The sequence below is a fragment of the Roseovarius sp. ZX-A-9 genome (assembly GCF_028369135.1).
In the GTDB taxonomy this organism is placed as follows: Bacteria; Pseudomonadota; Alphaproteobacteria; order Rhodobacterales; family Rhodobacteraceae; genus Roseovarius.
Map to the genome: position 1 here is coordinate 53,521 of NZ_JAPWHW010000019.1, position 41,350 is coordinate 94,870.

General features: G+C 63.3%; 40 protein-coding genes, 1 tRNA gene and 2 pseudogenes (1 of these 43 cut by a window edge). 24 read left to right on the forward strand and 19 right to left on the reverse strand.

The window, feature by feature from the left end:
• Positions 1 to 1,345: the 5' portion of a DNA mismatch repair endonuclease MutL gene (mutL, locus tag O3306_RS17345; protein WP_272009606.1), read on the reverse strand. The gene continues 491 nt to the left of window position 1, outside the view; only the first 1,345 of its 1,836 coding nucleotides appear in the window; its start codon is at positions 1,343 to 1,345; the stop codon falls past the left edge of the window.
• Positions 1,346 to 1,583: 238 nt separating this feature from the next.
• On the opposite strand from mutL, the gene O3306_RS17350 reads away from it, so the two are divergent.
• Positions 1,584 to 1,973 (forward strand): rhodanese-like domain-containing protein, encoded by a 390-nt coding sequence (locus O3306_RS17350; RefSeq protein ID WP_272009607.1) that lies wholly within the window; start codon positions 1,584 to 1,586, stop codon positions 1,971 to 1,973.
• A 104-nt stretch (positions 1,974 to 2,077) separates the two neighbouring features.
• Here the strand turns inward: O3306_RS17350 and O3306_RS17355 are convergent, their stop codons facing one another.
• Positions 2,078 to 3,442: an ammonium transporter gene (locus tag O3306_RS17355; protein ID WP_442970017.1), complete on the reverse strand. Its 1,365-nt coding sequence runs from the start codon at positions 3,440 to 3,442 to the stop codon at positions 2,078 to 2,080.
• 154 nt (positions 3,443 to 3,596) lie between these two features.
• A complete protein-coding gene (locus O3306_RS17360; RefSeq protein WP_272009610.1) occupies positions 3,597 to 3,935 on the reverse strand; it encodes a P-II family nitrogen regulator in 339 nt (112 codons plus the stop codon).
• Positions 3,936 to 4,214: 279 nt separating this feature from the next.
• Between O3306_RS17360 and O3306_RS17365 the strand changes: the two genes are divergently transcribed.
• Positions 4,215 to 6,398: a transglycosylase domain-containing protein gene (locus O3306_RS17365; protein ID WP_272009612.1), complete on the forward strand. Its 2,184-nt coding sequence runs from the start codon at positions 4,215 to 4,217 to the stop codon at positions 6,396 to 6,398.
• A 73-nt stretch (positions 6,399 to 6,471) separates the two neighbouring features.
• Here O3306_RS17365 and O3306_RS17370 read toward each other — a convergent pair whose 3' ends face one another.
• Both O3306_RS17370 and O3306_RS17375 read right to left on the reverse strand, forming a co-directional pair.
• On the reverse strand, positions 6,472 to 7,080 hold the full coding sequence (locus O3306_RS17370) for an MlaC/ttg2D family ABC transporter substrate-binding protein (protein WP_272009614.1): 609 nt from the start codon (positions 7,078 to 7,080) through the stop codon (positions 6,472 to 6,474).
• Entirely contained in the window at positions 7,070 to 7,852 is a 783-nt protein-coding gene (locus tag O3306_RS17375) for an MlaA family lipoprotein (RefSeq protein ID WP_272009707.1), read from the reverse strand. Before O3306_RS17375 ends, O3306_RS17370 begins: the two co-directional genes overlap by 11 nt.
• 203 nt (positions 7,853 to 8,055) lie before the next feature.
• Between O3306_RS17375 and O3306_RS17380 the strand changes: the two are divergent.
• From O3306_RS17380 to O3306_RS17405, 6 genes and pseudogenes are all read left to right on the forward strand, one after another.
• Positions 8,056 to 8,916 (forward strand): annotated as a pseudogene (locus tag O3306_RS17380) (ABC transporter transmembrane domain-containing protein); the annotation flags it as partial.
• 199 nt (positions 8,917 to 9,115) lie between these two features.
• The gene (locus O3306_RS17385; protein ID WP_272009616.1) at positions 9,116 to 10,396 is read left to right on the forward strand and encodes an HlyD family type I secretion periplasmic adaptor subunit; all 1,281 of its coding nucleotides are present in this window, start codon (positions 9,116 to 9,118) and stop codon (positions 10,394 to 10,396) included.
• Positions 10,397 to 10,474: 78 nt separating this feature from the next.
• Positions 10,475 to 10,936: a RidA family protein gene (locus tag O3306_RS17390; protein ID WP_272009618.1), complete on the forward strand. Its 462-nt coding sequence runs from the start codon at positions 10,475 to 10,477 to the stop codon at positions 10,934 to 10,936.
• Positions 10,933 to 11,703: a glycerophosphodiester phosphodiesterase family protein gene (locus tag O3306_RS17395; RefSeq protein WP_272009620.1), complete on the forward strand. Its 771-nt coding sequence runs from the start codon at positions 10,933 to 10,935 to the stop codon at positions 11,701 to 11,703. Before O3306_RS17390 ends, O3306_RS17395 begins: the two co-directional genes overlap by 4 nt.
• Before the next feature lie 49 nt (positions 11,704 to 11,752).
• Complete coding sequence (locus O3306_RS17400; protein WP_272009622.1) at positions 11,753 to 12,940, forward strand: GNAT family N-acetyltransferase; 1,188 nt, start codon at positions 11,753 to 11,755, stop codon at positions 12,938 to 12,940.
• Positions 12,937 to 13,233 carry a 4a-hydroxytetrahydrobiopterin dehydratase gene (locus O3306_RS17405; protein ID WP_272009624.1) on the forward strand — a complete coding sequence of 99 codons (297 nt, stop codon included), beginning with the start codon at positions 12,937 to 12,939 and terminating at the stop codon, positions 13,231 to 13,233. The genes O3306_RS17400 and O3306_RS17405 overlap by 4 nt, the downstream gene beginning before the upstream one ends.
• Before the next feature lie 85 nt (positions 13,234 to 13,318).
• Here O3306_RS17405 and O3306_RS17410 read toward each other — a convergent pair whose 3' ends face one another.
• Positions 13,319 to 13,807 (reverse strand): peroxiredoxin, encoded by a 489-nt coding sequence (locus O3306_RS17410; RefSeq protein ID WP_272009626.1) that lies wholly within the window; start codon positions 13,805 to 13,807, stop codon positions 13,319 to 13,321.
• A gap of 93 nt (positions 13,808 to 13,900) precedes the next feature.
• On the opposite strand from O3306_RS17410, the gene O3306_RS17415 reads away from it, so the two are divergent.
• Both O3306_RS17415 and rsmD read left to right on the forward strand, forming a co-directional pair.
• Positions 13,901 to 15,112 carry an NAD(P)/FAD-dependent oxidoreductase gene (locus O3306_RS17415; RefSeq protein WP_272009628.1) on the forward strand — a complete coding sequence of 404 codons (1,212 nt, stop codon included), beginning with the start codon at positions 13,901 to 13,903 and terminating at the stop codon, positions 15,110 to 15,112.
• Positions 15,109 to 15,678 carry a 16S rRNA (guanine(966)-N(2))-methyltransferase RsmD gene (rsmD, locus tag O3306_RS17420; protein ID WP_272009630.1) on the forward strand — a complete coding sequence of 190 codons (570 nt, stop codon included), beginning with the start codon at positions 15,109 to 15,111 and terminating at the stop codon, positions 15,676 to 15,678. Before O3306_RS17415 ends, rsmD begins: the two co-directional genes overlap by 4 nt.
• A gap of 10 nt (positions 15,679 to 15,688) precedes the next feature.
• Here rsmD and O3306_RS17425 read toward each other — a convergent pair whose 3' ends face one another.
• Positions 15,689 to 16,951 (reverse strand): glycerate kinase type-2 family protein, encoded by a 1,263-nt coding sequence (locus O3306_RS17425; protein WP_272009631.1) that lies wholly within the window; start codon positions 16,949 to 16,951, stop codon positions 15,689 to 15,691.
• A 132-nt stretch (positions 16,952 to 17,083) separates the two neighbouring features.
• Between O3306_RS17425 and crcB the strand changes: the two genes are divergently transcribed.
• From crcB to O3306_RS17465, 8 genes are all read left to right on the forward strand, one after another.
• Positions 17,084 to 17,461 carry a fluoride efflux transporter CrcB gene (gene crcB / locus O3306_RS17430; RefSeq protein WP_272009633.1) on the forward strand — a complete coding sequence of 126 codons (378 nt, stop codon included), beginning with the start codon at positions 17,084 to 17,086 and terminating at the stop codon, positions 17,459 to 17,461.
• Positions 17,458 to 18,504 (forward strand): RluA family pseudouridine synthase, encoded by a 1,047-nt coding sequence (locus O3306_RS17435; RefSeq protein ID WP_272009635.1) that lies wholly within the window; start codon positions 17,458 to 17,460, stop codon positions 18,502 to 18,504. Before crcB ends, O3306_RS17435 begins: the two co-directional genes overlap by 4 nt.
• The gene (locus O3306_RS17440; protein ID WP_272009636.1) at positions 18,501 to 19,184 is read left to right on the forward strand and encodes an HAD-IA family hydrolase; all 684 of its coding nucleotides are present in this window, start codon (positions 18,501 to 18,503) and stop codon (positions 19,182 to 19,184) included. Before O3306_RS17435 ends, O3306_RS17440 begins: the two co-directional genes overlap by 4 nt.
• Positions 19,181 to 19,915 (forward strand): ATP12 family chaperone protein, encoded by a 735-nt coding sequence (locus O3306_RS17445; protein ID WP_272009638.1) that lies wholly within the window; start codon positions 19,181 to 19,183, stop codon positions 19,913 to 19,915. Before O3306_RS17440 ends, O3306_RS17445 begins: the two co-directional genes overlap by 4 nt.
• Before the next feature lie 185 nt (positions 19,916 to 20,100).
• On the forward strand, positions 20,101 to 21,120 hold the full coding sequence (locus tag O3306_RS17450) for an amino acid ABC transporter substrate-binding protein (protein WP_272009640.1): 1,020 nt from the start codon (positions 20,101 to 20,103) through the stop codon (positions 21,118 to 21,120).
• Positions 21,121 to 21,242: 122 nt separating this feature from the next.
• The gene (locus O3306_RS17455) at positions 21,243 to 22,463 is read left to right on the forward strand and encodes an amino acid ABC transporter permease (protein ID WP_272009642.1); all 1,221 of its coding nucleotides are present in this window, start codon (positions 21,243 to 21,245) and stop codon (positions 22,461 to 22,463) included.
• Between the two features lie 3 nt (positions 22,464 to 22,466).
• Complete coding sequence (locus O3306_RS17460) at positions 22,467 to 23,765, forward strand: amino acid ABC transporter permease (protein WP_272009644.1); 1,299 nt, start codon at positions 22,467 to 22,469, stop codon at positions 23,763 to 23,765.
• 14 nt (positions 23,766 to 23,779) lie between these two features.
• A complete protein-coding gene (locus tag O3306_RS17465; RefSeq protein ID WP_272009650.1) occupies positions 23,780 to 24,550 on the forward strand; it encodes an amino acid ABC transporter ATP-binding protein in 771 nt (256 codons plus the stop codon).
• A gap of 36 nt (positions 24,551 to 24,586) precedes the next feature.
• Here O3306_RS17465 and O3306_RS17470 read toward each other — a convergent pair whose 3' ends face one another.
• From O3306_RS17470 to O3306_RS17510, 9 genes are all read right to left on the reverse strand, one after another.
• The gene (locus tag O3306_RS17470) at positions 24,587 to 25,081 is read right to left on the reverse strand and encodes a SixA phosphatase family protein (RefSeq protein WP_272009656.1); all 495 of its coding nucleotides are present in this window, start codon (positions 25,079 to 25,081) and stop codon (positions 24,587 to 24,589) included.
• Entirely contained in the window at positions 25,078 to 25,731 is a 654-nt protein-coding gene (locus O3306_RS17475; protein WP_272009660.1) for a ferredoxin, read from the reverse strand. Before O3306_RS17475 ends, O3306_RS17470 begins: the two co-directional genes overlap by 4 nt.
• A gap of 147 nt (positions 25,732 to 25,878) precedes the next feature.
• Positions 25,879 to 26,742 carry an acetylglutamate kinase gene (gene argB, locus O3306_RS17480; RefSeq protein ID WP_272009666.1) on the reverse strand — a complete coding sequence of 288 codons (864 nt, stop codon included), beginning with the start codon at positions 26,740 to 26,742 and terminating at the stop codon, positions 25,879 to 25,881.
• A 57-nt stretch (positions 26,743 to 26,799) separates the two neighbouring features.
• Entirely contained in the window at positions 26,800 to 27,456 is a 657-nt protein-coding gene (gene yihA / locus O3306_RS17485) for a ribosome biogenesis GTP-binding protein YihA/YsxC (protein WP_272009668.1), read from the reverse strand.
• The gene (locus O3306_RS17490; protein ID WP_272009670.1) at positions 27,453 to 28,196 is read right to left on the reverse strand and encodes an MOSC domain-containing protein; all 744 of its coding nucleotides are present in this window, start codon (positions 28,194 to 28,196) and stop codon (positions 27,453 to 27,455) included. Before O3306_RS17490 ends, yihA begins: the two co-directional genes overlap by 4 nt.
• Complete coding sequence (gene yidC, locus O3306_RS17495; protein WP_272009671.1) at positions 28,197 to 30,065, reverse strand: membrane protein insertase YidC; 1,869 nt, start codon at positions 30,063 to 30,065, stop codon at positions 28,197 to 28,199. It abuts the gene before it with no gap.
• 127 nt (positions 30,066 to 30,192) lie between these two features.
• Positions 30,193 to 31,734: a bifunctional diguanylate cyclase/phosphodiesterase gene (locus O3306_RS17500; RefSeq protein ID WP_272009673.1), complete on the reverse strand. Its 1,542-nt coding sequence runs from the start codon at positions 31,732 to 31,734 to the stop codon at positions 30,193 to 30,195.
• Between the two features lie 56 nt (positions 31,735 to 31,790).
• A complete protein-coding gene (gene ttcA, locus O3306_RS17505) occupies positions 31,791 to 32,684 on the reverse strand; it encodes a tRNA 2-thiocytidine(32) synthetase TtcA (RefSeq protein ID WP_272009675.1) in 894 nt (297 codons plus the stop codon).
• Between the two features lie 44 nt (positions 32,685 to 32,728).
• Entirely contained in the window at positions 32,729 to 34,000 is a 1,272-nt protein-coding gene (locus tag O3306_RS17510) for an MFS transporter (protein WP_272009677.1), read from the reverse strand.
• 133 nt (positions 34,001 to 34,133) lie between these two features.
• Here O3306_RS17510 and O3306_RS17515 point away from each other — a divergent pair, with 133 nt between their 5' ends.
• Positions 34,134 to 35,813: a pentapeptide repeat-containing protein gene (locus O3306_RS17515; protein WP_272009679.1), complete on the forward strand. Its 1,680-nt coding sequence runs from the start codon at positions 34,134 to 34,136 to the stop codon at positions 35,811 to 35,813.
• 57 nt (positions 35,814 to 35,870) lie between these two features.
• On the opposite strand, the gene yidD is transcribed toward O3306_RS17515, so the two are convergent.
• Genes yidD through rpmH form a run of 3 tightly spaced genes read right to left on the reverse strand, consistent with a single transcriptional unit; the run spans position 35,871 to position 36,665 of the window.
• Positions 35,871 to 36,092: a membrane protein insertion efficiency factor YidD gene (gene yidD, locus O3306_RS17520; protein WP_272009681.1), complete on the reverse strand. Its 222-nt coding sequence runs from the start codon at positions 36,090 to 36,092 to the stop codon at positions 35,871 to 35,873.
• The gene (rnpA, locus tag O3306_RS17525) at positions 36,089 to 36,508 is read right to left on the reverse strand and encodes a ribonuclease P protein component (RefSeq protein WP_272009683.1); all 420 of its coding nucleotides are present in this window, start codon (positions 36,506 to 36,508) and stop codon (positions 36,089 to 36,091) included. The genes yidD and rnpA overlap by 4 nt, the downstream gene beginning before the upstream one ends.
• 22 nt (positions 36,509 to 36,530) lie before the next feature.
• Positions 36,531 to 36,665, reverse strand: coding sequence for a 50S ribosomal protein L34 (rpmH, locus tag O3306_RS17530; protein WP_012177012.1), 135 nt, complete (start codon positions 36,663 to 36,665; stop codon positions 36,531 to 36,533).
• 297 nt (positions 36,666 to 36,962) lie between these two features.
• Here rpmH and O3306_RS17535 point away from each other — a divergent pair, with 297 nt between their 5' ends.
• From O3306_RS17535 to O3306_RS17555, 5 genes and pseudogenes are all read left to right on the forward strand, one after another.
• Positions 36,963 to 37,694 (forward strand): TVP38/TMEM64 family protein, encoded by a 732-nt coding sequence (locus tag O3306_RS17535; protein ID WP_272009699.1) that lies wholly within the window; start codon positions 36,963 to 36,965, stop codon positions 37,692 to 37,694.
• A 3-nt stretch (positions 37,695 to 37,697) separates the two neighbouring features.
• Positions 37,698 to 39,116, forward strand: a complete 1,419-nt coding sequence (locus O3306_RS17540) for a dihydrolipoyl dehydrogenase family protein (RefSeq protein ID WP_272009701.1) — start codon at positions 37,698 to 37,700, stop codon at positions 39,114 to 39,116.
• A gap of 24 nt (positions 39,117 to 39,140) precedes the next feature.
• On the forward strand, positions 39,141 to 40,520 hold the full coding sequence (locus tag O3306_RS17545; RefSeq protein ID WP_272009703.1) for a sensor histidine kinase: 1,380 nt from the start codon (positions 39,141 to 39,143) through the stop codon (positions 40,518 to 40,520).
• A gap of 68 nt (positions 40,521 to 40,588) precedes the next feature.
• Positions 40,589 to 40,665, forward strand: a tRNA-Arg gene (locus O3306_RS17550).
• Positions 40,666 to 40,823: 158 nt separating this feature from the next.
• Positions 40,824 to 41,099 (forward strand): annotated as a pseudogene (locus tag O3306_RS17555) (transposase); the annotation flags it as partial.
• Positions 41,100 to 41,350 lie beyond the last annotated feature (251 nt).

Consider the following 41,350-nt stretch of genomic DNA (forward strand, 5'->3'; position numbering starts at 1 on the left):
CGTGCTGATCGACGATGACCATGCCGTCTTCGGTCTGGGCGATGATGTAGTTTTCATGCAGTTGCGCGCGCGCGGCCCCCAGCGGGTGGTTTTCGGCAGGTGCGGCGGGGGTCTCGTCCAGCACTTGCGGGCTGTCCTCGACCCGGGCGCTGTAGGCCGATTGCATCTCGGCGAAACCGGGGGAGGGGCGTGGCAGGGGGGGCTGGCTTGCGCGGTCCATCTGGTAGATGCGCGCGCCGGTCGGCTCGGGCCGGAACGCGCCCAGAGTGGCGCCCGCGACCGTGCTTGAGGCGCGGTGGCCCTGCTCGGCCAGCGCATGGCGCAGGCCCGACACGATCAGCCCACGCGCCGTGCCCGGATCGCGAAAGCGTACCTCGGATTTGGCGGGGTGCACGTTGACGTCCACCAAAGTGCCCTCGCATTCGATGAAGAGGGCTGCGGCGGGATGGCGGTCGCGGCTCATCAGGTCGCGGTAGGCGGCGCGCAATGCACCGGTCAGCATCTTGTCGCGCACCGGGCGGCCGTTGACGAAGAGGTATTGCGCCAGTGCCGAGCCGCGCGAATAGGTGGGCAGGGCGGCATAGCCGGTCATGGTCAGCCCGTCGCGCTCGGCGTCGATTGCGATGGCGTTGTCGGTGAATTCGCGCCCTAGGATGCGGGTCAGGCGCTGACTCATGGCGCCCATCAGGTCGCCAGTTTCGGGATCGGCGCGAAAAACGGTGCGCCCCGCGCCGCGGCCGGACACGTCGCGCAGGGTGAAACCGATCTGCGGTTCGGCCATCGCCAGCCGCTTGACCGTGTCGGTGATCGCCTGCGCCTCGGCCCGGTCGGTGCGCATGAATTTCAGCCGTGCCGGGGTGGCGTAAAAGAGATCGCGCAGCGTGACCACGGTGCCGCCATTCAGGGCGGTGGGTTTCACCGCGCTGGCGGTGCCGCCCGCGACGGTCATCTCGGCGGCGTCCTCGCCCGCGGCGCGAGAGGCGATGGTGAGCCGACCCACCGCACCGAGCGATGGCAGCGCCTCGCCGCGAAACCCGAAAGTGTGGATGTTGAGCAGGTCGCTGCCGTCGATCTTGGAGGTGGCGTGGCGCGCGAGGGCCAGCGGCAGGTCTTCGGGGGGGATGCCGCAGCCATCATCGGTCACGCGGATTAGCGTCTTGCCCCCGTCGGCATAGGCAATTTCGATCCGGCGCGCGCCCGCGTCGATGGCGTTTTCCACCAGTTCCTTGACCGCAGAGGCCGGCCGTTCGACTACCTCGCCCGCCGCGATACGGTTGATCGCGGCCTCGTCCAGTGGGCGGATCTGTGGGCGGGTGTCGCTGATGTGGGGTGTCGTTTGCGCCATGCCACAAGACTTAGCATGAGGGTGTGCGATTCTGCCAGCGGCAACGGGTTGCTGGATGTGTGTCCTTTCCCGCGTAGGCCGATCAGCGGGTTCACGCCGTATGGCGGTGGCAGGCCGCTCTGCAAGGCATATATGAACCAGCAGGATAAGCCCGCCGCCGGGCTGGACACGCGGGCAAATGCGCCGAGTGTTTCGAGGCTCCGGCGCGCAAGATCAAACACTGGCAAAGGATGACAGGATGCAAAGCGAAGACATTGATGGCCGCACGCTGGAGACGATGACCGTAGAGGAGGTGGCCGAGGCGTGGGAGCAGAACCGGATCGTGCTGATCGACGTGCGCACGCCGCCGGAATACATGATGGAGCAGATCGGCGGTGCGATGCTGATGCCGATGGCGTCATTCGATCCTGACAAGCTGCCGTCACAGATGGGCAAGCGGATCGTGCTGATGTGTGGCTCTGGCGTGCGGTCGGGCAAGATGGCCAAGCTGGCGCTGGAGGGCGGGCTGGACCGGATCGCGCATATGGAGGGAGGGTTCGCCGCGTGGAAGAAGGCCGGGCAGCCCTATATCGGCGTCGAGATGGCGACCGGTGCGCCGAAGAAGGTGGCTGGCAGCACGGCCTGTTGAGACCATCCGAGACAAAGGGGGCGTCAGAGCCACACCGCGAAAAAACCCCGGACGCGAACGTCCGGGGTTTCATTTCTCGCAAGGTTGGGGTCTGGGAAGGAACGTCAGCCTCTGGAGAAATCGGGATAGGCTTCCATGCCCAGTTCGGTCGTGTCGAGCCCGTCGATCTCGGCCTCTGCGTCGACACGGATGCCGACACTGAACTTGAGCGCGAACCACACCAGCGCCGAGGTGACGCAGACAAAGAGGCCGACGATCACGATGGATGTGATCTGGGTCAGCAGGTTGGCCGCGTCATTGGTGAAGACCACGGCGATCGTGCCCCAGATCCCGGCGAAGAGGTGCACCGGGATGGCGCCCACGACATCGTCGATCTTGAACCGGTCAAGCATCGGCACTGCCAGCACCACGATCAGACCACCGACACCACCGATCAGCGTCGCCGAGATCAGCGACGGCATAAGCGGCTCTGCGGTGATCGAGACGAGGCCCGCGAGTGCGCCGTTCAGGATCATCGTGAGGTCGGGTTTCTTGTACATCACCTGCGTTAGGATCAGCGCGACCACGGCCCCGGCAGCGGCTGCCGTGTTGGTGTTGGCGAAGATGCGGCTGATGTCCGCGACGTTGCCGGCGGTGTCCATGTAGAGCTGCGAGCCACCGTTGAACCCGAACCAGCCGAGCCAGAGGATGAACGTGCCGAGTGTCGCAAGCGCCAGGTTGGAACCGGGCATCGGGGTCACGCGACCGTCCTTGCTGTATTTGCCAAGGCGCGGCCCGAGGATGATCGCGCCCATCAGAGCTGCCCAGCCGCCGACCGAGTGTACCACGGTGGAACCGGCAAAATCCTGAAAGCCCATCGCATCAAGGAAACCGCCGCCCCATTTCCAGCTTGCCTGCACCGGGTAGATGACGGCCGTCAGCACGATGACGAATGCTAGGAATGGCCACAGCTTGATCCGTTCGGCCACAGCGCCCGAGACGATGGATGCGGTGGCGGCACAGAACATCAGCTGAAAGAAGAAATCCGATCCGACGGAAGCATAGGTCAGGTCAGGCTCTACCCCTTCAAGGCCGACAGGCTCCAGCCCGGTGATGGAAAAGGCACCGATGATGCCGTTGATCGTCCAGCCATCGCCGGGATACATCAGGTTGTAGCCGAGGATGTAGTAGAAGATCGACGCAAGTGTGAAGAGCGCCATGTTCTTGGTCAGCTGCATGGTGACGTTCTTGGAGCGCACCAGACCGGCCTCGAGCATTGCAAAGCCGGCGGCCATGAAAAACACGAGAAAGCCCGCCACGAGGAACATGAAGGTGGTGAAGATGAAGCCGCCCTGGTTGAAGGGCGCATAGACCGTGCCCACTGCGGATTGCGCGGCCTCGGCGGGGTCCTCGCCATTGTCGATGGCGTCCTGTGCGGCGGCGGCGGCCTGATCCAGCACGCGTTGCTTGATGGCGTCTTCGGGGGTCATGTAAGCCGCTTCGGCTGCGGCGAGGGCTTCGGCAGACGGGCCTTCCTGTGCGGCAAGTTCAGGTGTTGTGGCGGCACTGACGACAAGCGTTATCGTCAGTGCGAACAGTAGGGATTTCAGCAGTCTCATGTCAGGGTTCCTTTACCTGCGCGCCTCAGAGCGCGTTTTCATTGGTTTCGCCGGTGCGCACGCGCATGGCCTGTTCGATGTCGATGACGAAAATCTTGCCATCACCGATCTTGCCGGTGCGGGCAGTGGTGGAGATGGTGTCGACCACCTGATCGACCATCGCCGCAGCGACAGCGATTTCCAGTTTGACCTTGGGCACGAAGCTGACGGCATATTCGGCGCCGCGATAAATCTCGGTGTGGCCGGATTGTGCGCCGAAGCCCTTTATTTCGGTCACCATCATGCCGCGCACGCCGATGGCAGTCAGCGCCTGGCGGACCTCGTCGAGCTTGAACGGCTTGATTGTCGCAAGGATGAGTTTCACGATGTTCCCTTTCGGTATCTGCACGCGTGACCCGGTGGGGCGGCGCGCATTGTGCAGGTGCAGAAAAATCGCTCGGAACGGATTTATGAAGGCTTGGGCGTGAAATTGGCCGGTCTTGCCATGGCTATGCGATTAAAAAAGTGGCAGAAACGGCTGGGTGCCTAAAAATTACGCAGCTGGAAAATGGGTATCGGGTGTCTGCCAAGGCTCTACATTCGCGGCGCAGTTCGGTATCATGGCGCAAAACAGAGGCTCCGGGCAGGGCTGAACAGGGCTGACATGGCAAATACAGGACGCAGAAAGCCACCGCTGGTGGCCGACAGGCGCAAACCGAAAACCAAACCCAAGGCCAAACCAAAGGCCAAGCCGCGCCGTGCTGCGACGCGATCCAGAACCGCGCGTCGCGGTGGGCCGATTCGTCGCGCGGTCGGTGGACTGCTGCGGTGGGTGTGGCGGATCGTCTGGGGGATCGGTTGGCGCGTCGGTCTGGTGGCGGGGCTGATCGTCGGATTGGCGACGGGTTATGTCTATACGACGCTGCCGGATGTGGCGCAGTTGTTGGATGGGCGCGCGCGTGGCTCTGTCACGCTGCTGGATCGGAACGGCGATGTCTTTGCGTGGCGCGGCGATCAGTTCGGCGGGGCGGTGACAGCCCAGAGTGTCTCGCGGCATCTGCGCAATGCGGTGGTGGCGACCGAGGACAAACGTTTCTACCTGCATCCGGGCATCGACCCGATCGGCATTGCCAGCGCGGTGCGCATCAACCTCAGCGAAGGCCGTGGCCCGCTGAGCGGGCATGGCGGATCGACCATAACGCAACAGACGGCCAAACTGCTCTGCCTCGGCGTCGAATATCGTGCCGAAGACTGGAAGAGCGAAGCCGAGTATGTGCGCGATTGTCGCCAGACCTCTCTGTGGCGCAAGGCCAAGGAAGCGATCTATGCGCTCGCTATGGAGGCGAAATACTCCAAGGATGAGATCCTGTCGATCTACCTCAACCGCGCCTATCTGGGGGGCGGCGCCTACGGTGCCGAAGCGGCAGCGCAGCGATATTTCGGTAAACCGGCTGCCAGCCTGAGCGCGGCGGAGGGGGCAATGCTGGCCGGGCTGCTGACCGCGCCTTCGACATTGGCGCCGACCAGCAATATCGAGCGCTCGCAGAACCGCGCGTCGGTCGTGGTGGGGCTGATGCGCGATCAGGGGTATCTGTCCGACGAAGAAGCCCGCGCGGCGCTGAACGCGCCGGCCGAGTTGTCGGAGGCGGCTGAAGCGCAGGCGGGGGGCTATTTCGCTGATTGGGTGATGGCGTCGGGGCCGGAGTTCTTTACCCGCGACACCACCGAGGATGTGATCATCCGCACCACTCTCGACCAGCGCATCCAGACCGCCGCCGAAGAAGCGATGCGGTACATCTTTGACGAAAAGGTGCGCGACGGGTCCAAGGCGCAGGCGGCGATTGTCGTCATGTCCGCCGATGGCGCGGTGCGCGCCATGGTAGGCGGGCGCGAGACCAAGGTGACGGGGGCCTTCAACCGCGCAACGCAGGCGCGGCGGCAGACCGGCTCGGCGTTCAAGCCGTTCGTCTATGCCACGGCGCTGGAACTGGGCTATTCCAGTCAGGCCACGGTGGTGGACGAGCCCTATTGCCTCGATATACCGGGGTCAGGCCGCTGGTGCCCCAGCAACTACGACAACAAGTTTCACGGTCGCGTGACGCTGACCGATGCGCTGAAGCATTCCTTCAACATCCCGGCCGTCAAGGTATCCGAAAGCGTGGGCCGCGATCTGGTGCGCCGGGTTGCGAGCGACTTTGGCATCGAAAGCGATCTGGCTGCCGGTCCGGCGCTGGCGCTGGGCGCGTCGGAAAGCACGCTGCTGGAGATGACAGGAGCTTATGCGGGTATTCTCAACGGTGGCTCTTCGGTCACGCCCTACGGTCTGGTCGAGCTGCGCCTGCTGGGACAGGATGAGCCGCTGATGGGCACCGGTGGCGGGATCGGTGAAAGGGTGATTCACGAAGAGGCCGCGCAGGAGCTGATCTATATGATGCACCAGGTGGTCACATCCGGAAGCGGCCGCCGAGCCAATCTTCCCGACCGCGAGGCAGCCGGCAAGACCGGCACGACGCAGGCGGCGCGCGATGCCTGGTTCCTTGGCTTTACCGCCGATTATGTGACGGGTGTCTGGATGGGGTATGACGACAACACCCCCCTGACCGGCGTTACCGGTGGCGGCCTGCCGGCGGAAATCTGGCACGAGACAATGATACGTGTTGACGAAGGCGTGCCGGTGCGCCCGCTGCCGATGATGCGGGCGCCCGCGCGCCCGACCCAGAGCCTGAGCCCCGAAGGAAGTGAGCCGAACGCTCAGACCCAACCGCAACGCCAGCCGCAGCACACGCCGGGCAATGAGCGCAAGAAGCCGATAGAGAATATCCTGCGCAAACTGCTGGGGGGTGGCTGAACGACCGTGGCCGAGATTTTTCGCAGAAAAATCTACGGAGCCGCCGGTTGTGATGGGTGGTGAATGACCGCGTTTAGCCCGCGGTTTTCAGGTCCGCGATCAACGCGTCGATATTGCCCTTGCGCCGGTCCAGCATCGAGCCGATTTCGGTCCGTTCACTCAGGCGCAGGCTGATGCCTTCGATGACCATGTCGAAGAACAGGTCCTTACCCGACCGGTCAGACACCAGAAATCGCACCTCGAAGGGCGCTTCGCCACGCAGGTAGACGGTTGAGGTGACTTCGTGCCAGGATTTGACCTCGCGCACGCCCTTGACCTCGATCTTGCCGCCGGCGAATTCGTTGAACCGCTTGCCATATTTGCGCGCCACATAGCCACGGAACGCATCCGTATAGGCGCGCATCTGGGCGGCGCTGGCGCGTCGGGAATCGGCGCCAAGCGTCGAACGGGCGATGATGTTCACATCGGCATATTTGCGGAAGATCGTTTCGAAATCCCTGATCATCGACGACAGCGGTTTACCCGAGGCGATCACGCGATTGATGTCACCTACCACCTGATCAACCAGCGCCTTGGCGCGGGCCTCGGTCAGGGCGACGGCACCGGTCGCGGGCAGGGCTGCGATCAGGGCAGCGGCAAACCCGGTCTTGAGGGCCGTGCGTCGGGACGTATCATTCGGCATAGGGGTCTCCATATGGATCACTCGGGCTGGCAGAACCAGTGTCATAGGGATCTAGATAATTGTCGCTGCCGTCTTTCCCAACCTTGAACCTGCGGTTCTGAAGATAAAGTGAGCGGGAAGCCGCGTAGCTGTCGGCGCTGTCGTAGAGAACCGAATCGATTGCGTCGCTGTAGCGTCCGCGCGCGCTGAGCCGGGATGAGACCGCGGCGGCGGTGCCGTAATAGGTTTCGGGCGTGCCGACCACGTAGCTGAGAGGGTTGGTGAAGATGTCCACTGCCTTGCCGACGGCGTCACGGGTCGTCGCGGGCCCCATCAGCGGCAATTCCAGATACGGGCCTTCGTTCACGCCCCAGACATAGAGCGTCTGGCCGAAATCGGCACCGTTCTCGGCCGGCATGTTCAGATCGGTTGCGGTGTCAAACAGCCCGCCGAGCCCGATCGTGGTGTTGACCAGGAAGCGGTAGAAATCCTCGGTCGCGGCCTTGCCGTTGCCTTGCAATATGCTGTTGGCAATGGCGGCGGGGAGCGACAGGTTATTGGAAAAATTGCCGATCACCGTTTCGATATCATCGGGGATCGCCTTGGAATAACCCGTGCCGGCCGGGCGCAGCACGGCCCTGTCGATGCTGCGGTTAAAGGCATGCATGCGACGGTTTTCCGCCTCGTAGGGGTCAAATGGCGCGCCGCGTGTCAAGGCGGGATCGGGCTGGGTACAGCCCGCAACAAGCACCACGGTGAAACCGAGAATTGTCAGCAGGGCAGGCCGCAGCATGCGGGTCACGTAAGAAGCGGTCAAAAGATCAAATCCGGGCTATTTTCTGCGATGCATTAGTCAATCAGTTACATAAACCGATCCATGATCAAGAAAACAGACCGCAGATCGCGACACGCCAACCCGTGGCAGAAAAGAGACGCCCCAAAAAGGCGCCGCAGCTGCCGCGGCATGGGTCGCGAAGTACAGTTTTATGGGGCTTCATGCAAGTGTTGCGCGCATCACGCGGGTTTGAACAGGGCCTTGTTCGGGGCCGGTCGGAGCTGCGCGCGGCATTGCGCGGCACCCGTGGGCTGATCTGGTGCGTGGCCCTCTTCGGCGTTGCGGTCAATCTGCTGCTTCTGACCGGCCCGCTTTACATGCTGCAGGTGTATGATCGGGTCCTCTCCAGTCGTTCGGTAGAGGCATTGCTGGTGCTGTCGGTGCTGGTGTTTTTCCTGTTTTCTGTCATGGCGGTGCTTGATTTCGTGCGTGCCCGGCTGGTGGCGCGGATTGCTGCCCGGTTGCAGGTGCGATTGCGGGCGCGGGTGTTCGAGGCGGGTTTGCGCCACGCTTCGCTCGGGTCGCAGGAGGGGTTGCCGCAGGCGCTGCGTGATCTGGGGGCGGTGCAGCAGGTGCTGGCCGCTCCGATCATGATCACCCTGCTCGACCTGCCGTGGACGCCGCTATTTTTGCTGTGCATCTTTGTCTTTCACCCATGGCTGGGGTTGCTGGCCTGCGGCGGTGCAGTGGTGCTGATCGGGCTGGCCATGTTCAACCAGTTCAGCATCAAGGATGCCGAGGCGGAAGCCGCGCGCGCCGCCGCCCATGCCGCGCGCTTGGCAGATGATCTGGGTGCCGGGGCGCAGACGGTGCGTGCGTTGGGCATGCAGCAGGCAGCCCTTGCGCATTGGAGCAGCAGCCATGCGGCGGCGCTGAAAACCGAGACGGCTGCCGGCGATCTTGGGGGCGGGTTTGCCGCGGCGTCGCGCGGCCTGCGCCTGATCTTGCAATCGGCGATGCTGGGCCTCGGGGCGTTTTTGGTGTTGCGCGGTGCGCTGTCGCCGGGGGCGATGATTGCCACTTCGGTTCTGGCGGGGCGAGCGCTTGCACCGGTCGAGCAGGTCATCGGTGGCTGGCCGGTGATCCAGCGCGGGATGAAGGCGTGGCGCGCTCTGGGCGCGACTCTGGGGGCGTATCCGCCGTTGCCGCCGCGCACCGAATTGCCGCGCCCCGCACCGGGGCTGCATGTCAGCCTGCTGAGCGTGGCACCGCCCGACTGCCATGGCGGATGTTGCCGAGGCACCGGTGCGCGGGCTTCTGACGACGGGTGCGCTTGCTTTGCTGCTGCTGGTCGGCGGCTTTGGCGGTTGGGCGACGCAGGCCCGGATTGCGGCGGCGGTGGTGGTGCCTGCGCGCGTTGCGGCCCCAGAAGGCCAGCGCATCATCCAGCACCCGCGCGGCGGCGTGGTGACGCAGCTGCTGGTCCGCGATGGCCGTCATGTCGCGGTTGGCGATGTGTTGCTGGTGCTCGACGCGTCCGAACTGCATTCGGAGCGGGCGCTTGTGCAGGCGGAGCTGGATGAGGTCCGGGCGCAGCGGGCACGGCTCAACGCAGAACTGGAGGGCGACGGGCAGATACGTTTCCCCGCTGACATGTCGGACCGTGACCCGGAGCTGGCAGAGATGATGGCGGGGCAGCGCCGCCTCTTGCAGGCGCGTATCGCGCTCGATGCCGAGACGGCCTCGCAACTGGAGCAGCGAAGGCAGTTGATCACCACGCAGATTGCCGGGCTGGACGCGCAACTGGCGGCGATTGCCCTGCAACAGGGCGTGATCGAGGAAGAAACCCGGAGCCAGCAGGCGCTGCTGGAAAAAGGGCTGACGCAGGCGGGTCGTGTGGCGGCGTTGCGCCGAGAGGCGGCGCGTCTGGAGGGCCGGGCGGGGCAGGTTGCTCAGGCGCGCGCCCGCATCATCGCGCTCGATCTGGAGCGGCGGGGCCTGCGCGCCGCACGGCTCGAAGACGTGATGACGCGGCTGCGCGACATTGGCCACCGCGAGCGTGCGCTGCGCGAGCGGCACCGCGCCCTGAGCGCCGAGATCGCGGCGCAGACCGTGACTGCGCCGGTCGCCGGCGTGGTGCATGATCTGGGCGACCTGACGCAGGGCAGCGTGGTGCGGCCCGCCGAATCGCTTATGCAGATCGTGCCGACGGACCGTGCACCGCGGGTCGAGGCACGGATCACCCCGGAGCAGATTGACCGCGTTGCCGAAGGCCAGCGCGTGACGCTGCGCTTTCCGGCACTTGATACAGGGCAGTCGCCTGAACTGGGCGGGCAGATCACGCATCTGTCGGCGGATGTGCTGCGCGACCCCGCGACCGGACGCGCTTTTTTCCGTGCCGAAATCCTGTTGCAGGAGGCCGCCGAAACCCGATTGCCGGCAGGCACCGTGCTGATCCCCGGCATGCCGGCAGAGGTCTATATCCGCACCGGGGAACACGCACCACTGACCTATCTGCTGAAACCACTTGGCGATTATGTGAACCGTGCGTTGCGTGATTGACGGCAGATTGGCATTTCCATTTCGTGCAGCGGGGGGTAGCGTCCGACCGAAACCACTGCCTGTTCGGAGGAGATTGAAATGAGCAAGTTCGAGGAAAAACTGGCCGCACTCGGCGTTACCCTGCCCGACGCCCCGGCGCCTGCCGCCAATTACGTGCCCTATGTGCAGGTCGGTGACATGCTCTATGTCTCCGGGCAACTCTCCAAGGATGACAGCGGCCTGATCACCGGCAAGCTGGGCGACACGATGGACACGGCGGCGGGGGCTGTGGCGGCGCGGGCCTGCGCGATTAATCTGCTGGCCCAGGTCAAGGCGGCCTGCGGCGGCGATCTGGACCGGCTGGTGCGGGTGGTCAAGCTGGGCGGATTCGTCAATTCCACCAGCGATTTCACCGACCAGCCCGCGGTGATCAACGGGGCATCCGATCTGATCGGCGAAGCGCTGGGCGAGGCTGGACAGCACGCGCGCGCGGCGGTTTCTGCGGCGGCGTTGCCGATGGGCGTTGCGGTAGAGATCGAAGGCATCTTTCAGATCAGATGAGCGCGCTGTCAGAAGCGTTTCGCGTCGTGCCGGTGGCGCATCGCGCCCTGCATGACGTGAGCGCGGGCCGCCCGGAGAACTCGCGCGCGGCGATCCGCGCGGCGATCGCGGCGGATTACGGGATCGAGATCGACCTGCAACTGTCGCGCGACGGGCGGGCGATGGTGTTTCATGACTATGAGCTGGCGCGCCTGACCGGTGCGCCGGGGAATGTATCCGACATGAAGGCCGCAGATCTGGCACAGCTCAGGCTGACTGGCGGCGAAGAGAGCGTGCCGACCCTCACCGAAGTGCTGGCTCTGGTCGCGGGGCGGGTGCCGCTGCTGATCGAGCTGAAGGACCAGCACGGCGAAATGGGCGGCTCGGACGGGCGGCTGGAGCGGGCCGTGGCGCATGATATCGCGGGCTACGCTGGCCCGCTGGCGCTGATGTCGTTCAACCCGCATTCGGTGATCGAGCTGGCCGGGCTTTGCCCTGCCGTCCCGCGCGGTATCGTGACCGGCGGCTATGCGGCCGAGGATTGGCCCGAACTGCCCGATGGACGCACACGCGCGCGGCTGCGCGATATCCCCGATTTCGAAGCGGCGTCGGCATCGTTTATCAGCCATGAGGTCGCGGACCTGGACCGGTCGCGCGTGGCCGAGATCAAGGCAGGTGGCGCCGCCATCCTGTGCTGGACGGTACGCAGCGCCGCGCAGGAATTGCAGGCGCGACGAATTGCTCACAACATCACGTTTGAGGGGTATCTGGCGGCGATCCCCGCTTGAACCTGCGCCAGCGCACCACAAATTGTGCATGGCAAGAGGCGGGGGCGCCATGACCAAAACCGAAGCGATCATCGAGATCCATGACAGCCTGACGCAGATCGACGCGCCGGACTGGGATGCCTGTGCCTGCCCCGAGGCGGCGCAGAGTGGTCGCCCGGATGATCCGTTTACCACTCACCGGTTCCTGCTGGCGCTGGAGCAGAGCGGCTCTGTCGGGCCGGGGACCGGGTGGCAGGCGCAATACATGACCGTGCGCACGGGCGGGCAGATCATTGCCTGTGCGCCGCTTTATGCCAAATCGCACAGTCAGGGCGAGTATATCTTCGATTTCAACTGGGCGCAGGCCTATGAGAATGCAGGCGGGCGCTATTACCCGAAATTGCAGATCGCGGTGCCCTTTACCCCCGTCACCGGGCGACGGTTCCTGACCCGACCGGGTCACGAAGATGTGGGCCGAGCGGCGCTGGTGCAGGGGGCGGTGCAGATGGCCGAGCGGCATGGGCTGTCGTCGCTGCATATCACCTTTTGCACCGAGGACGAGGCAGAGGCGGGGGCCGCGATGGGCCTGATGCGGCGCAGCAGCCAGCAGTTTCACTGGATGAATGGCGGGTATGAAAGCTTTGACGGGTTCCTGGCGCAGTTGAGCGCCCGTAAGCGCAAGAACATCCGCAAGGAGCGCCGGACCGCGCAGGATTTTGGCGGCGAGATCGAAGAGCTGACAGGCGATGCGATCAGACCCGCGCATTGGGATGCGTTCTGGCAGTTCTATCAGGACACCGGGGCGCGCAAATGGGGCACGCCCTACCTGACGCGGGCGTTTTTCGACATTGCGCAGGACACGCTGCGCGATGATATCCTGCTGGTTCTGGCGCTGCGCGACGGGCGCGCGGTGGCGGGTGCGATGAACTTGATCGGAGCGCACACGCTTTATGGCCGGTACTGGGGCTGCATCGAGGATCACCCCTGCCTGCATTTCGAACTGTGCTATTACCGGGCGATAGAATATGCCATCGCCCATGGTCTGGATCGGGTAGAGGCCGGCGCGCAGGGTGAACACAAGCTGGCGCGCGGCTATCTGCCGGTCACGACACATTCCTTGCACTGGTTGTCCGATCCCGGCTTTGCTGCCGCGGTGGCGCAGTACCTGGAGGCAGAAAAACACGCGGTAGACCAGGAGATAGATATCCTGACCGCTTACGGCCCGTTTCGGAAGACCAATGTGGAGGACAAACTGTGACCGAGATACTGAGCGATACCGCCCGTGCCACGATGCTGGCGCCGCTGTTGGAGGGGGGCTGGGAAATGGTCGAAGGGCGCGATGCGATCCGCAAGACCTACAAGTTTGCCGATTTCGCCGATGCGTTCGGTTTCATGACCCGCGCGGCGATCTGGGCCGAAAAATGGAACCACCATCCTGAATGGTCCAATGTTTACAACCGGGTGAATGTCATGCTGACCACCCATTCCGTCAATGGGCTGAGCGCGCTTGACGCCAAGCTGGCGCGCAAGATGGACACGCTGGTGGGGTAGTGTCGGCAGGTCTGGGGGTTTTCCCCCAGACCGCAGGATATTTTCGGTCAGACGATGCGGGGCGCCATGCGACCCGGCTGCGCGTTCAAAGTGCTGCGAGCAGTGCCTCGCCGCCCGAGACTTCGCAGACGCCGGGGTTTTCCTCGGCCTGAAACACCGTCACGGTGCCGTCTTCCACGACCATTGCGTAGCGTTTTGAGCGATCAATGAGACCTGCGGGCGGGGCCGAGAAATCCATGCCGATGGCCTTGGTGAATGCGGCCTCTGGATCGCCGAGCATGGTGATGCCTGCATCCGTGGCGCCGGTCGCCTCGCCCCAGCTTTTCATCACGAAGGGATCATTGACGCTGACGCAGATGATCTCGTCCACGCCCTTGGCGTCGAAATCAGCCTTGGTCCGCACGAAGCTGGGCACATGTGCGGAATGACACGTCGGGGTGAAGGCCCCCGGCACGGCAAAGATCACGACCTTGCGCCCGGCGAGCTTGCTGGCAAGGTCAACCGGGGCGGGGCCGTCTGCCCCCATTGCAACGAGGGTGGAATTCGGGAGTTTGTCGCCTTTGGTAATCGTCATTGTCGCATCCTGTTTGTTAATTGCAGTGGGCATCAGTGTAGATATAGGTTCTGAGCAACAGAAGTTAATGATTTTCATCAAAGGGAGGGCGGGATGAGCAATGTTGTCGTGATCGGGGCCGGGCAGGCGGGATCGTCGCTTGTGGCGAAGCTGCGCAATTCGGGCTTTGAAGGGCAGATCACACTCATCGGTCAAGAAGCGGCGCCCCCCTATCAGCGTCCGCCGCTGTCCAAGAAATACCTGCTGGGCGAGATGGCGCTGGAGCGGCTCTATTTGCGGCCAGAGAGCTTTTACAGCGAAAACGGGATTGATTTGCGCCTGAACGCGCAGGTGATTGCGATCGACCGCGAGGGCCGTGAGGTGCATGTGGGTGAAGATCGGTTGCCCTACGATCATCTGGTCATGACGACAGGCTCGACGCCGCGGCGGTTGCCTGCTGCGATCGGCGGTGATCTGGACGGGGTTTTCGTGGTGCGCGATCTGAAGGACGTGGATGCGATGGCGCCGCGGTTCGCGCCGGGCCGGCACGTTCTGATCGTCGGCGGCGGCTATATCGGGCTGGAGGCGGCGGCGGTGGCTGCCAGCAAGGGGCTCAAGGTCACGCTGGTCGAGATGGCGGACCGGATCCTGCAACGGGTCGCAGCGCCTGAGACATCGGATTATTTCCGCACGCTGCACAAGTCTCACGGTGTTGATATTCGCGAGGGGCTGGGGCTGGAGACGCTGCTGGGCGACGGCAGTGTCACCGGCGCGCGGCTGAGCGATGGCAGCGAACTGGTGGTGGATTTCGTCATCGTCGGTGTCGGCATCACCCCGGCGACCGGGCTGGCGGAAATGTCCGGCCTGATGATCGAGAACGGCATCAAGGTGAACGAGTTGGGCCAGACCAGCGATCCGGCGATCTGGGCTGCGGGCGATTGCGCCTCGTTCCCATACAACGGTGGTCGCGCCCGGCTGGAGAGCGTGCCCAATGCCATCGACATGGCCGAATGCGTGGCCGAGAACATCATGGGGGCGGGTAAGACCTATGTGCCGCAGCCATGGTTCTGGTCGGACCAGTATGACGTCAAGCTGCAGATTGCGGGTCTCAATACCGGCTATGATCGGATCGTGACCCGGCCCGGCGATGCCGAGGGGGCCACGTCGTTCTGGTACTACAAGGGCGCGCAATTGCTGGCGGTGGACGCGATGAACGAGCCGCGCGCCTATATGGTGGGCAAACGCCTGATCGATGCGGGAAAGTCGCCTGATCCGGACGCGGTGGCCGATCCTGCAACAGAGCTGAAGACGCTGCTGCGCGGGTGAGGATCATCGGCGGCGCGTTTCGCGGGCGGCGGCTCGCCTCGGTAGGTGTGGGCGATATCGCGGCCCGGTTGCGCCCGACGGCGGACCGGGTGCGCGAGAGCCTGTTCAACGTGCTGGTCAATGCCCACGGCGCGCCGCAGCCTGGCGCGCGGGTGCTCGACCTGTTTGCCGGGACCGGCGCGCTGGGGCTGGAGGCGCTGTCGCGCGGGGCGGCTCATGCCACATTCGTCGAGAACGGGCGCAAGGCGCAAGACCTGCTGGGGCAGAACATCACGCTGTGCCGCGTCGAGGATGACAGCCGCGTGCTGCGCCGCGATGTGCGGCGGATTGGCCCGGTGGAGGGCGCGCCGTTTGACCTGATCTTTCTCGATCCGCCCTATGGGCGCGGTCTGGGCGAGCAGGCGTTGCAGGCGGCGGTGCAGGGGGGCTGGCTGGCCCCCGGTGCGCTGGTGGTCTGGGAAGAAAACGCCGCCGTGACCCCGCCTGCCGGGCTGAAGGTGCTGGATGTGCGGCGCTATGGTGACACGGTGATCACCCTGTTGGAGCACGCAGGCGCCGCCGAGTGACGGCGCGCTCTTAGAGTGGCTGGATCAGGATCGCACGAAAATCGTTCACGTTGGTCAGGGTCGGGCCGGTGACAACCTGACCGCCGATGCGCCCGAAAAATCCATGCGCATCATTGTCGGCCAATGCGACCGCCGGATCATCGCCGGTTGCGACGGCATGGGCCAGCGATTCGGGGCCGATCAGGGCGCCCGCCACTTCGGCCGCACCATCGACACCGTCCGTGTCACAGGCGATGGCATGGATGCCCGGTGCCGCGTCGAGGGCCAGCGCCAACGCCAGCGCGTATTCCGCATTCGGCCCGCCGATGCCGTCGCCGCGCCGGGTGACGGTCAATTCGCCGCCTGAGAGCAGCAGGACGGGTTTGGAGCCAGAAGACATGGCTGCCTGTCGGTTCAGAGCTTCTGCGGCATGGGCGCGGGCCACGTCTCGGGCTTCGCCTTCCAGCGCGTCGCCCAGGATTTCCACGGAGATGCCTGACGCCTGTGCCAATTCGGCGGCGGCGGCCAGCGATTGCGCCGGGGCGGCGTAGATCACGTTGCGGACATGGGTGAGGCGCGTGTCATTCGGGGGCAGTGGCGCGCCGCCTGCGCGCAGGTAAGCGGTGATCGAGGCGGGTGGTGTCACGCTCCAGCGGTCAAGTGCTTCGAGGGCGCGGGTGGCATCCCCGGTATCGCCCACCGTCGGGCCGCTGGCGATGTCGGCGGGATCGTCGCCGGGCACGTCCGAGATCAACAGGGCCAACATCTGCGCGGGGTAGGCGGCGGCGGCCAGTTTGCCGCCCTTCACGTCCGATATCTGTTTGCGGATGTCGTTGAGCACGCCAATCGGCGCGCCGCTGGCCAGCAAGGCATCGGTCAGCGCCTGTTTTTCGGCCAGCGTAATGTCCCCGGCGGGGGCCGTCAGTAGGGCAGAGCCGCCGCCCGAGATGAGCGCCAGTACGAAATCGCCCTCGCCCAGACATTCCAGCAGATCCAACATGCGGCGCGTGGCCTGCTGGCCCGCCGCGTCGGGCACCGGGTGTGCCGCCTCGACGATCTCGATGCCCGTGCAGGGCCGGGCATAGCCGTAGCGGGTGATCACGAGCCCTTCGCACGGACCCCATTCGGCCTCGACCGCCTCTGCCATCCGCGCCGATGCCTTGCCCGCGCCGATCACCATTACCCGGCCAGCAGGTTTGGGCGGCAGCACGGCGGCCAGGCTTTGCATCGGGTCAGCCACCGCTACCGCGCGGTCAAAGAGCTGGCGCAGCAGCGCGGGGGTGTCGGTCGTCATGGGTCGTCTCTTTCTTTGGTCATTTCGGCGCATGTTAGCGCCACCAGCGTGGGCGGAACAGCCCTTTTGCGGTACCTATAGGTATATATGCGCAGCTTGACAAAGCAGGGGTGGCGGGCGACAGACGCGGCCATGATCATGACCTTTCTATCTGTGGCGCTGGGCGGCGCGCTGGGCGCTGCGGCGCGGTTCGGCGTGGGCCTCGGCCTTGTGCGGCTGAGCGGGCCGGGCTTTCCCATCGCGATCCTCACGGTGAACATCGTGGGGTCGTTCGTGATGGGCCTGTTTTTCGTGCTGTCGTTCCATAAGGGGCTGGGTGGGTTGAACCCGTTCGTGATGACCGGCCTTCTGGGCGGGTTCACGACGTTCTCGGCCTTTTCGCTGGAAGCGTTCACGTTGTACGAGCGTGGACAGATAGTGGCGGCGGGAACCTATGTGGGCCTGTCGGTGATCGGATCGATCGGCGCGTTGGTGATCGGTGTCTGGATAGCAAGGAGCCTTTGGGCATGAGCGGTGTACAGACTTTGCACGTATCGAGCGACGATGGCGATCAGCGGCTTGACCGGTGGCTGCGTCGCCAGTTTCCGCATCTCAGCCAGGGGCGGATCGAGAAGATGTGCCGCAAGGGCGATCTGCGGGTCGATGGCGGACGAGTGAAACCGTCCACGCGTCTGGAAGTGGGGCAGGCGGTGCGCATTCCGCCCCTGCCGGACGCCGCCGAGGCTGCTGCCTTTGCGCGGGCCCATGTCACGGATGCGGATGCCAAGATGATCCGCGCCTGCGTGATCTACCGCGACGATTATGTGATCGCGCTGAACAAGCCGCCGGGCCTGCCGGTACAGGGTGGATCGAAACAGCACCGCCATGTCGATGGCCTGTCCGAGGCTTTACGCTTTGGCATGGAGGAAAAGCCGCGCCTGGTGCACCGGCTGGACAAGGACACTTCGGGTGTTCTGGTTCTGGCGCGGACCCGCGAGGCGGCCAAGGGGCTTACGGCGGCCTTCAGGCACCGCAACACGCGCAAGATCTATTGGGCCGCCGTTGCCGGGGTGCCGACACCACGCATGGGCACGGTGAAATACGGGCTGGTCAAGGCGCCGGGGCACGGCGCCAAGGGCGAGGGCGAAAAGATGCACTGCCTGCATCCGCGCGATGTGGACGCAACGCCCGGCGCAAAACATGCCACCACCGATTACGCGGTGCTGGAGGCGGCGGGCAGCCGCACGGCCTGGGTGGCGCTGGTGCCGATCACCGGGCGCACCCACCAGTTGCGCGCGCATATGGCCGAGCTGGGGCATCCGATTGTCGGTGACGGAAAATATGGCGGCTCGGGGCAGGAAAACCTTGGCGATGGCTGGGGCGCACAGCTGGGTGGCGACGTGTCGAAAAAGCTGCATCTGCACGCGCGCAGCTTGGTCATAGAGCATCCGGTGACAAAGAACGTGATGCACCTTACCGCGCAGATGCCCGCGCATATGGCGCATACCTGGGACATGTTCCAGTGGTCGGCAAAGGATGTGCCAGCCGATCCGTTCGACGAGGAAGAGCTGTGAGCCACCCCCTGCGTCTGGTGATATTCGATGTGGACGGCACGCTGGTGGACAGCCAGGACGACATTGCCCGCGCCATGGCCCATGCATTCGACAGTATCGGCGCGCCGGTGCCTGAGCGGAGTGCGATTCTCGGCATCGTCGGGCTGTCGCTCGATGTGGCAATGGCGCGGCTGGCGCCGGACCTGGATGCGGCGGCCCATGCGCGCTTGGTCGATGGGTACAAAGCCGCCTACATGTCGTTGCGTGCCACAGCCGGTACGGCGCAGTCATCGCCGCTCTATCCCGGGGCGCGCGCGGTTCTGGATACGTTGCAAGCAGAGCCGGAAACGCTGCTGGGCGTAGCGACGGGCAAGTCGCGCCGGGGGCTGGACAAGCTGCTGGAGGGGCACGGGCTGGAGGCGATGTTCGTCACACAACAGGTGGCCGATTTTCACCCCTCGAAGCCGCATCCCGCGATGATCGCGGCCGCACTGGCAGAGACGGGCGTGGACGCACGCGCCGCCGTGATGATCGGCGACACGAGTTATGACATGGAAATGGCCAAGGCCGCAGGCATCGCCGCTATCGGTGTCAGCTGGGGGTATCATTCGGTTTCCGCGCTCGGCGCTGCGGACCTGGTGATCGACCGGTTCAGCGATTTGCCCGGCGCCTTGGAAACGCTGTGGGAGACTGCAACATGAGCGCATGGAAGGCCAAACGGTTCTGGACCGAGGCACAGGTGATCGAAGAGACAGAGGGCTACGGCGTTGCGCTGGATGCGCGGCCGGTCAACACGCCGGGCAAGATACGGCTGATCGTGCCGACCCGTGCCATGGCCGAGGCCATCGCCGCCGAATGGGACGCGCAGGACGAAGTGATCAACCCCAATACGATGCCGGTCACCCGATCCGCCAATTCTGCGTTGGAAAAGGTCGGCGAACAGCATGGCGCGGTGGCACAGATGATTGCCGATTACGGCGACAGCGATCTGCTGTGTTATCGCGCGGTTTCACCGGTCGAACTGGCAGAGCGACAGGCCGCCGCGTGGGATCCGCTGCTGGATTGGGCCGATTCGGCCCTGAATGTGCGGCTGAGCGTGCGCACAGGCGTCATGCATCATCCGCAAGATGGCACGGCGCTGCAAAAGCTGCAGGCCGAAGTGCATGCGCAAGATAACTTTGCGCTGACGGCGCTGCATGACCTTGTAAGCCTCTCGGGTTCTCTGGTGATCGGTCTGGCCGCGATCCGTGATGCAAAACCCATTGAGGACCTCTGGAAAATCTCGAGGATCGATGAGGATTGGCAGTCCGAACTCTGGGGCGATGACGATGAGGCGTCTGCTTTGGCGGCCCGCAAGGCTGAAGCATTTTTGCATGCGAAACGGTTTTTTGATCTCAGCCGGGCCGCAGATCAAGGGCATGTGCTAGCCTGACCCATGGTCAACCAGTCGGTGGAATCAGCATTTTTCGTGATGCAGCCCTTGACCTTTGAGAATGAATCCATCCACACTCAGCCGCGCTGAGGGGGGCTAACCCTCTTACGTGTCATTCCGGTTTCGACTGCGAGGCCGAGTAAACCACCCTTTCTCAACGGGTGGATAATCAGGAAGAGGTAAACATGAAAAAATCCGTATTTCTTGGCGCTCTGACGGTCGCCGGTCTTGCTGCCGGGGCCGCTGCGGCGGGAACGCTTGATGATGTCAAGGCTCGTGGCAAGCTGAACTGCGGCGTGACCACCGGGCTGGTCGGCTTTGCCGCCCCCGATGCGAATGGCGTCTGGCAGGGCTTTGACGTCGGTGTGTGCCGCGCGGTTGCTGCGGCGGTTCTTGGCGATGCGAATGCTGTTGAATTTGTCCCCACCACAGGCAAGACACGCTTTACCGCGCTGGCCTCGGGCGAAATCGACATGCTGGCCCGTAACACCACTTGGACATTCAGCCGCGACGTCGATCTGAAATTCGAATTCGTCGGCATCAACTACTACGATGGCCAAGGCTTCATGGTGCCCAAGTCGCTGGGCGTAAGCTCGGCCAAGGAACTGGACGGCGCGACCGTCTGCATCCAGACCGGCACCACGACCGAGCTGAACCTCGCGGACTTCTTCCGCAAGAACAACATCAGCTACGAGCCGGTTCCGGTTGAAACCAACGCTGAAGGCCAGCAGCAGTACCTTGCTGGTGCCTGCGACACCTACACCACCGACGCATCGGGCCTGGCCGCGACACGTGCCGCGTTCGAGAACCCCGGTGATCACGTGATCCTGCCCGAAATCGTCTCGAAAGAGCCGCTCGGCCCGCTTGTTCGCCACGGCGACAACGAATGGGGTGACGTGGTCCGCTGGACGCTGAACGCGCTGATCGCAGCCGAAGAGCTGGGAATCACCAGCGCCAATGTCAGCGAAATGTCGATGGCCGCTGGCAGCAGCCCGGAAGTGAACCGCCTGCTGGGCACCGAGGGTAACCTGGGTGAAATGCTGGGTCTCAGCGCTGACTGGGCCAAGAATGCCGTCATGGCGGGTGGCAACTACGGCGAACTGTTCGAGAAGAACATCGGCGAGAACACCCCGATCGGCTTGGCGCGCGGCCTGAACGCGCAGTGGACCGATGGTGGTCTGCTGTACTCGCCTCCGTTCCGCTAAGAACGATACCTAATGAAGGGCGCGGCATGGTCCGCGCCCTTCGCACCTAAGACCAAGAAAATCCAGGCCCAGGGCATTTGACCCGAGAATAATAATGGGCCGGAAAACGGGGATACATCCACATGACCGCATTAACCGACCCTCCTAGGGAGTCGTTCCGTCTTTCGATGCTGATCAACGACAAGCGGTACCGGTCGCTGACGTTTCAGGCGATTGCACTTATCTTGCTCATATCGGTCTTCGCTTACCTGGGGTCGAACCTGATGGCGAACCTCGCTGCGGCGGGATTGAACATCAGCTACAGCTTCCTTGGCGATCCTGCCGGCTATGACATCAACCAGACGCTGATCCCTTACGACAGCCAGTCACCTCACCTTCAGGCGGCCTGGGTCGGGATCCTGAATACGCTGCTCGTCGCGGTGCTGGCCTGTGTGTCTGCGACCATTCTCGGGGTATTCGCGGGCGTGTTGCGGCTGTCGAACAACTGGCTCGTGCGCAAGCTGATGTCAGGATATGTCGAGATTTTCCGCAACATCCCGGTCCTGATCTGGATCCTGATCATCTACGGCATCATAACCGTGTCGCTTCCGGGCGCGCGTGTCTATCTGGGCGAGGATCCGCAACGCGAGCTGGTTCTGGGCATGTTTGCCTTTACCAACCGCGGCATCTATGTGCCCGCGCCCATATGGGGCCCCGGTTCGATGATCGTGGTGGGCACGTTCTTCGTGTCGATTGCGGCCATGTTTGCCTATCGGTCCTACGCCAAGAAGCTGTTGTTCAACACCGGCAAGCTACTGCCGATGGGGTGGCCGTCGCTGGTGATCCTCATCGTGCCGACGATTCTGGTGTTCTTCGTGATGGGGCAGCCCATCACACTTGATATGCCGGATCCGCTGGCCAACAGGTTCAACCTGCGCGGCGGTATCCAGATCGGCGCGCCGCTGATCGCGCTCTGGCTCGCCTTGTCGGTCTATACCGGCGCCTTCATCGCCGAGAACGTCCGTGCCGGTATCCTTGCCGTGAGCAAGGGCCAGACAGAGGCCGCTGCCGCGCTTGGTTTGCGTCCGGGCCGGATCATGAACCTGGTGGTGTTGCCGCAGGCGCTGCGGGTGATCATCCCGCCGCTGATCTCGCAATATCTAAACATCACCAAGAACTCTTCGCTCGCCATTGCGGTGGGATACGCGGACATCACGGCGACGCTGGGCGGCATCACGCTGAACCAGACGGGCCGGGCGATCGAATGCGTGCTGCTGCTGATGTTGTTTTATCTCGTGATCTCGCTGAGCATTTCGGCGGTGATGAACGTCTACAACAACGCCATGAAACTGAAGGAGCGCTGAGAAATGTCAGATACACATGCACATTCCGTCGCCTTTGTTCGTGAAACAGCGATTCCGCCCGCCCCACCGCCAGCCACTGAAGCCGGCGTGATCGGGTGGATGCGGCAGAACCTGTTCGCGACCTGGGCCAACGCCCTTCTGACAGTTGTGGCCATCTACTTCGTGTACCTGCTGCTTACCGGCACCCTGCCGTGGATTCTGGGGGGGCTGTGGAACACCGACAGCCTCGCGGAATGCCGCGAAATCCTGCAAGGCAAGAACGCCGCGTGCTTCTCTGTCCTGACGGAACGGTGGAATCAGCTCCTGTTTGGCTTCAAGTATCCGGACGAGTTCTACTGGCGTCCCGGTATTGCCTTCATCCTGCTGTTTCTTGCTGCTGCGCCGGTACTGTTTTTCGATCTGCCGCGCAAATTGCTGCTGTTCACGGCCATCTATCCGTTCCTGGCCTTCTGGCTGATCTGGGGCGGAACGGTCTGGAACCCGGTCTTTGCCGCGCTTGGCTTTATTGCCGGCTATGTGGTCTTTGACCTTTACGGCAAGCAGAACTTCGCAGCGGGCTTTTTCGGCGGGATAGTGGCGGCATTCGTCGTGTGGTTCCTTGCGGGCTACATCGTCCCGGCGATTGCGCCCGAACAACCCGTGCTGGAAGCGGTGCAATCGCGCGACATGGGCGGCTTCATGCTGAACATGATCCTCGGGGTGGTCTGCGTATCACTGTCGCTGCCCTTGGGGATTGCGCTGGCGCTGGGGCGGCAATCGTCGATGCCGCTGATCAAGTGGATCTGTGTCGTGTTCATCGAGTTCATCCGCGGCGTGCCTCTGATCACGCTGCTGTTCGTGGCGAACGTCGTTCTGGCCTACTTCCTGCCGCCGGGCACGACCTTCGATTTGATCCTGCGGGTGATCATCATGATCACCATGTTCGCCTCGGCCTATATCGCCGAGGTGATCCGGGGGGGCCTCGCGGCGCTGCCCAAGGGGCAGTACGAGGCAGCCGATTCGCTGGGTCTGGACTATGCGCAGGCGATGCGGCTGATCGTCTTGCCACAGGCGCTGAAGATCTCGATCCCGGGTATCGTCAACGTTTCGGTGGGTCTGTTCAAGGATACCACGCTGGTGTCGATCATCACGATGTTCGACCTGGTGGGAATGATCCGCGGCCCGATCCTGGCCTCGACCGAGTGGAACGGCGTGTACTGGGAGTTGTTCAGCTTCGCTGCCGTCCTCTTCTTCATCACATGCTACGGCATTTCCCAATATTCACAGTGGCTTGAGCGTCGTCTTACCACCGATCACCGTTAAAGGAGGCCAGAACCATGGCTGAAGTTGCAAAGAAACTGCAAGTGTCGGACGAGGTCGCGATCTCGATCCAGAAAATGAACAAATGGTACGGCACCTTTCACGTGCTGCGGGATATTGATCTGACTGTCTACCGCGGCGAGCGGATCGTTATCTGCGGGCCGTCGGGATCCGGTAAATCAACGCTGATCCGCTGCGTGAACGCGCTGGAAGAGCACCAGCAGGGCCGTATCGAAGTGGATGGGACGGTGCTGTCCTCGGATCTCAAGAATATCGACAAGATCCGCTCCGAGGTTGGCATGTGCTTCCAGCACTTCAACCTCTTTCCGCACCTGACCATTCTGGAGAACTGCACGCTGGCGCCGATCTGGGTGCGCAAGACGCCCAAGAAGGAAGCTGAAGAAACGGCGATGCATTTCCTCAAGAAGGTGAAGATCCCCGAGCAGGCTGACAAGTATCCCGGTCAGCTGTCGGGTGGGCAGCAACAGCGTGTGGCCATCGCGCGCTCATTGTGCATGCGCCCGCGCATCATGCTGTTTGACGAGCCGACATCGGCGCTTGATCCCGAGATGATCAAGGAGGTGCTCGACACCATGATCGAGCTGGCCGAAGAAGGCATGACCATGCTCTGCGTCACGCACGAGATGGGCTTTGCCCGTCAGGTCGCGAACCGCGTGATCTTTATGGACGAGGGACAGATCGTCGAACAGAACGAGCCGGAAGAGTTCTTCAACAACCCCAAATCCGACCGGACGCAGCTGTTCCTCAGCCAGATCCTGGGGCATTGATATCTATGCAGGGTGGGTTTTCGAACCCGCCCTGCGTCATTCGGTTAGGTCACGCGGCGTGATGAAATCGACCACGTTTCCAGTTCCGAACGCCAGTTTTTCCCATTCTGAAATCGGAAAATCCGCCACCAGCGTCGCGCCGGTCGGGTAGTCGCGGAACCGCGCGTGGGCGGGGTGTTTGTCCAGCAACAGATCGGCGAATTCCGCGATGCCCGGATTGTGGCCCAGCATCAGCACGCAGCCTGCGCTGGCGCCCTTCAGCGCCGCGAGCATCTGGTGTGGCCTTGCAAGATAGAGCGTGTTGGTAAACTCCGCTGGCACGTCGAACCCCAACCGCGCCGCGGTTTCGCGGGTGCGTTCCGCTGATGAGCTGAGGATGGCGTCCGGCAGATATCCGCCCTGCCGCAGCCAATTGCCAAGCGCTGTGGCAGCATCGCGCCCGCGCCGGTTCAAAGGGCGCTCGTGGTCGCTTGGGGTGGAGCTGTCCCAGCTGGATTTGGCGTGGCGGGTCAGGATCAGGCGTCGGGTCATGCGCGGTGAAAGCTCCTCATGTGCAGCGCCGACTGCGCTGGATCACGGTCAAAACGCTGGCTGACCGGGCAGGCGCGGCGCGCGCGGCATCCGCCTGTCATACAGACCTGTCCTGGGTCACTGTCCAGATAACCATGACAGGCTGCCACATCATAGCCGATTTCAGCGCTCAGCGCATTCACGGGGCAGGCGGTCATGCAGGGGCTACCGACACAGGTCGTGCAGGGCGATGCGGGTGGCGGTGCGGGCAGCGCGATATGCCCCGGCCAGCGCAGCGCGCCGCGATAGGACACCATCATCCCTGCCTCGTCATGTACCAGCATACCTGCCGGGCTTTGCCAGGCACGGCCCGATTGTATCGCCCATTTCAGAAACGGCTGATGGGGTGGTCCGCCGAAGGGAAAAACCGCCGTCGCCCCGAGGCTGGTTGCCAGTGCGCCAAGGACACGGGTTGACCAGCGATCCACCGGATCGGGGGCATGATCGCGCATCTCGGGGCTGGCGCGGAAATGCTCCCAGAACCCGCGCCCCGGCCCGAGCAACATCAGCGTCCCGCCGGCCTCGTGCAGGCCGCCCATGACGCTCAGCCGCTCGCTGGCGGCCGCGGCACAGACCGTGTCATAGGTCACTTCTTGCGATACGGCAGCCATAGGCTCCACCCCGGTTGTGATGGACGCGCGTCCTGCCATTTCAGAGCGATGATCATCGCTTCGTGTTCCATGCCCGACAGCTTATGCCAATCGCGCAGCGGTGCAAGCCACCGCCGCACCCATGGGGCGCTGTGGCGACAGATGGAGTCAGCCTTTGCGAATGATCGACCCGGCCCCGTGTTCGGTGAAAAGCTCCAGCAGCGGCGCATTGGGCGCGCGCCCGTCGAGGATGACCACTGCGCGCACGCCGCCTTCAATTGCGGCCAGCGCGGTTTCGGTCTTGGGGATCATGCCGCCCGCGATGGTGCCGTCGGCTGTCATCTGGCGTATCTGGTCGGCGGTCAGTTCTGTCACCACTGCGCCCGAGGCATCGCGCACCCCGTCCACATCCGTGAGCAGCAGCAGCCTGTCGGCCTTGAGCGCTGCGGCAATCGCACCTGCCATCGTGTCGCCGTTGATGTTGAACGTCTCGCCATTGGCGCCTGCGCCCAGCGGCGCGATCACCGGTATCGCATCGTCGCGGAAAAGCGTGTGCAGGATGCGAGGATCGATGGCACTCGGCGTCCCGACCAAGCCCAGCGCAGGGTCGGTGGGTTCGCACATCACCAGGTTCGCGTCCTTGCCCGACAGGCCCACGGCGCGGCCGCCCTGAGCATTGATGGCCTGCACGATCCGCTTGTTGACCCGGCCCGACAGGACCATTTCCACAACTTCCATCGTGGCGGCATCGGTTACTCGCTTGCCGTTCACGAAATCGGACTTGATGTCGAGCTTGGCCAGCATTTCGTTGATCATCGGGCCACCGCCATGCACGATCACCGGGTTCACCCCGACCTGACGCATCAGCACGATGTCGCGGGCGAAGGTATCCATCGCGTCATCGTCGCCCATGGCATGGCCGCCGAATTTGATCACGACAATGGCATCGTCATAGCGTTGCAGGTAAGGCAACGCCTCTGACAATGTGCGGGCAGTGGCGATCCAATCGCGGTTCATGTCACGTTTCTTCATCCTGAGGTCCCTCGTCCCCAGAGGTTATCCCCCTGTGGCAGTCGGCGTGCAAGGGGGCTATTCGAGCGTGGCGATAATGCTGCGCAGGACGCTGATCCCGTCGCCCTTTTCGCTGGAGGTCAGGACGATCTCGGGGAAGGCGGCTGGATGTTTGGCCAGCGCGCCACGGACCTGCGACAGCATGCTGTCGCGGTCCTTTTCCTTGACCTTGTCGGCCTTGGTCAGCACGCATTGAAAGGTCACGGCGGCACTGTCCAGCAGGCTCATGATCTCTTCATCCACCGATTTGACCCCGTGGCGCGCATCGATCAGGACAAATGCTCGGCGCAGGTTCGGACGCCCGGCCAGATAGCTTTTCAGCAGGCGTTGCCATTTCTCGACCACCGCGAGCGGGGCATTGGCAAAGCCATATCCCGGCAGGTCGACGAGATAGTGGCTGTCGCCGCCAAGCGTGAAGAAGTTGATCTCTTGCGTGCGTCCTGGTGTGTTCGACGCGCGCGCCAGCCCCTTGCGGCCGGTCAGCGCATTGATCAGCGATGATTTGCCCACGTTGGAGCGTCCGGCAAAACATACCTCGATCCGGTCGCCCGGCGGCAGGCCTGACATGGCCACCACGCCTTTGAGGAATTCGGTCTGACCGGCAAAGAGCAAACGGCCACGCTCGGCGCTGAATTCATCGGGCGTCTGGGCCAGGGGGAAGGGCAGGCTGGTCATATAACCTCGACTTTGTCCCCGATGGAGATCCGGCCGGATTTGGTCACATAGGTGTAAACACCGCATTTCTGGTGACTGAAATTGGTCTTGAGCGCCTTGAGAGTATCCCCGTCGGCTTCGCCGGTCTCGGGGTTGGCCGTGGTAGAGCGGCACCGGATGATGGGTTCGCGTACTTCCAGTTCGACATCGCCAATGCGCAGGGTCTTGCCGATCCAGCCGTTCTCCTCCCAAGGGGCGAACCCCTCCAGATGGATGTTGCAGCGCCAGCGGTCAGGCGAAAGGGCCATGCCCATATGCATGCCCAGATCGGTACTGGTGGCGAGGTTGAGCACGCTGACCGATTGAAAACTGGTATCGGTCATGGCTACGTCCGGCACCCGCACAATCCCGGTCGATTGCGCGCGGTCGGCGGGCATCAGAGGTTTGACCCACTCCAGAAACGCGGCGCTTTCGCGGTCCGGACCAAAGGTGAGATCAGGCCGGTCGGGGTGGCTGAGCGTCACCGTACCGGCCGCTTCATCGGACTTCGCGGTGATGGCCATCAGCGCCAGCACCTTGGACACCAGCGTCCAGTTGACGCATTCGGCCCAGGCGGTGCCATCGGCGCGGGTCGCCTCGTGGCTGACCGCCCAGCGACGATCCCAAGGAAGGGCGCGGCCTTCGGTCAGTTCCACGCTTTGCAGCGCCTCGCGGCCGTGGCTTTTGATCGGGTGGCGCCAAAGTGCTGCGATATTGGCCATCTATTTGCCTCCCGGCTTCTTGTCGCCGGGCGTTTTCGACTCGGGTTTCGCTGCGGGCGCGCTGTTCTTGCGGAAGCTTTCCTTGATATTGCCGAACACGTCCGGCTTGTACCCTTGGCTGCGCATGATCGCATATTGCTGTATGAACGTGATCGTGTTGTTGGCGATCCAGTAGAGCACCAGCCCGCTGGCAAAGCTGCCCAGCATGAACATGAACACCCAAGGCATCCAGGCAAAGATCATCTTTTGCGTGGGGTCGGTGGGCGACGGGTTCAGCTTTTGCTGAAGCCACATGGAAATCCCGAGCGCCAGCGGCATGATCCCGATGAATATCAGCGCCAGGATCGAGCCGGGTTCAGGTGCATCCCACGGGAAGAGGCCCCAAAGGTTATAGAGCGATGAGGGATCAGGGGCGCTGAGGTCGCGGATCCAGCCGATCCAGGGCGCATGGCGCAATTCCAGAGTGACAAAGATCACCTTGTAGAGCGAGAAGAAGATCGGGATCTGCAGCAGGATCGGCAGACAGCCCGAGGCGGGGTTCACCTTTTCCTTCTTGTAGAGTTCCATCACCGCCTTCTGCATCGCCTGCTTGTCGTCGCCGGCGCGTTCCTTGATCTTCTCCATCTGCGGCTGCAGCTCTTTCATCCGGGCCATCGAGACGTAGGATTTATAGGCCAGCGGCAGCAGCACGGCCTTGATCAGCAGGGTCAGCGCGATGATCGACCAGCCCATGTTACCGATCAGCTGGTTGAGGTAGTGCAGGACCGCGAAAATCGGCTTGGTCAGGAAGAAGAACCAGCCCCAGTCGATGGAATCGATGAAGCCTTCGACATTCTCCTCATTCTCATAGGCACGGATCGTCGCCCATTCCTTGGCACCCGCAAACAGGCGGGTATCGGCGGTCGCGGTTGCACCGGGTTCCAGCGTGACGGTGGGTTGCTTCACGGTCGTCTGGTAGATGCCGCGACGTGCGTCCTGGAAAGTGCTGAGCGTGAACGGCGCGCCTGGCTGCGGTATGAGCGTGGCCATCCAGAAGTGATCGGTGAACCCTGTCCAGCCATTGGCCTCGACCGCGATTGTCTTGTGCGCGCCGGCTGTCTCGAAATCGTCGTAGTCGGTTTCGGTGAGCTGGCCATCCACCATCTGGATGGCGCCTTCATGCAGGATGAAGAAATTCTTGATGTCCGGCGGAATGCCGTGGCGCGCAAGGATGCCGTAGGGCGCCAGCGTCGCGGGGGCGTTGCCGGTGTTTTCGACAGATTGGGTGACGGAGAACATATAGTTGTCATCGATCGAAATCTGCCGCCGGAATGTGAGGCCTGCGCCATTGTCCCAAGTCAGCGTGACCGGGCTGTCGGGCGTCAGCGTGCCGGTGCCCTCCTGCGTCCAGAGCGTATTGGCGCCGGGCACCTGCTCTTGGGTGAGGCCCTGGCCGGGGGCCCAGCCGAAGAGGGCGTAGTAGGGATTGATATCGCCGATGGGCGCCAGCAGTGAGACGATATCGGAGCCCGGTTCGATGGTTTCGCGGTAGTTCTTCAGTGACAGATCGTCGATCCGGCCGCCCTGCAGCGAAATGCTGCCTTTGACGCTGGGGGTGTCGATGGCGATCCGGGGGGCGTCGCTGGGTTTGGGCGCGGTGTCGGACGCGGGGGCGTCTGCAGTTGCGCCCGCGGTCGCACCTGCCGCTGCAGGCACCGCGGCGACGTCTGGCGTGGCAGCCGTGGGCGCGGTCAGCGTGTCGCCCTGCGCGATCTGGGTGGCCGGTTCGACCGGTTCGGTCTGCGGCGGGGGGAACAATACGAACCAGACCAGGATCACAAGGAAACTGAGCGCGGTTGCGAGGATGAGGTTCTTGTTCTGATCGTCCATACCAGCCGGCCACTTTATCTGTTTCTGGGTCCGAAGGGTTCAACGACGTGCGCAGCCAAAGGTCAAGCGGATTTCCGGGATTGCGCCCGATGCGCGTGGTTTTCTTGGGGAAACGCGGCGCGGGCGCTCAACCGAACTGCGTGCCGATGCGAGTGGGCGCATCGAGTTTTTCCAGATGAGCGCATATCCAGGCCTCGATCTGGTCGAGCGGCATGGGGCGGCCGATGCCGAAGCCCTGCACATGGCCGCAGCCCAGTTGCGCGAGCAAGGCATGCTCTCCGGCGGTTTCCACCCCTTCAGCGAGCGTGTCGAGCCCCAGCCGTTCGGCCATCAGCAAGATGGCCGAAACCATGCGTTGCTGTTCGGGGTCGCGGTTCACTCTGGTCACGAAGGACCGGTCGATCTTGAGCCGCTGCACATCGAACCGCCGGATCGACGAGATCGAGGCATGGCCGGTGCCAAAATCATCGAGGTCGATCTGGCAGCCCAGTTTTGACAGGCCGCTGATGTTGCGAACGATGGTATCATCGGGCGAGCTGGCAACGACGGTTTCGAGTATCTCGATGCCGAGGCGTTCCTGGGCGAGCTCGAACCGGTCGAGTTCCCATTCGATCTTTTGCACCAGATTCGGATTGCGCAGCTCTTCCGGCGCGAAATCCACACTGATGCGCGGCACATCAAGCCCGCCCGCATCCCAGGATTTCAGCGCGCTGAGCGCACCGTATAGCATTACCTCGCCCAACCGTTCCATTCGGTTGGTGAGTTCCAGTGGAGGCAGGAATTCGGCGGGCGCAATCATGCCACGGGTTGGATGTGTCCAGCGCGCGAGCGCCTCGAACCCTGTGACCCGCCCCATATCGGTCGAGATTTGTGGCTGAAACCATGGGCCGATCTGGCCGGCGTCCAGTGCCTCGGAGACCTCGTCCGACAGGCCCGCATCGCTGAGAATCGTGGGCGCGTGCATTTCCTGGCTGTAGGCGCGCATTGCGGATGGGCCGTGCCGCAGCGCCTCGGCCAATGCGGTTTCGGCGGCCTCCAGCAACGCGGGGCCGGCCTTGCGCCGCAGGTTGAAGTCAAGTGACAGGCCGACGGAGGCGCTATTGTAGACGGTCGCTCCATCCAGCAGTACCGGCTCTTCGAGGGCCCCATGGAGCCGGTTGGCCAGATGCAGCGCATCGCCAAGGTCAAGCCGCCGCACCGGTGCGATGGAGACCGCAAAGAGCGCGTCATCCAGCCGGCACACCCGATCGGGCGCGCGCAGGACCGATTTCAGCCGTGCCAGCAATGTCTCGATCATCGCTTCGGCCGTGTCGGCCCCGAAGCGCTCTGGAAGGTCGCTGTAATCGTCGATCTGAAGGAGGATGCAGGCAGTGTGGCGGGAAGACCTGTCTGCGCATTGCGCCGCGCAATCCAGAGCCGCCTGAAACCCGTCGCGGTCGATCGTCGCGTTGTCGTCATGGTAGGGGGCGCTCTGCGGGTCCGTCCAGACACCGGCAAAGGCCAGGCAGATCGGATACCCGAGTGCCAGCATGATCAGAATCTCTTCGCCACCCAACCAGAACCCGGCCAGCACAAATGCCGGCAAAAGCGCGAGGGCGGACGGATTTTGCAGCCCGAGACGCAAAGAGCGTCGCAGCCCGGTCAGAAACGGGATAAGGCGCGTGTTCATCAAGCAAATCCCCTTAGATCACCTTTTAAGGCTAGCTGCGGGGTATCAACACACGCTTAACGCAAGTCGGGCACATCCTCGGAATTTTCATCAGATTTCACAGACCCCAGTGCTAGCCCGGTAAAATCAAACAGTTTCGGGTCCAGAAGATGCGACGGGCGCGCATTGGTCAGGGCGCGGAACATCACCTGCCTGCGGCCCGGACTGCGCGCCTCCCAACCATCGAGGATCTGTTTGACTTGCTGTCGTTGCAGCCCGTCCTGACTGCCGCACAGATCGCAGGGGATGATGGGATATTGCATGGCCTTGCTGAATTTTTCGCAATCGGCTTCGGCCACATGGGCCAGAGGCCGCAGCACGAACAGATCGCCCTCTTCGTTCACCAGCTTGGGCGGCATCGTCGCAAGGCGCCCGCCGTGAAAGAGATTCATGAAGAAGGTTTCCAGAATATCGTCGCGGTGATGGCCCAGCACGACAGCGGTGCAGCCTTCTTCGCGGGCGACACGGTAGAGATTGCCGCGCCGCAAGCGCGAGCAGAGCGCGCAGAATGTCCGGCCCTGGGGGACCTTGTCTACGACGATCGAATAGGTGTCCTGATATTCGATCCGGTGCGGCACTTGCATGCGCTCCAGAAACTCTGGCAGCACTGTCGCCGGAAATCCGGGTTGCCCCTGATCGAGATTGCACGCCAGCAGGTCCACCGGCAGCAAGCCGCGCCATTTCAGCTCGTAAAGCACCGCCAGCAGGGTATAGCTATCCTTGCCGCCCGAGAGACATACCAGCCATTTGTCGCGCGCGCCGTCGGCGTCGCGGGCGGTGGCGGATACCATGCCATATTGCTCGACCGCCTCGCGGGTCTGGCGCAGGATGCGCTTGCGCAGCTTCTTGAACTCGGTCGTGCGGGGCGCGCCGTGAAAAAGTGGGTGAATATCGTCTGCATCATCTAGCATGGGCAGGCTTTAGGGCTTTCGCGCCCCTCGGGCAAGGGGCGCGATCAGCGGTTGGGTTGCTGGACTTCGCTCAGTTTCAGCGCGGCCAGTGCTGCCAGCGCGCTGAGGCCGGCAAAGATCGCCAGAACGACGGATGGCCCGGCCAGATCCGCGAGCAGGCCAAACCCGCCACCGGCCAGCAGCAAAACGCCGATCACGGTATTGGACAGCGCGGTATAGATCGCCTTGCCGCCCTGGGTGTCCATATCCGTCAGATGTGTCTTGCGCCCCGCGCGCACGCCCTCATAGGCGATCTGTGCGGCAAAGATGAAGAGCGCCGCCATTGCCGGCCCGCCGATTCCCCCGGTGACCAGCCCGATCGCGGCAGCGCCACCCAGGGCAACCGCCGCCGTGGCTCCGGATAACGCCAGCGTCATCCGGCTGGAGCGATCCGACAGGCGGCCCCAGATGTAGGACGAACCGATCGCGGCAAGCGACGAGGCGACCATCAGCAGGCCAAGATTGCCCAACCTTGCCGCGCTGCCTGCGTTGCTGAGCATGACGAGGAAAGGCGGGGCCAGAGCGGTGGGGATGAGCAGGGCGCGCACCAGCACATAGGCCCGGAATTCGGCATCTGTGCGCAACGGCCTGATCACCGCGCGCGCGGTGTCGAATCCATCGGCGTTCAGATCTGCCTTTGGCTCATCCAGTTGCACAAAGGTGGCGGCGGCCATGAGCCACAGCGCGCCGGCGACCATGATGGCAACCGAAAGGCTGGTCACGCTCAGCGGCGGTACGCCGATGCTGAGGCCCAGTGCGAAGGCAAAGACCGCGATTGCCGAAACTGTGCCTGCCGCGCCCGAAACCGTGCCACGCGATCCCTTGGCCAGGGTGCGGGCCGCGATGTCCTTGTAGCTGGCCGAACATACCGCACGTGCCAACGCAAGTGCGGCCAGACAGCCAAGGATAACCCAGCCCGCGCGCGCACCCTCCAACGTGAGGGCGGCGCAGGCGACCCCGAGTGCTGCCAGCCCCTGCAGCATGGCCCCGCCCGCCCAGAAATACTTGCGCACCCGGCGGCGCTGGATCTCTCGGGCCAGCAGGATCTGCGGCAACAGCGCACCCGCCTCGCGGATCGGGACCAGCGCGCCGATCAGGTATCCGGGTGCGCCGACGGCGCTCATCAGCCACGCCAGCACCAGTTTGGGGTCGATCAGCCCATCGGCCAGCTTGGTGGCCGAAAGCGACGCAAAATGCCGCATGAAGCGCTGCGCTTCGCCCTTGTCGTCAGGTGAGTGGGCGCCGGTCATGGCGCGGTACAGTCTGGTTATCGACACGCCTCGCCCCTTGCTCTGTGATCGCCCTGTATCTGTGTCGCATGTGCGCGACCCGCAGGAAAGACTCGCAATAAAAATGTCGCGCGCAGACCTTTGCCGCAGCTATGCTGCCCGGGAAAGGAGTGCCGCCCACATGAGCGACATGGACCCACCGAACGAACCCGACGCGCCCAGCGCACCCGGTCCCTTCAGTAGCCGCCGCTTGCCGATGACCTTCGGGATGCTGGTTTTCGGCTTCGGCGTGGCGGCGGGTTTTCTACTGGCGTTCTCGGGCTACGGGCTGGAGGACAGTGCAGGGCTGATCATCAGCATATTCCTATCGCTGATCGGGATGCTGCTGATCGTGGGGGCGATCCTGTTGTTCTTTCGCCGGCGTCTCTGGTCTTTGCTTTTTGGTCGGGCAGAGGCGCAGCTGGAGATGTTCGCCACGCCGTTGTCGCGCGTGGCGAGTGGGGCCGCGGCGCGCGACCCCAAGGCCGCGACCGACGCTGCCCGCGACCTGTTGCAGCTGACGTTCGCGCGCTATGCATGGGTATCGACGCGGCGCTGGCTGATTGCCGCGCTGACCGGGCTGATCGCCGCGATGGCGGCGCTGTCGGGCACGGCGCTGCTGTTCAAGCAGAACCAGTTGATCGAAGTGCAATCGGGCCTGCTGATTGAGCAGAATGCGCGCATTACCGAACAGACCGCCCTGCTGGCCACGCAGGTGGAGTTGGCCGAAGCACAGCGCAACGCGGCGCTTGCGGTCGAGATGACCGAGATCGCAGCATTGCTGGGTGCGGCGCTCGACCGTTCGGAACAGGCATTGGGGAGCGGGGCGGCGCAGTATGTCGCGGTGCTCGATCCCGACAGGGATATCAGCCAGAGCCTGCGGATGCGCATCATCTCGGCCTCGCGGGCGTCCAAGCCGTACCGATTTCTGGCGCCTGCCCTGCGGGCCTATGACACGGCCGACAAGATGCGTGTTGCATCGAGCCGCCGCCGCGATGACCTACCGCTTTTTTACGAAGGGGCCGCCGCGGGCTTTCGCTGGCAGAAGCCGAGCAGTGGCACCGATCTGATCGACCGGCCCGCCAGCCCCGAACGCGCGCAACTGCTGGAGATCATGACCCGGTCAGGGCTGCGCGAACTGGAGGGATTCAACTTCTTCGGGCTTGATCTGTCCTTTGCCTATGCCGAGGACATGTCACTGTTTGGCCTCAGCCTGCAAGGCGCGCAATTGAGCTATGCCAGTTTTGCCCGTGCGCAGATACTCGAGACGGATTTCGGCGGTGCATCACTGGAGAACGCTCGCTTTCACGGGGCGCGGATCGAGCGCAGCCAGTTCCGCAGCTTTACTCCCGAGACGGCCAAGGGCCCCTATGCAGGGCCGGACGCCTTTGGTCCGACGTTCCTGTCGGGTGCGTCCTTTGCCGGGGCGTTTCTGCGAGAGGTGGATTTCACGGATGCCAGTGCGATCACCGCCGATTTCGACGGCGCGACGCTGCACACCGTGTCGCTGGCTGGCGCGATTCTGGGCGGTGCGACCTTTCGGGATGCGGTGCTGCTGGACGTGGATTTCACAGGTGCGGGCCTGCAATCGGTCGAATTTGACGGGGCGTTCGTGCTGCGCGAGGACTTCATGGATGCGCTGGACCTAGCGGCGGCGCCGGGCACCTTTCGCGCTGACCGTTACGTGCTGGAGCCGAGCAGCATAGATGCGTTGATGAAGGTGGATTCGGCCTATCAGGCACTGGCCCGCATAGACATCCCCGAAATCGAGGGCGATGCGCGGGTCTGGCGGATAAAGCGGGTGAAGCCGTTCGAGGAGTGAACGCGGTGCCGCTGCGGCTTCCAAGCGGCCCTTATTCTGCGCGCAAGAGGGCCGCGCTCAATCAGGCACGTTGTCCACACCCGAGCCGCCCCACGGGTTGCAGCGCAGGATGCGGCGCGCGGCAAGCCAGCCGCCTTTGATGCCGCCGTGGCGTTCCAACGCCTCCAGTGCATAGGCGCTGCATGTCGGATGGAACCGGCAGCCATGCCCGACCCACGGGCTGAGCAGCAGGCGATAGCCGCGCACCGGCAGTGACAGGACACGGGCGAGCGGTGTCATCCCGGTGTCTGCCCGTGCAATTTGCGCAGCGCATGGTCCAAGTCGCCCTTGAGCCGCTCGAATGGGCGGGCGGCGGTGGCTTCGGCCCGACCGATCAGCACATAATCCCAGCCGGGCAGGGCGGCATCCGGCAGCACCGCGCGCGCGGCTTCGCGCAGCCGCCGCTTGGCGCGATTGCGGGCGACGGCGTTGCCGACTTTCTTGGAACAGGTGAAGCCGACGCGGACCAGATCGCTGCCGTCATCGCGGCGGCGGGCCTGCACCATCACGCCGGCGGTTCCGCAGCGGCGCGCGCGCGCTGCGGCAAGAAAATCGGCGCGCTTGCGCATGATCACTGGCTGGATGGCATCCGGGCGCGACGAAACCGCCGGTGGCATAGTCCCGGCATTGCTGACGGGGGCCTCCGGCGGTGTCATTTCGTGCAATCCTGTTGAGCGCTTACGCGCTCAGCGACTTGCGGCCGCGCGCGCGACGCGCGTTCAGGATCTTGCGGCCTGCTTTGGTGGCCATGCGTGCGCGAAAACCGTGGCGCCGCTTGCGTACCAGGTTCGAGGGTTGAAAGGTGCGTTTCATCGCTCCATCTCCGACTTTTGTTCGAGCGGCAGACGCGGGAATAGGATTCGCGCAGGGCCCGGTGAGTATCCGAAGCCCGGTCTATAGAGGGCCGTTTTCGCCAAGTCAAACCCGTGCAAGGCCATTTGCAACAAAATTCCTGCGATACGAAGGGGTGATGTTACAAAAGCGGGTAGATGGTGCCGGTACCCGTGCCGATACTTCACCTGCGATCAAGCGCGCGTGATCCGGCTATCAATTTCATGCGGTGCCCTTCATCTAGGGTTTTCATAGATCGCCTAGAAAGACCGCACTATCATGGACCATTCCACGCCCGCGACCAAGCACAAGTACCTGCGGCATGCGCCGCTGGCCGCGATTCTGATCGTTGCCGCGATCGGCGCATTCACGTTGCGCGAACACCTCAGCTTTGACGTGCTGCGCGAAAACCGCGAGGCGCTGCTGGCGTTTCGCGATTCCCATTTCATCGCCATGGTCGCGGCCTTCATCGGGCTCTATTTCGTGATCGTCGCCTTTTCGCTGCCCGGCGCAGCAGTGGCGTCGGTGACGGGCGGGTTTCTGTTTGGCCTCGCGCTGGGCACCACGTTCAACGTTCTGGCCGCCTCGCTCGGGGCGTTCGCGATTTTCTGGGCGGCGCGTGCGGGGTTGGGCAAAACGTTGGCCGCACGGATGGAAGCATCAGAGGGGACATTGCAAAAAATCAACACCGGCCTGCGCGAGAACGAGATCAGTGTGCTGTTCCTTCTGCGTTTGGTGCCCGCCGTGCCGTTTTTTGTCGCCAACCTTCTGCCCGCGCTGGTCGGCGTGAAGTTCCGTAATTTCGCGATCACCACATCGCTCGGAATCATTCCCGGGGCGTTGGTCTTTACCTGGATCGGTGTCGGGCTGGGCGAGGTTTTTGACCGCGGCGGCAGCCCCGACCTAAGTCTGCTGTGGGAACCGCAGGTTATCGGCCCGCTTCTGGGTCTCAGCGCGCTGGCGGCGCTGCCCATTGTAATCAAGGCCCTCCGGGGCATGAAAGGCCACTGAATCATGACTAAACTGAAAACGGATATCCTCGTGATCGGGGCAGGTTCCGGCGGCCTTTCGGTCGCGGCTGGCGCGGTGCAGATGGGGGCAAGGGTTGTCCTGCTGGAAGGCCACAAGATGGGCGGCGATTGCCTGAATTACGGCTGCGTTCCTTCAAAGGCGCTGATCGCGTCGGGCAAGGCCGCCTATGCGCAGGCCCATGCAGATAAGTTCGGCGTGGCGAATGTCATCCCAAAGGTGGACTATGCTGCCGTCAAGGACCACGTGGCAGATGTGATCGACACCATCGCTCCGGTCGACAGCCAGGAACGGTTCGAGGGTCTCGGCGTGCAGGTGATCCGTGAATTCGGCACGTTCATTTCACCCACCGAAGTGCAGGCAGGCGACACGGTGATCACCGCGCGGCGCATCGTGATTGCCACTGGGTCGTCGCCGTTGGTGCCACCGATCCCCGGGCTGGACAAGGTGCCCTATCTGACCAACGAGACGCTGTTTGGTCTGCGCGAACAGCCTGATCATCTGCTGATCATCGGCGGTGGTCCGATCGGCATGGAAATGGCGCAGGCGCATGTCCGGCTGGGCAGCCGTGTCACGGTCATCGAAGGGGACAAGGCGCTGGGCAAGGATGACCCCGAAACCGCCGCCATTGTGCTGGACCGGCTGCGCGGCGAGGGCATCGAGATTGCCGAGGATGCAATGGCATCCGAAGTTCGCGGCAAACCCGGTATGGTCGAGGTCGAAGTCAAGGATGGTCGCGTCTTCAAGGGGTCGCATTTGCTGATGGCGGTGGGGCGCAAGGCCAATATGGACGGGCTGAACCTCGATGCGGCGGGAATCGCTACCACCAGAGCGGGGATCAAGGTGGACGACCGCCTGAAGACCACCAATTCCCGCGTCTACGCCATTGGGGACGTGGCAGGGGGGATGCAATTTACCCATGTGGCAGGCTATCACGCCGGTGTCATCATCCGCTCGGCGCTCTTTGCCCTGCCGTCAAAGCAGCGCACGGACCACATTCCCTGGGCCACCTACACAGAACCCGAACTGGCGCAGGTGGGCCAGACCGAGGCGCAGGCGCGCCAGGCGCATGGTGACAAGCTGGAAGTGGTCAGGTTTGAATACGCCCATAACGACCGGGCGATTGCCGAGCGCAAGACGACGGGTCTGATCAAGGTGATGGTGGTCAAGGGGCGGCCGGTTGGCGTGTCTATCGCGGGCGCACAGGCGGGCGAGCTGATCAACCTCTGGGCGCTGGCTTTGGCCAACAGGATGAAGATGAAACAGGTGGCCGCGATGGTCGCGGCCTACCCGACAATCGGCGAGATCAACAAACGGGCGGCGGGGGCCTATTTCTCGCCCCGGCTCTTTGATAGTCCTGTGGTCAAGCGGGTGGTGGGCCTGGTCCAGCGCTGGCTACCCTGAGCAGGAGGCGCGAGGGCTGGAGAGATGAACACACTTTCAGGCCGATTCCTGATTCTGACTGCCGTTTTCGTGATGCTGGCCGAAGTGCTGATCTTCGTCCCGTCAGTGGCGCGTTTCCGCGAGGATTTTCTGCAAGCGCGGCTGGAACGCTCGCAAATCGCGTCGCTGTCGCTGCTCGCCAGCGAGGAAATCAGCAAGGACCTGGAAGAAGAGCTGTTGAGCAACGCAGGCGTTTTCAACGTTGTGCTGCGGCGCGACGAGGCGCGCCAGCTTATGCTGTCCTCCCCCATGCCCGCGCCGATCTCGGCCACCTATGACTTGCGCGATCCTTCGGCGCTGGTCCTGATTCGCGACGCGATGTTGAGATTGCTGGATCCCGAACCGCGAGTGATCCGGGTGATCGGCGCGCCGGTGCGCATGGCCGGGTTGCTGATCGAAATCACCATGGAGACCGGCACGCTGCGGGCGGCGATGATCGACTACGGGTTGCGGATCCTGCTGTTGTCGGCGGTGATCTCGATCATCACTGCGCTCCTTCTTTTCCTCGCAGTGCGCAGGGTCCTCGTGAAACCGATCAAGCGGGTCGTCAGCTCGATGAAGGCCTATGCGCTGGCGCCCGAGGACGCGCGCGGTTTTATCAAACCTGATGCGAGCATCCGCGAGTTGCGCGAGGCCGAAGAAACGCTGCAACTGCTTCAGACCCAGCTGACCAGCGCGCTCAGGCAAAAGGAACGTCTGGCGCAGCTGGGCAGCGCCGTGGCCAAGGTTAGTCATGATCTGCGCAATATCCTGACATCGGCGCAGCTATTCACCGACCGAATCGAAATGTCCGAGGATCCGGCGGTCAAACGCATGGCGCCCAAGCTGGTGAATTCGATCACCCGCGCCGTGCATCTGTGCGAATCGACGTTGGCTTACGGCAAGGCTGAAGAACCCGCGCCGACGCTGAGCCGGTTCATGCTGCAAGACATCCTGAGCGATGTGATTGACAGCGAGCGGTTGTCGGCCACCGGCAGCGATATCAGCTTTGCCGAGGATATCCCGGCCAGCCTGACCGTGCGGGGTGATCCCGAGCAGCTCTACCGTGTGCTGGCCAACCTGGTGCGCAACGCCCGTCAGGCCATCGTGGCCAGTGGCCAACCGGGCGAGATTAGCGTCGCGGCCGAAGAGACGGCCGACGCCTGGACGATCCGGATCAGCGATACGGGCCCCGGCCTGCCCCCCAAGGCGCAAGAACATCTCTTCACTCCGTTTCAGGGTGGCGTCAGCAAGGGTGGCACCGGCCTGGGCCTGACCATTTCCGCCGAGTTGGTGCGCGGTCACGGCGGCGATCTGGTGCTGGATTACACGGGCGAGGGCGGCACTTCCTTCGTGATTACCCTGCCCAAGGGCAATATCGGTTGAAAGCGGTTCAGTTTCTGCGCATCCCCCCCTTGCCAACCGCCACGCCAGCCGCTAGATGCTGCCCCAGTGGACCGATAGCTCAGCTGGATAGAGTACTTGACTACGAATCAAGGGGTCGGGGGTTCGAATCCTCCTCGGTCCGCCACCATCCCCTTCCAATGCTATGAAACTAAGAGAAAACCTTAAGTTTCATTCCGCCATACCACCTTAGATACCACCATAAAATTCGCGCTAGCTCGCGGTCCTCTGCAACGGCCTGCCGCTTTTTGTAGGTCAACATCAGGGTGCGGAGATTTTCGAGGGTCTGCCAGGTTACTGAAAAAACAGTTCACCGATATGGTGCGCAACGCCCGCGAGGGCGAATTATCGGCCTGGCTCGACGCGGCAAAAGACAGCATGATAGCGTCCTTCGCCCGCGGCCTCCGGCGAGATTACACCGCCGTTGAGGCCCCGTTGCGAGAACCATGGTCGAATGGTCAGACCGAGGGCCAGATCAACCGGCTGAAGACCCTGAAACGCCAGATGTACGGCCGCGCGAACATCGATTTGCTCAGGGCCCGCCTTGTCGCGGCATCATAATCAGCGAGGTGCATCAACTTTGAGTCAGATCCAAAATTGCATGCCGGTTCACAGCAGATTTCCATCGAGAGGCTCGGCTCCAACAACAACGCGCGCCTCGACATGGGCAGCGACGAATTGACATCCGCCTGGCAACTGAAAATGGCCGCGAAAATCCTACAACCAAGCCCCAGCAACAATGGGGGATACCCTAACACCCCAGTTGCTCATACTGGATTCTTAAACTGATCTGACCAACTCATCTATGCAAG

Excerpts from the sequence above, each read along its gene's own strand:
- O3306_RS17490 (WP_272009670.1), bottom strand. The coding sequence starts at position 28,196 with ATGGCCAATATCGCAGCACTTTGGCGCCACCCGATCAAAAGCCACGGC.
- O3306_RS17410 (WP_272009626.1), bottom strand. The coding sequence starts at position 13,807 with ATGACGATTACCAAAGGCGACAAACTCCCGAATTCCACCCTCGTTGCA.
- O3306_RS17350 (WP_272009607.1), top strand. The coding sequence starts at position 1,584 with ATGCAAAGCGAAGACATTGATGGCCGCACGCTGGAGACGATGACCGTA.
- rnpA (WP_272009683.1), bottom strand. The coding sequence starts at position 36,508 with ATGACACCGCCGGAGGCCCCCGTCAGCAATGCCGGGACTATGCCACCG.
- O3306_RS17515 (WP_272009679.1), top strand. The coding sequence starts at position 34,134 with ATGAGCGACATGGACCCACCGAACGAACCCGACGCGCCCAGCGCACCC.
- yihA (WP_272009668.1), bottom strand. The coding sequence starts at position 27,456 with ATGACCAGCCTGCCCTTCCCCCTGGCCCAGACGCCCGATGAATTCAGC.
- O3306_RS17385 (WP_272009616.1), top strand. The coding sequence starts at position 9,116 with ATGGCGGATGTTGCCGAGGCACCGGTGCGCGGGCTTCTGACGACGGGT.
- O3306_RS17400 (WP_272009622.1), top strand. The coding sequence starts at position 11,753 with ATGACCAAAACCGAAGCGATCATCGAGATCCATGACAGCCTGACGCAG.
- O3306_RS17545 (WP_272009703.1), top strand. The coding sequence starts at position 39,141 with ATGAACACACTTTCAGGCCGATTCCTGATTCTGACTGCCGTTTTCGTG.
- O3306_RS17475 (WP_272009660.1), bottom strand. The coding sequence starts at position 25,731 with ATGGCTGCCGTATCGCAAGAAGTGACCTATGACACGGTCTGTGCCGCG.
- ttcA (WP_272009675.1), bottom strand. The coding sequence starts at position 32,684 with ATGCTAGATGATGCAGACGATATTCACCCACTTTTTCACGGCGCGCCC.
- O3306_RS17450 (WP_272009640.1), top strand. The coding sequence starts at position 20,101 with ATGAAAAAATCCGTATTTCTTGGCGCTCTGACGGTCGCCGGTCTTGCT.
- argB (WP_272009666.1), bottom strand. The coding sequence starts at position 26,742 with ATGAAGAAACGTGACATGAACCGCGATTGGATCGCCACTGCCCGCACA.
- crcB (WP_272009633.1), top strand. The coding sequence starts at position 17,084 with ATGATCATGACCTTTCTATCTGTGGCGCTGGGCGGCGCGCTGGGCGCT.
- yidD (WP_272009681.1), bottom strand. The coding sequence starts at position 36,092 with ATGACACCGCTCGCCCGTGTCCTGTCACTGCCGGTGCGCGGCTATCGC.
- O3306_RS17470 (WP_272009656.1), bottom strand. The coding sequence starts at position 25,081 with ATGACCCGACGCCTGATCCTGACCCGCCACGCCAAATCCAGCTGGGAC.
- O3306_RS17455 (WP_272009642.1), top strand. The coding sequence starts at position 21,243 with ATGACCGCATTAACCGACCCTCCTAGGGAGTCGTTCCGTCTTTCGATG.
- O3306_RS17370 (WP_272009614.1), bottom strand. The coding sequence starts at position 7,080 with ATGCCGAATGATACGTCCCGACGCACGGCCCTCAAGACCGGGTTTGCC.
- rpmH (WP_012177012.1), bottom strand. The coding sequence starts at position 36,665 with ATGAAACGCACCTTTCAACCCTCGAACCTGGTACGCAAGCGGCGCCAC.
- O3306_RS17415 (WP_272009628.1), top strand. The coding sequence starts at position 13,901 with ATGAGCAATGTTGTCGTGATCGGGGCCGGGCAGGCGGGATCGTCGCTT.
- O3306_RS17460 (WP_272009644.1), top strand. The coding sequence starts at position 22,467 with ATGTCAGATACACATGCACATTCCGTCGCCTTTGTTCGTGAAACAGCG.
- O3306_RS17355 (WP_442970017.1), bottom strand. The coding sequence starts at position 3,442 with ATGACCCCCGAAGACGCCATCAAGCAACGCGTGCTGGATCAGGCCGCC.
- O3306_RS17535 (WP_272009699.1), top strand. The coding sequence starts at position 36,963 with ATGGACCATTCCACGCCCGCGACCAAGCACAAGTACCTGCGGCATGCG.
- O3306_RS17445 (WP_272009638.1), top strand. The coding sequence starts at position 19,181 with ATGAGCGCATGGAAGGCCAAACGGTTCTGGACCGAGGCACAGGTGATC.
- O3306_RS17365 (WP_272009612.1), top strand. The coding sequence starts at position 4,215 with ATGGCAAATACAGGACGCAGAAAGCCACCGCTGGTGGCCGACAGGCGC.
- O3306_RS17395 (WP_272009620.1), top strand. The coding sequence starts at position 10,933 with ATGAGCGCGCTGTCAGAAGCGTTTCGCGTCGTGCCGGTGGCGCATCGC.
- O3306_RS17435 (WP_272009635.1), top strand. The coding sequence starts at position 17,458 with ATGAGCGGTGTACAGACTTTGCACGTATCGAGCGACGATGGCGATCAG.
- O3306_RS17540 (WP_272009701.1), top strand. The coding sequence starts at position 37,698 with ATGACTAAACTGAAAACGGATATCCTCGTGATCGGGGCAGGTTCCGGC.
- O3306_RS17425 (WP_272009631.1), bottom strand. The coding sequence starts at position 16,951 with ATGACGACCGACACCCCCGCGCTGCTGCGCCAGCTCTTTGACCGCGCG.
- yidC (WP_272009671.1), bottom strand. The coding sequence starts at position 30,065 with ATGGACGATCAGAACAAGAACCTCATCCTCGCAACCGCGCTCAGTTTC.
- O3306_RS17390 (WP_272009618.1), top strand. The coding sequence starts at position 10,475 with ATGAGCAAGTTCGAGGAAAAACTGGCCGCACTCGGCGTTACCCTGCCC.
- O3306_RS17500 (WP_272009673.1), bottom strand. The coding sequence starts at position 31,734 with ATGAACACGCGCCTTATCCCGTTTCTGACCGGGCTGCGACGCTCTTTG.
- O3306_RS17465 (WP_272009650.1), top strand. The coding sequence starts at position 23,780 with ATGGCTGAAGTTGCAAAGAAACTGCAAGTGTCGGACGAGGTCGCGATC.
- O3306_RS17375 (WP_272009707.1), bottom strand. The coding sequence starts at position 7,852 with ATGCTGCGGCCTGCCCTGCTGACAATTCTCGGTTTCACCGTGGTGCTT.